This window comes from Nonomuraea cypriaca, assembly GCF_015645445.1.
GTDB lineage: Bacteria > Actinomycetota > Actinomycetes > Streptosporangiales > Streptosporangiaceae > Nonomuraea > Nonomuraea cypriaca.
The window spans coordinates 1-49814 of the sequence record NZ_JADOGI010000059.1 but is presented as its reverse complement, the minus strand read 5'-3'; the positions used below and the strand labels follow the sequence as shown (position 1 = coordinate 49814).

General features: G+C 70.0%; 49 protein-coding genes, 2 tRNA genes and 1 riboswitch. Of the genes, 30 read left to right on the top strand and 21 right to left on the bottom strand.

Features of this window, described 5'->3' with window-relative positions; genetic code table 11:
* On the bottom strand, positions 1 to 932 hold a 932-nt coding region (locus ITP53_RS20735), incomplete at its 3' end, for a zinc-binding dehydrogenase (RefSeq protein ID WP_195897070.1).
* 24 nt (positions 933 to 956) lie between these two features.
* On the opposite strand from ITP53_RS20735, the gene ITP53_RS20730 reads away from it, so the two are divergent.
* The 3 genes from ITP53_RS20730 to ITP53_RS20720 are packed head-to-tail and all read left to right on the top strand — an operon-like array spanning position 957 to position 2943.
* Positions 957 to 1361 carry an SbtR family transcriptional regulator gene (locus ITP53_RS20730; RefSeq protein WP_195897069.1) on the top strand — a complete coding sequence of 135 codons (405 nt, stop codon included), beginning with the start codon at positions 957 to 959 and terminating at the stop codon, positions 1359 to 1361.
* Positions 1362 to 1402: 41 nt separating this feature from the next.
* The gene (locus tag ITP53_RS20725) at positions 1403 to 2185 is read left to right on the top strand and encodes a hypothetical protein (RefSeq protein WP_195897068.1); all 783 of its coding nucleotides are present in this window, start codon (positions 1403 to 1405) and stop codon (positions 2183 to 2185) included.
* Entirely contained in the window at positions 2182 to 2943 is a 762-nt protein-coding gene (locus ITP53_RS20720; RefSeq protein WP_195897067.1) for an MBL fold metallo-hydrolase, read from the top strand. The genes ITP53_RS20725 and ITP53_RS20720 overlap by 4 nt, the downstream gene beginning before the upstream one ends.
* A gap of 105 nt (positions 2944 to 3048) precedes the next feature.
* Here ITP53_RS20720 and ITP53_RS20715 read toward each other — a convergent pair whose 3' ends face one another.
* A complete protein-coding gene (locus ITP53_RS20715) occupies positions 3049 to 3504 on the bottom strand; it encodes an NUDIX hydrolase (protein ID WP_328815207.1) in 456 nt (151 codons plus the stop codon).
* 57 nt (positions 3505 to 3561) lie between these two features.
* Between ITP53_RS20715 and ITP53_RS20710 the strand changes: the two genes are divergently transcribed.
* A complete protein-coding gene (locus tag ITP53_RS20710; RefSeq protein ID WP_195897066.1) occupies positions 3562 to 4518 on the top strand; it encodes an SDR family NAD(P)-dependent oxidoreductase in 957 nt (318 codons plus the stop codon).
* Positions 4519 to 4524: 6 nt separating this feature from the next.
* Here the strand turns inward: ITP53_RS20710 and ITP53_RS20705 are convergent, their stop codons facing one another.
* On the bottom strand, positions 4525 to 5127 hold the full coding sequence (locus ITP53_RS20705; protein ID WP_207756195.1) for a DUF47 domain-containing protein: 603 nt from the start codon (positions 5125 to 5127) through the stop codon (positions 4525 to 4527).
* A gap of 26 nt (positions 5128 to 5153) precedes the next feature.
* Complete coding sequence (locus ITP53_RS20700) at positions 5154 to 6104, bottom strand: inorganic phosphate transporter (protein ID WP_195897064.1); 951 nt, start codon at positions 6102 to 6104, stop codon at positions 5154 to 5156.
* A gap of 219 nt (positions 6105 to 6323) precedes the next feature.
* Between ITP53_RS20700 and purU the strand changes: the two genes are divergently transcribed.
* Positions 6324 to 7178, top strand: coding sequence for a formyltetrahydrofolate deformylase (purU, locus tag ITP53_RS20695; protein ID WP_195897063.1), 855 nt, complete (start codon positions 6324 to 6326; stop codon positions 7176 to 7178).
* A 50-nt stretch (positions 7179 to 7228) separates the two neighbouring features.
* Here the strand turns inward: purU and ITP53_RS20690 are convergent, their stop codons facing one another.
* Genes ITP53_RS20690 through ITP53_RS20680 form a run of 3 tightly spaced genes read right to left on the bottom strand, consistent with a single transcriptional unit; the run spans position 7229 to position 10440 of the window.
* Entirely contained in the window at positions 7229 to 7576 is a 348-nt protein-coding gene (locus ITP53_RS20690) for a VOC family protein (RefSeq protein ID WP_195897062.1), read from the bottom strand.
* A gap of 4 nt (positions 7577 to 7580) precedes the next feature.
* Positions 7581 to 8372, bottom strand: coding sequence for a helix-turn-helix domain-containing protein (locus ITP53_RS20685; RefSeq protein WP_195897061.1), 792 nt, complete (start codon positions 8370 to 8372; stop codon positions 7581 to 7583).
* A 10-nt stretch (positions 8373 to 8382) separates the two neighbouring features.
* Positions 8383 to 10440 carry a prolyl oligopeptidase family serine peptidase gene (locus ITP53_RS20680; RefSeq protein WP_195897060.1) on the bottom strand — a complete coding sequence of 686 codons (2058 nt, stop codon included), beginning with the start codon at positions 10438 to 10440 and terminating at the stop codon, positions 8383 to 8385.
* Between the two features lie 280 nt (positions 10441 to 10720).
* On the opposite strand from ITP53_RS20680, the gene ITP53_RS20675 reads away from it, so the two are divergent.
* From ITP53_RS20675 to ITP53_RS20665, 3 genes are read left to right on the top strand one after another with little or no spacing between them, the layout of a single operon-like run.
* Positions 10721 to 11227 carry an HNH endonuclease gene (locus ITP53_RS20675; protein WP_195897074.1) on the top strand — a complete coding sequence of 169 codons (507 nt, stop codon included), beginning with the start codon at positions 10721 to 10723 and terminating at the stop codon, positions 11225 to 11227.
* 44 nt (positions 11228 to 11271) lie between these two features.
* Positions 11272 to 12066, top strand: coding sequence for a GNAT family N-acetyltransferase (locus ITP53_RS60355; protein ID WP_207756194.1), 795 nt, complete (start codon positions 11272 to 11274; stop codon positions 12064 to 12066).
* A 58-nt stretch (positions 12067 to 12124) separates the two neighbouring features.
* The gene (locus ITP53_RS20665) at positions 12125 to 12331 is read left to right on the top strand and encodes an FmdB family zinc ribbon protein (protein WP_195897058.1); all 207 of its coding nucleotides are present in this window, start codon (positions 12125 to 12127) and stop codon (positions 12329 to 12331) included.
* A 24-nt stretch (positions 12332 to 12355) separates the two neighbouring features.
* Here the strand turns inward: ITP53_RS20665 and ITP53_RS20660 are convergent, their stop codons facing one another.
* Together ITP53_RS20660 and ilvD are read right to left on the bottom strand one after the other, a co-directional pair.
* The gene (locus ITP53_RS20660; protein WP_195897057.1) at positions 12356 to 12850 is read right to left on the bottom strand and encodes a helix-turn-helix transcriptional regulator; all 495 of its coding nucleotides are present in this window, start codon (positions 12848 to 12850) and stop codon (positions 12356 to 12358) included.
* Between the two features lie 124 nt (positions 12851 to 12974).
* A complete protein-coding gene (ilvD, locus tag ITP53_RS20655; protein ID WP_195897056.1) occupies positions 12975 to 14813 on the bottom strand; it encodes a dihydroxy-acid dehydratase in 1839 nt (612 codons plus the stop codon).
* Positions 14814 to 14958: 145 nt separating this feature from the next.
* Here ilvD and ITP53_RS20650 point away from each other — a divergent pair, with 145 nt between their 5' ends.
* On the top strand, positions 14959 to 17670 hold the full coding sequence (locus tag ITP53_RS20650) for a type 1 periplasmic-binding domain-containing protein (protein ID WP_195897055.1): 2712 nt from the start codon (positions 14959 to 14961) through the stop codon (positions 17668 to 17670).
* A 5-nt stretch (positions 17671 to 17675) separates the two neighbouring features.
* Here the strand turns inward: ITP53_RS20650 and ITP53_RS20645 are convergent, their stop codons facing one another.
* Entirely contained in the window at positions 17676 to 18452 is a 777-nt protein-coding gene (locus tag ITP53_RS20645; RefSeq protein ID WP_328815200.1) for a nuclease-related domain-containing protein, read from the bottom strand.
* 272 nt (positions 18453 to 18724) lie between these two features.
* On the opposite strand from ITP53_RS20645, the gene ITP53_RS20640 reads away from it, so the two are divergent.
* Both ITP53_RS20640 and ITP53_RS20635 read left to right on the top strand, forming a co-directional pair.
* Positions 18725 to 19015, top strand: a complete 291-nt coding sequence (locus ITP53_RS20640) for a hypothetical protein (RefSeq protein ID WP_195897053.1) — start codon at positions 18725 to 18727, stop codon at positions 19013 to 19015.
* Positions 19016 to 19060: 45 nt separating this feature from the next.
* Positions 19061 to 19423 carry a DUF5130 family protein gene (locus tag ITP53_RS20635; RefSeq protein ID WP_195897052.1) on the top strand — a complete coding sequence of 121 codons (363 nt, stop codon included), beginning with the start codon at positions 19061 to 19063 and terminating at the stop codon, positions 19421 to 19423.
* 91 nt (positions 19424 to 19514) lie between these two features.
* Here the strand turns inward: ITP53_RS20635 and ITP53_RS20630 are convergent, their stop codons facing one another.
* The 3 genes from ITP53_RS20630 to pepN form a co-directional block, all read right to left on the bottom strand.
* Positions 19515 to 20465 (bottom strand): hypothetical protein, encoded by a 951-nt coding sequence (locus tag ITP53_RS20630; RefSeq protein WP_195897051.1) that lies wholly within the window; start codon positions 20463 to 20465, stop codon positions 19515 to 19517.
* Positions 20466 to 20494: 29 nt separating this feature from the next.
* A complete protein-coding gene (locus ITP53_RS20625; protein ID WP_195897050.1) occupies positions 20495 to 21775 on the bottom strand; it encodes a serine/threonine-protein kinase in 1281 nt (426 codons plus the stop codon).
* A 130-nt stretch (positions 21776 to 21905) separates the two neighbouring features.
* Positions 21906 to 24467: an aminopeptidase N gene (gene pepN / locus ITP53_RS20620; RefSeq protein ID WP_195897049.1), complete on the bottom strand. Its 2562-nt coding sequence runs from the start codon at positions 24465 to 24467 to the stop codon at positions 21906 to 21908.
* Positions 24468 to 24556: 89 nt separating this feature from the next.
* On the opposite strand from pepN, the gene ITP53_RS20615 reads away from it, so the two are divergent.
* The gene (locus ITP53_RS20615) at positions 24557 to 25177 is read left to right on the top strand and encodes a mycothiol-dependent nitroreductase Rv2466c family protein (RefSeq protein ID WP_195897048.1); all 621 of its coding nucleotides are present in this window, start codon (positions 24557 to 24559) and stop codon (positions 25175 to 25177) included.
* A gap of 128 nt (positions 25178 to 25305) precedes the next feature.
* Complete coding sequence (locus ITP53_RS20610) at positions 25306 to 26709, top strand: aldehyde dehydrogenase family protein (RefSeq protein ID WP_195897047.1); 1404 nt, start codon at positions 25306 to 25308, stop codon at positions 26707 to 26709.
* Between the two features lie 17 nt (positions 26710 to 26726).
* On the opposite strand, the gene ITP53_RS20605 is transcribed toward ITP53_RS20610, so the two are convergent.
* Complete coding sequence (locus tag ITP53_RS20605) at positions 26727 to 27458, bottom strand: SDR family oxidoreductase (RefSeq protein WP_195897046.1); 732 nt, start codon at positions 27456 to 27458, stop codon at positions 26727 to 26729.
* A 10-nt stretch (positions 27459 to 27468) separates the two neighbouring features.
* Positions 27469 to 27954: a peptide deformylase gene (def, locus tag ITP53_RS20600; RefSeq protein ID WP_195897045.1), complete on the bottom strand. Its 486-nt coding sequence runs from the start codon at positions 27952 to 27954 to the stop codon at positions 27469 to 27471.
* Between the two features lie 91 nt (positions 27955 to 28045).
* On the opposite strand from def, the gene ITP53_RS20595 reads away from it, so the two are divergent.
* A complete protein-coding gene (locus tag ITP53_RS20595; protein ID WP_195897044.1) occupies positions 28046 to 28513 on the top strand; it encodes a ribose-5-phosphate isomerase in 468 nt (155 codons plus the stop codon).
* On the opposite strand, the gene ITP53_RS20590 is transcribed toward ITP53_RS20595, so the two are convergent.
* Together ITP53_RS20590 and ITP53_RS20585 are read right to left on the bottom strand one after the other, a co-directional pair.
* The gene (locus tag ITP53_RS20590; RefSeq protein WP_195897043.1) at positions 28510 to 28656 is read right to left on the bottom strand and encodes a hypothetical protein; all 147 of its coding nucleotides are present in this window, start codon (positions 28654 to 28656) and stop codon (positions 28510 to 28512) included. The genes ITP53_RS20595 and ITP53_RS20590 overlap by 4 nt on opposite strands.
* Before the next feature lie 15 nt (positions 28657 to 28671).
* On the bottom strand, positions 28672 to 29901 hold the full coding sequence (locus ITP53_RS20585; protein WP_195897042.1) for a GNAT family N-acetyltransferase: 1230 nt from the start codon (positions 29899 to 29901) through the stop codon (positions 28672 to 28674).
* Between the two features lie 118 nt (positions 29902 to 30019).
* Here ITP53_RS20585 and ITP53_RS20580 point away from each other — a divergent pair, with 118 nt between their 5' ends.
* The gene (locus ITP53_RS20580) at positions 30020 to 31135 is read left to right on the top strand and encodes a PP2C family protein-serine/threonine phosphatase (RefSeq protein ID WP_195897041.1); all 1116 of its coding nucleotides are present in this window, start codon (positions 30020 to 30022) and stop codon (positions 31133 to 31135) included.
* Positions 31136 to 31278: 143 nt separating this feature from the next.
* Here the strand turns inward: ITP53_RS20580 and ITP53_RS20575 are convergent, their stop codons facing one another.
* Positions 31279 to 31875, bottom strand: coding sequence for a response regulator transcription factor (locus ITP53_RS20575; protein ID WP_195897040.1), 597 nt, complete (start codon positions 31873 to 31875; stop codon positions 31279 to 31281).
* Between the two features lie 145 nt (positions 31876 to 32020).
* Here ITP53_RS20575 and ITP53_RS20570 point away from each other — a divergent pair, with 145 nt between their 5' ends.
* On the top strand, positions 32021 to 33322 hold the full coding sequence (locus ITP53_RS20570; RefSeq protein WP_195897039.1) for a M50 family metallopeptidase: 1302 nt from the start codon (positions 32021 to 32023) through the stop codon (positions 33320 to 33322).
* A 7-nt stretch (positions 33323 to 33329) separates the two neighbouring features.
* A complete protein-coding gene (locus tag ITP53_RS20565) occupies positions 33330 to 33680 on the top strand; it encodes an MmcQ/YjbR family DNA-binding protein (RefSeq protein WP_195897038.1) in 351 nt (116 codons plus the stop codon).
* Between the two features lie 110 nt (positions 33681 to 33790).
* Here ITP53_RS20565 and ITP53_RS20560 read toward each other — a convergent pair.
* Positions 33791 to 33867 (bottom strand) — tRNA-Pro (locus ITP53_RS20560).
* A gap of 89 nt (positions 33868 to 33956) precedes the next feature.
* Here ITP53_RS20560 and ITP53_RS20555 point away from each other — a divergent pair.
* From ITP53_RS20555 to ITP53_RS20545, 3 genes are all read left to right on the top strand, one after another.
* A tRNA-Gly gene (locus ITP53_RS20555) sits at positions 33957 to 34030 on the top strand.
* A 147-nt stretch (positions 34031 to 34177) separates the two neighbouring features.
* Positions 34178 to 34807 carry a nucleoside/nucleotide kinase family protein gene (locus ITP53_RS20550; RefSeq protein ID WP_195897037.1) on the top strand — a complete coding sequence of 210 codons (630 nt, stop codon included), beginning with the start codon at positions 34178 to 34180 and terminating at the stop codon, positions 34805 to 34807.
* A 324-nt stretch (positions 34808 to 35131) separates the two neighbouring features.
* On the top strand, positions 35132 to 36442 hold the full coding sequence (locus ITP53_RS20545) for a TrpB-like pyridoxal phosphate-dependent enzyme (protein WP_195897073.1): 1311 nt from the start codon (positions 35132 to 35134) through the stop codon (positions 36440 to 36442).
* 53 nt (positions 36443 to 36495) lie between these two features.
* Here the strand turns inward: ITP53_RS20545 and ITP53_RS61140 are convergent, their stop codons facing one another.
* Positions 36496 to 36573 carry a 50S ribosomal protein bL37 gene (locus ITP53_RS61140; RefSeq protein WP_376776135.1) on the bottom strand — a complete coding sequence of 26 codons (78 nt, stop codon included), beginning with the start codon at positions 36571 to 36573 and terminating at the stop codon, positions 36496 to 36498.
* A gap of 137 nt (positions 36574 to 36710) precedes the next feature.
* On the opposite strand from ITP53_RS61140, the gene ITP53_RS20540 reads away from it, so the two are divergent.
* The 4 genes from ITP53_RS20540 (at position 36711) to ITP53_RS20525 (ending at position 40357) form a co-directional block, all read left to right on the top strand.
* The gene (locus ITP53_RS20540) at positions 36711 to 37490 is read left to right on the top strand and encodes a DeoR/GlpR family DNA-binding transcription regulator (RefSeq protein WP_195897036.1); all 780 of its coding nucleotides are present in this window, start codon (positions 36711 to 36713) and stop codon (positions 37488 to 37490) included.
* Positions 37487 to 38566 carry a galactose-1-phosphate uridylyltransferase gene (galT, locus tag ITP53_RS20535; RefSeq protein ID WP_195897035.1) on the top strand — a complete coding sequence of 360 codons (1080 nt, stop codon included), beginning with the start codon at positions 37487 to 37489 and terminating at the stop codon, positions 38564 to 38566. The genes ITP53_RS20540 and galT overlap by 4 nt, the downstream gene beginning before the upstream one ends.
* Positions 38567 to 38633: 67 nt before the next feature.
* A riboswitch (cyclic di-AMP (ydaO/yuaA leader) is annotated at positions 38634 to 38772 on the top strand.
* 5 nt (positions 38773 to 38777) lie between these two features.
* Positions 38778 to 39734: a coiled-coil domain-containing protein gene (locus tag ITP53_RS20530; protein WP_195897034.1), complete on the top strand. Its 957-nt coding sequence runs from the start codon at positions 38778 to 38780 to the stop codon at positions 39732 to 39734.
* A 122-nt stretch (positions 39735 to 39856) separates the two neighbouring features.
* On the top strand, positions 39857 to 40357 hold the full coding sequence (locus tag ITP53_RS20525; RefSeq protein WP_407941271.1) for a DinB family protein: 501 nt from the start codon (positions 39857 to 39859) through the stop codon (positions 40355 to 40357).
* Positions 40358 to 40373: 16 nt separating this feature from the next.
* Here ITP53_RS20525 and ITP53_RS20520 read toward each other — a convergent pair whose 3' ends face one another.
* The gene (locus tag ITP53_RS20520; protein ID WP_195897033.1) at positions 40374 to 40850 is read right to left on the bottom strand and encodes an ATP-binding protein; all 477 of its coding nucleotides are present in this window, start codon (positions 40848 to 40850) and stop codon (positions 40374 to 40376) included.
* A 241-nt stretch (positions 40851 to 41091) separates the two neighbouring features.
* Between ITP53_RS20520 and ITP53_RS20515 the strand changes: the two genes are divergently transcribed.
* From ITP53_RS20515 to ITP53_RS20490, 6 genes are all read left to right on the top strand, one after another.
* Positions 41092 to 41958 (top strand): helix-turn-helix domain-containing protein, encoded by an 867-nt coding sequence (locus ITP53_RS20515; protein WP_195897032.1) that lies wholly within the window; start codon positions 41092 to 41094, stop codon positions 41956 to 41958.
* 165 nt (positions 41959 to 42123) lie between these two features.
* Positions 42124 to 43500 (top strand): trigger factor, encoded by a 1377-nt coding sequence (tig, locus tag ITP53_RS20510; RefSeq protein WP_195897031.1) that lies wholly within the window; start codon positions 42124 to 42126, stop codon positions 43498 to 43500.
* Positions 43501 to 43864: 364 nt separating this feature from the next.
* On the top strand, positions 43865 to 44497 hold the full coding sequence (locus ITP53_RS20505; protein WP_195897071.1) for a ClpP family protease: 633 nt from the start codon (positions 43865 to 43867) through the stop codon (positions 44495 to 44497).
* An 11-nt stretch (positions 44498 to 44508) separates the two neighbouring features.
* Entirely contained in the window at positions 44509 to 45132 is a 624-nt protein-coding gene (locus tag ITP53_RS20500) for an ATP-dependent Clp protease proteolytic subunit (protein WP_195897030.1), read from the top strand.
* A gap of 184 nt (positions 45133 to 45316) precedes the next feature.
* Entirely contained in the window at positions 45317 to 46600 is a 1284-nt protein-coding gene (clpX, locus tag ITP53_RS20495; protein ID WP_185067261.1) for an ATP-dependent Clp protease ATP-binding subunit ClpX, read from the top strand.
* A gap of 185 nt (positions 46601 to 46785) precedes the next feature.
* Positions 46786 to 49359, top strand: coding sequence for a valine--tRNA ligase (locus ITP53_RS20490; RefSeq protein WP_195897029.1), 2574 nt, complete (start codon positions 46786 to 46788; stop codon positions 49357 to 49359).
* The last annotated feature ends 455 nt before the right edge of the window (positions 49360 to 49814 follow it).

The following is a 49814-nucleotide window of genomic DNA, read 5'->3' as shown; positions in this document are numbered from 1 at the left end:
GGGGTGGTGGGCAGGAGGAGGGCCTTGCCGGGGATCGTGCGCGCCTCTATGGCGGCGTGCGCTTCGGCGGCGGACTCCAGCGGGTACGTGGCGCCGATGACCGGGTGTAGCTCGCCGGCGGCGCCGCGGGACAGTGCCTCGGCGGACAGCTCGCGAAGCGGGACCGGGGGCCAGGGGATCGCCGTCACGCGGGGATCGGGGGTGGTCATGGGGCCGCCCGCCATGCCGTACACGCTCAGTCTGCCTCCGTCCTTCAGCAGGCTCTGGGCGGAGGCGCCGAGTTCGCCGCCCACACCGTCGAAGACCACGTCGAGGCCGCCCGTCGCGGCGCGTACCAGATCGGTCCAGCCAGGGGCGGTGTAGTCGGCCGTCAGCTCGGCGCCCAGGCCCGCGGCCAGTTCGCGCTTGGCCGGGCTGCCCGCCGCGCCGATCACCCGGGCCCCGGCCGCGTGGGCGAGCTGCACGAGCAGGCTTCCCACGCCACCGCCTGCCGCCTCCACCAGTACCCACTCACCGGGCCTCGGGGCGGCGGCCCGCGCCAGCCCCACGGCGGTACGCCCGTCGGCCAGCAACGCCACCGCGCTCTGCTGCGACAGGCCGGCGGGCACCAGCAGCAGGTCGGCGGCGCTCGCCACCGCCAGTTCCGCGTAGCCGCCGTACCCGTCCAGCGTGCTCACCACCCGGGTGCCCACCAGTGCCGGGTCCACGCCGTCGCCCACGGCCGCCACGGTGCCCGCCACGCCGTTGCCCAGGATCGCGGGCAGCTCGGCTCGCCGAGGCCCGCGATCCGCCCTGATCTGCGTCTCCACGAACGTGATGCCCGCCACCGCCACCGCCACGAGCACCTGACCGGGACCGGGCACCGGATCCGGCGTCTCCTCGACGACCAGCTCCTCGGGCCCGCCGTACCGCCGCAGGACCACCGCACGCATGACCAGCGCCTGTGCCTGATCGCCATGGAACGCGGCGTCGAGGCGGCCGAGGCCGGGCTCGCGGAAGCCGATCCCTGGGCCGGCCTGGAGCTGTACATACGCACCTGTGTGGGGTTCAGGTCGGGCGCGCTGGCGCCCGTCGCGGGCACCATCGAGGTCACCGACGAGATGTGGCGCACCGCCAGGAGGGCAACAGAACTGGCCGACCGGCTGATCTCCAGGGCGCGTGAGGCGGGCGTGCTCAGGAGCGACGCCACCACGCTCGACGTCTCGCTGCTCATGGAGCAGTTCAGCAGGCCCGCCCCAGGTACGCCCGGCCCGGAGGACCAGCACGTCACGCAGCGCCTGCTCGTCATCGCGCTCGACGGCCTGCGCGCACCGGGGACGAGCGAGCTGCCAGGCGAACCGCCGAACCTGGAGTGGTACTAAGGCCGCTGGGGCAGCTCCCCGTAGGGTCTACGGTGGGGTGCGTGGGCTTCAACGAGCTGCTTTCCGACCTCCATCCCAGTGCCGGCGCCCAGGTGGCGGGCATCAGACGCGGCTACGGCGGACCGCCGCTCCGCACGCTGAACGTCGGGTGCGGCCCGACCCGCCTGCGCTGCGCGTCACTGCTCAAGCCCCTGTACGCATGGGTGAGCGCGGCCCGAATCACCGACACCGAGCGGTGGCGCAGGCACGCCGAGCCCGCCGTGGTCATCTCCTCCAACGCCGACACCCTCAACCTCTGGCTCGGCATCGGGCCACGTGTCATCCTCGACGACCTCCGCCGGCGCACAGGAGTCGACTGGGGCCTGCCCAACGGCGACCCGTCGCGGTTCGGCTCGGTCGAGGTCGCCGCCTGCGAGGTCGCGATCGCGTACGCGGAGCTCGCCCAGGCCGGCGCCGCCGGGGATCCGGTGGCGGCGACCGTACTGGAGTGGATGCGGGAGGTCAGCGGGGCGCAGACGTTCGGCGTACGCGATGCGCTCCGGTCGCCGGAGGCCGGGATCAAGGGCGGCTGGTACGGCGCCCCCGACGAGACCTGCCTGCGTACGCATGCCGTGGCCGTCCTGCCCCGTGGCGGCACCCGGACCACCGTGGTCGTGGGCATGACCGCGCTGCCCTATACGGACGCCGGCGAGCGCCGGGTCTACCAGGACAGGGTGATGAAGGGGTTGCCGGTGGAGGACGAGCACGACCGGGTGTCGGGGACGACGCTGCGCGGGCTGATGGCGACGGCCCTCGCCGACCTGGGGCATCATCGACGACCATGAGATTCACCGTCCTGGGCGGATGCGGGGCCTGGCCGGCGGCCGGGCAGGCGTGTAGCGGCTACGTGGTCGAGCACGAGGGCTTCAGCGTCCTCGTCGACCCCGGCTACGCCACGCTGCCGCGGCTGCTGGAGCGGATGGGGGCCGCGGACGTGGACGCGGTGCTGGTCACCCACGGCCATCCCGACCACTGCGCCGACCTCAACCCGCTCCTGCGTGCCCGCGCTCTGCGACCCTCATCCGGAACCTCATCCGATCGCGTGCCCGCGTTGCCGGTGTACGCGCCGCCGGGTGCCCTCGACGCCGTGCTCGCCCTCGACAAGCCCCGGATGCTGGCCGGCAGCTTCGCGCTCCACGACCTGGCGCCCGGCGTGCCGCAGGAGCTCGGGCCGTTCCGCCTGGACGTCTTCGACCTTCCGCACCACGTGCCGAACGCGGGGCTGCGGCTGACCGGTGGCGGCCGGGTGATCGCCTGCACCGGGGACACCGGGCCGGCCGCCGAGCTGGCCGAGCTCGCCCGCTCGGCGGACCTGCTGGTGGCGGAGGCGACCTACCCGGTGCACGTGCCGGAGGAGGACGCGCCATATCTGTCCAGCGCGCTGGACGCGGGCCGTACGGCGGCGGCGGGCGGAGCGGCGCGGCTGTTGCTCACCCACCTGTGGCCGGACACCCCGGCCGAGCCGGCGCTCGCGGCGGCGGCCGAGTCCTACGACGGCGACCTGGCCGTCGCGGTGGGCGGGCTCACCGTCGAGCTGCCATGAGGCGCGCTCGTGGAGCTGCTGCGAAGCGGCTCACTGCGGAGCTGCCGTGAGGCGCGCTCGTGGAGCTGCTGCGAAGCGGCTCACCGTGGGGCCTGTGCGGCGCGCTCACCGTGGGGCTGCGGTGAGGCGGGCGACGACCTCCGCCAGGTTCGGCGGCTCGACCCGCTCGGGCAGCTCTTCGGCCCACGCGTAGCCGAGATACGCCGCGCGTTCCTCCTCGGTCAGCTCGCCGGGATCGACATCCGGGCGTACCCCGTCGAACCGGGCCAGATAGAACGGCTCGGTCTTCACATAGCGCACTCCGAGCCACGAGAAGTCCCGCGTCACCTCGACGAACCCGTCGAGGACGGCCGAGCCGGGCAGCCCCGTCTCCTCGGTCAGCTCCCGCCTGGCGGCCTCCAGCGCCGTCTCTCCGGGATCCAGCCCGCCACCGGGCGGCTCCCAGAGGTCGGCGTGGCTGACGTGGTCGTACCAGTGCATCAGCAGGACCCGGCCGTCGCGGTCCAGGCAGATGACCCTCGCGGCGGGCCGGTCATCGGGGGCTTGCTCCACGGGGTTCACGACACGACGTTACTCACCATTTGACCTGGAGTGCACTCCACTTCCTAGCTTGGGCGCATGACAACGCCGCAACACAAGATAGGGTCGGGCTTCGGTGCCGCGAGCACCGCCGACGACGTGCTTCGTGGGATCGATCTGTCGGGGAAGCTGGCGATCGTCACTGGCGGCTACTCGGGACTGGGGCTGGAGACCACGCGGGCGCTCACCCGCGCCGGCGCCCAGGTCGTCGTGCCCGCGCGCCGCCCGGACACGGCGCGGCAGGCCGTCGAGGGCATCGCGGGGGTCGAGGTGGACGAGCTGGACCTCGGCGACCTCGACAGCGTACGCCGGTTCGCCGAGCGGTTCCTCGACACCGGCCGCAGCGTGGAGATCCTCATCGACAACGCCGCGATCATGGCCACTCCGGAGACGAGGATCGGCCCCGGGTGGGAGGCGCAGTTCGCGACCAACCACCTGGGCCACTTCGCGCTCGTCAACCGCCTCTGGCCGGCCATCGCACGCGGCCGGGGCCGGGTCGTGGCCGTCTCGTCCGCCGCCCACCACTACTCGGACATCCGGTGGGACGACCTGGGGTTCGAGCGGGGCTACGACAAGTGGCAGGCCTACGGGCAGGCCAAGACCGCGAACGTCCTGTTCGCCGTGCACCTCGACGCGCTCGCGAAGGACGCGGGGGTGCGCGCGTTCGCGCTGCATCCCGGCGGCATCATCACGCCGCTCCAGCGCTACCTGGCCAAGGAGGAGCTGGTCGCCCTGGGCTGGATCGACGAGGAGGGCAACGCCCTCGAACCGGGGCTCAAGACCCCGGCGCAGGGTGCCGCCACCCAGGTGTGGGCGGCCACCTCACCGCAGCTGGCGGGCATGGGCGGGGTCTACTGCGAGGACTGCGACATCGCCGAGGTCGTCCCTGAGGGCCCCCAGGCCCTGGTGGGTGTCAAGGCGTACGCCATCGATCCCGGGCAGGCCGCCCGCCTGTGGACGCTGTCCGCCGAGCTCACCGGCGTCAACGCCTTCTGACGGGGCTCACCGTTTCATCGCGCCGTCGGCGATGGCGTCCGCCGCCTCGCCGATGGCCACCCCGACGATCTCCAGCCGGCGTACGAGCTCCCGCTCCTTCATCGCCTCCGGCGTGATCTCGCCCGAGAAGATGCGCGAGATCTCGTACTGGTACATCCGGCGGATCGCCCCGCCGGCCTTCTTCGCCTCCAGCGCGTCGCGCGCCACGACGGACGGGCGGGAGGCGAGGTCGCGGACGGCGTTCTCGAGCGCGTCGATGCCGACGATGACCTGGTCGAGCAGGGGAGTGAAGCGGATCTGGTCAGGCACCCTGTAGAGGTGGGACTCGCGGACGAAGTCCCGCAGGGAGTCGAGCACGTCGTCGATCGAGCGCGACAGCCTGAACAGGTCCTCCCGGTCGATGGGCGTGACGAGTGCGTCCGTGAGCTCGTCGACGAGGCGGGCCCGCTCCTCGTCGCCGAGGTGCTCGATCGAGCGCATCTGCTCGTGGGCCCCCGTCCTGCCCACCTCGCCGCCGATCATGGCCATCGCCAGCCAGGCGCCTTCCTTGGTGGCTTCGAGCTGCCCGAGCAGGGCCCCCGTGAGCGCGCTGTCCATGCGCCCGGTCATGAGGTCTTTGATCCGCCGTAGCCGCTTCACCCGAGGTTCACGCTCGCAATCCCCTTCACGAGGGCGGCGAGGCCGCAGGCCAGCAGGACACCGGCGGGCAGGGTCAGCAGCCAGGCGGTGACGATCTTGGCGGCGGCGTACCAGCGGACGCCGGCGCTGCCCTGCGACACGCGGGCGCCGATGAGCCCTCCGGCGATGGACTGGGTCATGCTCACAGGCATACCCACGGCCGCGCTGCCGAGCACCGCCGCTCCCGCGGCCAGTTCGGCCGCGACCCCGTGCGCGGGCCTGGAGACGATGATCTCGCGGCCGAGCGCACGGCCCGCCTTCGGCAGCCCGTACATGGTGCCGAGGCCGAACAGGACGGCCGCCAGGGTCGTGTACGCCGGCGGCGCCCCCGAGAAGCCGAACGCGACCATGAACACGGCCAGCATCTTCTGCCCGTCGTTGGCCGCGTACGCGACGGTCTGGAGCAGGAACCCCACCCGGTGCAACTGGGGCAGCCGTCTCGCCGTGGCCACCGCCACCAGCGCCTGGATCAGCAGCCAGGCCAGCAGTCCGCCGGCGATGGGCGCCGCCACGCCGAACGCCAGCACCAGCGCCACCGACGTGAGCGACACCGGCAGCCCCCAGCCGAGCCCGGCCCCGGTGAGGGCGCCCACGATGGCCAGGGTGAGACTGGTCGGGCGGCCCTTGGCGCTGAGCACCGTCACCACGGTCAGCGCCGATATCACCGCGATCGTCATCGCGATCTTGCCGCCCGGCTCATGGAAGGTCGCCAGCCGGTCCACGAACGTCAGCGCCACCTGGTGCGTGACCAGCGGCATCACCGCGACCAGCACTACCAGCGAGAGGAGGCCGGTCGCCGGGCGCACGGTCGGCAGTTTGAGCCCGGTCGCGAGGAGCGCGCCTCCGTCGTTGATCCCGGACACGACCGCGAAAACGCAGGCGACCGCGATCAGTACGACAGTCTCCAAAGGCCCGCACTCCATCCGCCCGCCCGGATAAGGGAGGACAAATCCGACGCATGGAAAACGCTCGTAACGCCGGATTACTACCCATGGCCGGGGCGCGTAGCGCAGCGCGACGGCCGGTATTCTCGGGGATACGGGCCGTCACCGCGAAGGTGCAGGGGGGCCCGGCGGTAACCTGCCTGAGTCAGCCCGACGCATCCCACGGCCCGCGAGAGTGAAGGCATGACGAGCCCCGCCGAATACATCCTGACCCTGTCCTGCTCCGACCGGCCCGGTGTGGTGGCCGCCGTCTCCGGCCTGCTCGCGGGGCACGGCTGCAACATCATCGAGAGCCAGCAGTTCGGCGACCGGGTGGCGCAGCGTTTCTTCATGCGCGTGCAGTTCGCGGGCCCGCTGGGGGAAGACGCACTCAACGCCGCCTTCGCCGCGCTCGCGCCCGACCTGACCATGGAGTTCAGGCTGCGCGACGTGGCCAGGAGGCCACGGGTGCTGATCATGGTCAGCAAGTTCGACCACTGCCTCAACGACCTGCTCTACCGCGTCAGGTCCAAGGCCCTGGGCATCGAGATCGCCGCGGTCGTCTCCAACCACCCCGACCTGCGCCCGCTCACGCAGTCGTACGGCATCGACTACCACCACCTGCCGGTCACCCCCGAGACCAGGCCCAGGCAGGAGGCCGAGGTGCTGGCCCTGGTCGAGCACTATCAGGTGGACCTGGTGGTGCTGGCCCGCTACATGCAGGTGCTCTCGGAGGGCCTGTGCGAGAAGCTGTCCGGACGGGCGATCAACATCCACCACTCGTTCCTGCCGTCGTTCAAGGGCGCCAAGCCCTACCACCAGGCGCACAACCGCGGCGTCAAGCTCATCGGCGCCACGGCCCACTACGTGACCAGCGACCTGGACGAGGGCCCGATCATCGAGCAGGAGGTGGCCAGGGTCAACCACAGCCACTCGCCCGAGGACCTCGCGGCGATCGGGCGCGACGTGGAGAGCCTGGTGCTGGCCAGGGCGGTCAAGTGGCACGCCGAGCAGCGCGTGCTGCTGGACGGCCACAAGACCGTCGTCTTCCCGCGCTAGCCCGCCCGCTCAGGGCCGGTCAATGGGCATATGAGTGCTGCGACGCCCGCTCAGGGCCGGTAGGTCCCGAAGTACCAGGGGTTGCCCTCGGGGTCCTCGCAGGCGTACTCGCGCGACCCGTAGGGCTGGTCGACCAGTGCCATGGTGATCGACGCCCCCGCCGCCTTCGCGTGATCGTGATGGGCGTCGACGTCCTCGACCGCGACGTAGATCCCCGGCCCGCCCGGCCGCCCCGGGCCGATCATGATCAGGTCGTCCCCTGCGAGCAGTTCGGCGTGGTGGATCACGCCCTCGTCGTTCTTGGACACCTCGTGCGCCCGGAACCCGAACGCGCTGGTCAGGAAGTCGATGGCGGCCGCGCAGTCCTGGTAGCGGGCCTGTGCGTAAACGGTTCTCATGGCCTCAGGATGCCCGGCGGAGCACTTCGGGTCTTGGACGAATCTGACCTGGCGTCGTGTCGCCGAGCACCCGGAACTCGCGGTTCATGTGGGCCTGGTCGTAGAAGCCGCACTCGGTGGCGACCTCCGCGATGGCCGTGCCTGACCGCAGCAGCCGGGTCGCCCGCCCGAACCTGATCACCCGAGCGGCCGTCTTCGGCGAGAGCCCGACCTGGTCCTGGAAGCGCGCCACGAGGTGCCGGTGGCTCCAGCCGAGCGACTCCGCCAGCGACGGCACGCCGAGCCTGCCGCCGGACTCCAGCAGCCGCGCCCACGCCCAGGGCACCGCGGGCGCGAGGTCGGGCCCGGCGAGGACGCGCTCGGTCAGCAGCCGGTCGGCCAGCGCCAGCCGCTGCCGCCACGAAGGTGTCCCGGCCAGCCGGTCCACCACCATGTCGGCCCACGGCCCGAGCAGGTCGCCGACCGGCACGACCTGGTTCGTCAGGTGCCGCATCGGCAGGCCGTAGAGCCGCCTGGCCCCGAACGGCGTGAGGAACACCTCCACGCCCTCCGTCGGCCCCGCCACGCAGGTGGCGGTGAACCGGTCGCTGAGCCCGCCCGCGAACGCCGTGAGCGGCTCCCCGCGCACCTCCATCGGCGTGCCGAAGGCGAGGATGAGCACCGCCCCCGGCATCGCCATCTGCGACTGCGCCACCGGCGAGCCGTAATGCTCCCGGTACGCGCACAACCGCGTCACGTACGGCCGCAGCGCGGCACTGGGGGCGGCCTCCAGCATGACCGGCCCCTGCGTGCTCATGTGCCCGAGACTACAGACCGGTGTGCCGGGCGAGGAAGGTGAGCGAGTCGGCCGACAGGTCCGCCGACCGGCTCACCGCCCGCGCGCCGTGCCCGACCTCGGCCTCGTTGCGCAGCAGCACGGGACTGCCGGCCGTCGAGGCGTGTTGCAGCGCCGCGCACATCTTCCACGCGTGCATCGGGTGCACGCGCGTGTCGGACTGGAAGACGGTGAACAGCGTCGCGGGGTAGGGCACCGACTCCTTGACGTGGTGGTAGGGCGAGTAGCCCCACAGCCAGCCGAACTGCTCGGGGTCGTCTGCCGAGCCGTACTCGACGTTCCAGGTGGCGCCGAGGCCGAACTTCTCGTATCTGATCATGTCGAGCAGCGGCGCGGAGCAGACGACGGCCGCGTACAGGTCGGGGCGCTGCGTCAGCGCGGCGCCCACGAGCAGGCCGCCGTTGGAGCCGCCGGAGATGCCGAGCTGGGCGGGCGTGGTCACCCCGGTGGCGATGAGGTGCTCGGCGGCGGCGTGGAAGTCGTCGAACACGTTCTGCTTGTGCGCGAGCATGCCGGCGCGATGCCAGTCCTCGCCCTCCTCGCCGCCGCCGCGCAGGTTGGCGATGGCCCAGACGCCGCCCGCCTCCACCCAGGCCAGGGTCGTGGCGGAGTAGCCGGGGGTCATCGACAGGCCGAAGCCGCCGTAGCCGTACAGGACAGTGGGGCGTGGGCCCGGGGTGTCGTCGGCGGGAGAGATGACCAGCATCCGGACGTCGGTGCCGTCCTTCGACCGGTAGACGACCTGCGAGGTGCGCACCGCGGGCACCTCGACCGCGCCGGGGGAGGCCGCCCAGAGCGTGGTCTCGCCGGTCCTCGCGTCGTAGCGCTGGATGGTGGGCGGGGTGGTGTTGTCGGTGTAGCCGAACCACGCCTCGTAGCCGCCCTCGGGACGCTCCGAGATGCCGCCGATCGTGCCGAGGCCAGGCGTGGGCACCTCGCCGACGCGCTCGCCGGTCTCCAGATCGTGGACGGTGATCTCGCTGAGCGCGTGGCGGGTCCAGCCCACCAGCAGCACCGGGCGCTCCAGATCGTCGAGGATGGCGAAGTCGCTCAGCACCGCCTCGGGGTCCTCGGGGACCAGGTCGCGCCACGTCTCGAACCCGGGAGTGGCGGGGTCGGTGACGCACACCCTGGCCCGCGGCGCGTCGCGGTCGGTGTGCACGTAGAGCCTGCCGTCGCGGCCGAAGACCAGCCCGGTCTGCGCGTCCACGCCCTCCTGCACGACCCGCAGCTCCGGCCGGTCCATGGGCGACGCGGTGAGGTCGGCCACCCAGAGGTCGTTGCGCGGCGCGGTGCCCTCGTGCGCGGACACCTGCAGCCAGCGGCCGTCCCGCGAGACGGAGACGCCGTAGTAGTTGGTCATCTTCAGGCCGTCGCCGAAGATCATCACGTCGTCCTCTGCCGAGGTGCCGACGCGGTGCAGGTAGATGCGGCGGTGGAACTGCGTCTCGTTCTCCGGCACCTCGGTGCTGGGCAGCCTGCGTACGTAGTAGAAGGCCTCGCCGCCGGGCAGCCAGGCGATGGGGGAGTAGCGGAACCGGTCGATCGGCCCCTCGACCCGCTGCCCGGTCGCGACGTCCATGACGTAGAGGATCGACTCCTCGTTACCGCCCACCGAGATCTGGTACGCCAGCAGCCGGCCCTCCTTGTCGGGCTGGACCGCGTCGAGCGTGGTCAGCCCCGACGGGTCGATCTCCATCGGATCGATCAGCGCCCGCTCGGTGCCGTCGGCCTCGGCGACGTAGAAGACGGCGTGCTCCTGGTCGGGCGTGCGGCGGGAGAAGAAGCGCCGCTCGCCGCGCCACGCCGGCGTGCCCACGGAGCCGGACCTGAGCAGCTCTTCGATCCGTCTCTTGAAGCGCTGCGGCCCCCGCTCCCGGCCATAGAGTTCGGCCTGCGCGAGCAGCCACCCCTTCGTCTCCGGGCTGTCGGGATCCTCGAGCCACCGATAGGGGTCGGGAACCGGTGTTTCGTGCAGGATTTCGATGATTTCTTCGCGTCGTGCTGACGGGTACGGCTCTCGCGTCATGCTCGAACCCTACTGCCAACGCGCACGCGTAAAGCGCTGGTGAAGTGGGCATAAAACGTATCGTGTGTCCCTCTAGTCATTCCGCCTGCCGGTTTTGGGGTGGCGGGGACCACGGTGTAAACGCCAGACTTGGTGACAGGACGGTGCCGTGGTGACATCCGCTGGGCCGTCCGGCGGAGGTCCACGTGACGGAAGCACAAATGCCCCAGGAGGGGCCGACAGGCGGGACATGCTGCGGCATGTCCCCTTTGATACGCGCGCAGCAGGGAGAGGCCCGATGATGCGCCAAGTCCTGCTGCTCAATGCCACATACGAGCCGCTGACCACGCTCTCGCTGCACCGGGCCATCGTGCTCGTGCTGCGGGAGAAGGCCGACGTCGTCCACCGGGACGGCAGGGGCGCGGTGCTGCGCTCCGCGAGCCGTACGCTCGACGTTCCCTCGGTGATCAGGCTCCGCAGATATGTCCGCATCCCCTACCGGTCGCGCATCCCCCTGACCAGGGCCGCTCTCATGCGGCGCGACGACTACCGCTGCGCCTACTGCGGCCAGCGGGCCGAGACCATCGACCACGTCATCCCCCGGTCGAGGGGTGGCACGCACACCTGGGAAAACTGCGTCGCCTCCTGCACCACGTGCAACCACAGGAAGGCCGACAAGTACCTGGAGGAGCTGGGGTGGACGCTGCGCGTCAGCCCCGCGGTGCCCCGGGGCGCGCACTGGAGGCTCATCGGCGCCTCGCTCGTCGGCGACCCGCTGTGGGCGCCCTACCTCGAGGCGGCGGCCTGAAACCGCTTTGATGCGGGGTCCGCACACCTGGCACCATGCCAGGTGTGTGGACCTTCACCGCGGATGTCGAGGAATACGCCGCGGTCGCCGAGCCGGTCCTGCTCGGCGACCCGGTGCGCAACACCGTCCCGCTCACCGTGCTGGCCAACCTGCGGGCCGGCCTGCCCGTGAAGGATCCCCTCTTCGGCTGGTGGACGGTGGACGGTGAGGTTCGCGGCACGGTCTTCCACACGCCGCCGCATCCCGTCGGGCTCTTCTCCCTTCCCCCCGAGGCCGTCGCGCCGCTGATCGAGGCGATCGGCGGCGACGTGACGGCGGCCGTGGGCCCGCTGGAGGTGACGTCCGAGGTCACCCGGCTGCTCGGGACGCCCAGGCGGGTGATGCCCGAGCGGCTCTACCGCCTCGGCACGCTGGCCGTCCCCGCCGCGCCGGGGCGGGGACGGCTCGCCGTACCCGCCGACTTCCCGCTGCTGGTGAGCTGGTATCACGCGTTCGGCGCGGAGGTGGCGATGGGTGAGGGCGACGTGGCCGAGCGGGTCGCGCGGCGGCTGTCGGCCCGGGAGTTGTTCGTGTGGGAGGCTGACGGGGCGCCGGTCTCGCTGGCCGCGCTCTCCCCGGCGGCGGGCGGGGTCTGCCGCATCGGACCCGTCTACACGCCGCCCTCGTGCCGCAGGCGCGGCTACGGCGCCGCCGTCACCGCGTACGCCAGCCAGACCGGTCTGGCCGAGCGCTGTGACGAGGTCGTGCTCTTCACCGACCTGGACAATCCCACCAGCAACGCCATCTACCAGGCGATCGGCTATGAACCGGTGTCCGACTACGCCCACCTCACCTACTGAGCCTGCCTGAGCTCGCCTGGGCCCGCCTGAGACGGACCCGCCCTAGTACGCTTGGTTCATGCCGCGTTACGACTTCCGCTGCCGCGCCTGCGGCTCCACGTTCGAGCTCTCCCGCCCCATGTCGGCCTCCGACGAGCCGGCGACCTGCCCCGCCGGACACGACGACACGGTGAAACTGCTGTCCACCGTTGCCATGACCGGCGGCGCGGCCGCCCCCAGAGCCACCGGTGGCGGCTGTTGCGGCGGAGGCTGCTGCTCCGCATAGGGGCGCCAGGCCCGGCCGGTCTCCTTACGCCGCCTTGGCGCGCTTACGGCGCTGGAACGGCAGGAACCGGTCGGCCAGGTGCGGTCGGGACGGCGTGAGCGTCGGCTCGACCGCGATGATCCGGTCGAACCTGAATGCCCTGATCCCCCGGCGCAGCCTGCACACCCCGACGAGATACCAGTATTCGCGGTGGACCAGGCACGTCACCGGCTCGACGTCGCGCGCGGTGATGTTGCCTGAGGCGTCGCGGTAGTGCAGGCGGATCATGAGACGGCTGGTGATGGCGTCGGCCATGAGCCTGGCTCTGGAGGCGACCTCCACGGGCAGCGGCTCGGTGAGTGTCGCGAGCGTGGTGGCGATGACGTCGTCGTCGAGCGCCAGGTGATCGAGCGCGTGCTGCAGGCCACGCCTGGCGGTGACGGCCTGCGGGCCCGATCCGAGGTGGGCGAGGGAGAGGGCGAGGGCGGCGATCTCGGCGGTCGTCAGCGGGCGAGTCTCGTGCTTCACGACTGTCGTCATACCCCAACAATAGGGACGACCACCGACAATTTTCGAAAGTCTGTGCGGCAGGTAAGGACCTTGTCCCCCTGCCGCACAGACCTTTCCGCCCAGTGCCGTCAGCGTGGTCGCCGGCGGGGTCGTGTCAGCGGGAGAGCTGCGACAGGTCCCGGGAGGCGCCGGTGGAGGCGGACGTCGTCATCGCCGCGTACGCCTGCAGCGCCACGCTCACCGGCCGGTTGCGGTCACGCGGCCGGTATCCGCCCAGGTCGGCCAGCAGCCGCTCGCGCCGCGCGGCCAGCTCGGCCTCGGGCACCCTCAGGTCCATCGTCCGGTTGGGGATGTCGATGTCGATGAGGTCACCGTCCTCGACCAGCGCGATCGCGCCGCCCTCGGCCGCCTCGGGCGAGGCGTGCCCGATCGACAGCCCGGAGGTCCCGCCGGAGAAGCGCCCGTCGGTGATCAGCGCGCACGCCTTGCCCAGGCCCTTGCCCTTGAGGAACGACGTCGGGTAGAGCATCTCCTGCATGCCGGGCCCGCCCTTGGGGCCCTCGTAGCGGATGACCACCACGTCGCCCTCCTTGACCCGCCCGCCGAGGATCCCCTCGACCGCCTGCTCCTGCGACTCGAACACCACCGCGGGCCCGCTGAACTTCCAGATCGACTCGTCGACCCCGGCCGTCTTCACCACGGCGCCGTCGCGGGAGATGTTGCCGTAGAGGACGGCCAGGCCGCCGTCGGCGGTGTAGGCGTGCTCCAGGTCGCGGATGCACCCGGCCGCCCGGTCGAGGTCGAGGTCGTCCCAGCGGTTGTCCTGGGAGTAGGCCTTGACCGTGCGCACGTTGCCCGGCGCCGCGTGCCACAGCTCCACGGCCTCGGGCCGCACCGACGGTGAGCGCACGTCCCAGGCGGCCAGCAGGTCGGCCAGCGTGCCGCCGTTGACCGTGGGCAGGTCGCGGTGCAGCAGCCCGGCCCGGTCGAGCTCGCCCAGGATGGCCGGGATGCCGCCGGCGCGGTGGACGTCCTCGACGTGGTACTTGCTCGTCGCGGGGGCGACCTTGCACAGGCACGGCACCCGCAGCGAGATCTCGTTGATCTCCTTGAGCCCGAAGTCGACCTCGGCCTCGCGGGCCGCGGCCAGGATGTGCAGGATCGTGTTGGTCGAGCCGCCCATCGACACGTCGAGCGCCATCGCGTTCTCGAACGCCTCGCGGGACGCGATCGAGCGTGGCAGCACCGACTCGTCACCGTCCTCGTAGTAGCGGCGGGTGATCTCCACGAGCTGCCTGCCCGCGTCCTCGAAGAGCTGCTTGCGCGCCTTGTGCGTGGCCAGGATCGTGCCGTTGCCCGGCAGCGCCAGGCCGATGGCCTCGGCCAGGCAGTTCATCGAGTTGGCGGTGAACATGCCCGAGCAGGAGCCGCAGGTCGGGCAGGCGCTCTCCTCCATCTCCAGCAGGTCGGCGTCGGAGACCGAGTCGTCCGCGGAGGCGATCATCGGGTCGATGAGGTCGAGCTTCCTGCCGGGCGTCTTCCCCGCCTCCATGGGGCCGCCGGAGACGAAGATCGTCGGAATGTTCAGCCGGAACGCGGCGAGCAGCATCCCCGGTGTGATCTTGTCGCAGTTGGAGACGCAGATCAGCGCGTCCGCGCAGTGGGCGTTGACCATGTACTCCACGGCGTCGGCGATCAGCTCGCGGGAGGGCAGCGAGTAGAGCATGCCGCCGTGCCCCATGGCGATGCCGTCGTCCACCGCGATCGTGTTGAACTCGCGGGGGATCGCCCCCGCCTCCCTGATCGCACCCGCGACCACGTCGCCGACCTCGCGCAGATGCACGTGCCCCGGCACGAACTGGGTGAAGCTGTTGGCCACCGCGATGATGGGCTTGCCGAAGTCGCCACCGGCTACGCCGGTCGCCCGGAGCAGGGCCCGGGCACCGGCCATGTTCCTGCCGTGGGTGACTGTACGTGACCTGAGGGCGGGCATTGCGCATCTCCCATCGCTAGCGAGTCTTCACATGTTACGGCCCTCGCCCGGGAACTGAGACAGCCGTCCACCCATCGGACACTTGGTTACCGGATCGTGCCGCAAACGATGCCGACGGCCGGGGAAGCCGTGTTACAGAGATCAGATGAGTCACGGGGCAGTCAGGCTGGACGATCCCGCGCGGGTCGGCAACTTCATCCACACCATAGACCGCCTGTGCCGCAGACCGGCCAGGGGCGAGGGGGTACAGGACTCGCCGCACGCCGCCAGACAGCCGTTATTGGCCAGATGGCGGGACGCGAGCGACGCCAGACAGCACACCGGCCGCGGGGGCATCCCGCTGGTCCAGCTGAGCGAGGCGGGGGACTGGCCGGCCATTCTGGCGCAGGACGGCAAGGCCGGCCCGCGCGTCATCTCGCCCGGCATCCCGCGCGCGAACCCGGACATCCAGCCGGGCGAGAACGTGCCGAAGATCCTCGCGCGCATCGTGACCGCGCTGCGTAGCAACCGGCTGCGCTTCCCGCGTTACCGGCTGGCCGCCGAGATCGTCGAGCGGCTCGCCGGGTCGCAAAGCGAGGAGCAGGCCCGTCAGGTCCTGCGCGAGCTCGACCGCAACTGGGGCTGGGGCGTCGACACGGCGGGCGTGGGCGCCGAGCACCTCCCGTTCCCTTTCAACCTGCTGGTCAGGCTCCTGCCGGGATTCGTGCACGATCTGCGGCTCAGCGGACGCGTGCCAGGGCTGAGCGTGCGCTTCCGCTGGCTGCGCCGCGCACTGTCGGGGGACGACCGCAAGGCGCCCGGTGTGGCGGCCCTGCTCGCCGCCCTGGACCCGGCCGACGAGGATCGCGTCTCACGGCTGCTGCTGGCCGCGTTCATGGAAGACCTGGCCGCGCAGTACCGTCGCTCGCTGCGGCACGTACGCGGCGCCGCCCACGTCTTCTACCCGCTGCTGCTGCTCAACGAGCACGGCGGCGGCCTCGTCGAGCTGATCGAGGAGCGGCGGGCGGACCTCGGCAGGTTCGACCCGGTCGTGGTCGTCTCCTACTCCTCCGACGCCGCCCGGCCCGAAGACGCCGACCCGCAAGACGACGACCCTCTGTGGCAGATCATCCGCTGGCGCAGGGAACTCGTCACGGCCGACAGCGCCACCGCCTGGCGGCAGGTGCTGGAGACGCCGCTCACCATGTCCGCACCGCCCGTCCCCGCGGACCTCGCCAAGTACGACGTCGCCGACGTCGCCTCGATCCCGCCGGCCCGCGGGGCGCCCTGGTGGTCGTCGTGGACCGCGATCGCGCTGTTCTGGATGGCCCTGGCGGGCGCGGCGGGCGCGTACGCGGGCCAGACCGCCGCCTGGCACAGAAGCGCCTGCGCCACGGGCCTGTGGACGCCGTGGACGGAGAGCGGCAGGCAGCTGGCCGGCACCGAATGCGTCGGCGTGGCCGAGCCCGACTACCTGTTCACGCCGGGTAACGCCGAGATGGAGCAGGTGCAGGCCCAGCTTCAGCTGGAGAACGAGCGCGCCGCACAGCTCCACGAGGACCATGGCGAGCGGCCGTACGTGACGATCGTCTATCTGGCGGCGCTCACCTCGACGGACCGGGACACGCTGGCCGCGGCTCGTGAGGGACTGGCTGGGGTCGCGATCTCGCAGAAGGGGCAGAACGACGCCCAGGGCGCCAGCCAGCCGTTCATCCGCATCCTGCTCGCCAACGCCGGCGGCCGGATGCAGCACGGCTCGCGCATCGCCCGGCTGCTGCAGCGCTACCGCGACGACGAGGCGCCCATCGTCGGCGTGGTCGGCCTGGACCAGAGCCGCCAGGAGACCGTCGCCGCCATCCATGAGCTGGGCGCGGCCGGGCTGCCGATGGTGGCCGCCACGCTGTCGGCGGACCGGCTGGTGGGCGAGTCGCCGTTCTACTTCCAGGTCGCGCCGCAGAACTCCAGGCAGGCGTGGATGGCCGCGGCCTTCGCAGACTCGCTGGTCCGGCAGGGCGACCTGAAGCGGCGGACCGCACGGGTCTACTACTCCCACGACGAGACCGACTACTACGTCTCCAACCTGAAGAACCGGGTCGTCGCCCGGCTCGAAGAGCGCCGCTTCGACGTGGAGGCGCACCGGTTCACGCCGATCGGCGGCGCCAAGCCGGGCGCGGTGGACAGGAGCGACGACCCGTACGCCGGGGAGCCGAGGGACGCGGGGGTGTCCGCCTGCGGGTTCGACGGACTGGTGTACTTCGCCGGGCGCGGCATCCCCGACTTCGCCGAGTTCGTCAAGGGGGTGGCCGACAAGTGCGCGAGCTCACCGCCGATCATCCTCGGCGGTGACGACGTGACCAGGTACGTCGCCGACGTCAGCATACGATCGGCGGTCAGCAGCGTCGGCTACTACTACGAGTCGTTCGCCGCGGCGCCCAGCAAGTGCGGCGAGCCCCAGCGCCACGACTTCTACCGCAAGCTGTTCGCCACGTTCCCGTTCGAGTGCAAGGAACCGGGGCCGGGCCGGACCCTGGACGGGCACGCCGCCCTGGCGTACGACGCCACGGAGACGATGATCACGGCCATCCGGCGGCTCGGCAGCGTGCGGCACGGCGTGGAGGTCAACTCCTACACCGTCTGGCGCCAGCTCTACACGTTGTACACGCCGGACCAGAGCGGCCACGTCATCGAGGGCGCCACGGGAGCGCTCGACTTCGGGCTGGGCTCGGCCCGGCAGTATCCCTTCGACAAGGCCGTGCTCATCCTCTACGCCAAGGGCGTCGAGCGGCCCCGCCAGGTCGGCAAGTGCGGCAACGTCTCCCAGGCGCGACCGGCGGAGTCCTTCTCGTGGTGCGCCTCGATCCCGCAGATCTACCGCTGAGCGGGTCAGCTCTCGCCGTATCGGGCGGGCAGCACCTGGGCGGCGATGTCGTAGAGCCGGTCGATCTCGCCGTCGGTCAGCGCCCGCTCCCGCTTGGTGATCCACCTGCGCGCCCGGTCGCCCTGGTAGACGTCCACGCCGCGGATGGTCATGACCTTCCACGGCACGGGCGGCCCGTAGATGGCGAGCGAGGGCACCACGGCGACCTCGCGGCCGAACGACTTGGTGATCAGTTCGCTGGCCTGCGACGCCTCCAACTTGGCCTCGGAGATGCGGGCCTTCATGTCGAAGGGTCCGTGGAAGAGCTTCTTGCCCATCTGCACCCGCACAGGCAGGCGCTTGTCCCACTTCTCGGAGTCGACCGCGTAGACGCCGGTCGGGCCCACCACGAGGTGGTCGATCTGGGCCTCGGTGCCCGGGATCGCCCTGGCGTGCAGCGTGCGGTAGCCGCTCCGCTCCAGCCTGCGCAACTGCGCCTCGGTACGCCGCTCCGCCACGGAGGAGCGCCGCCAGGCGGGCACGGAGGAGTTGGAGCGGGCCCGGTAGACCGCTTCGGCGATGGCCGCGATCACACCGGCGGTGACGCCCAGCCGCCAGTCGCGCACGAGGAAGCCCACCACCAGGGCGACGCCGAGCGCCAGGAGCAATCGGTTGCGCAGGCGGCGGAAGCGGGGTTGTCGCAGCAGGGTGCGCACGGACGCGCGCTCGACCGGCGCGTACGTGGAGGTGGGCGCCGATGGCTTCGCGGGTGGGGTCTGCTCGCTTTCTGGCCGGTCACTCACCCAGATTGGTGACGCATTGTGACCGTCTTCTGGCTGATTGTCGGAGTCCACGTAACTCACCGTAGCCTGGGGTCCTGATCGAATCCTAGTGCTGCCTTGTCCATAGTTTTATGGCCCAGCTCATCGTGTTCCACGCGCGAATTAAGGGTATGTCTTACGTTCTTCTCTAGAGACGCCAAGAAAGATCTTAGCCGGGTGAGCCGGGCCACGCTGCGAGGAACACTCTCGCGGCGGGTCTGGCCGGGCGGGCTCACGAGGTTTACGGTCTTGGTGTGAACAGCGCAACGGAGATTCTGCTCCAACTCCTCGGGGTGTCCTTGGGGCTGTTCGTGCTGATCAGCCTGCTGGTCATGGTGCCGGGCCGGGGTGGCCGGCGCCGGGTGGAGTCCGGCCCGGTGTGGCTGGGCGGGCCGTCCAGGAGCGAGCGCGGTGTGAGCACGTCGGACCTGGTGCTGGCCGACCGGGTGGCGCCCTGGGCGGACGTGCCCGAGCACGACTGGGTGGCCGCGGCCGAGACGGCGGAGCCCGGCGGCAGCACCGGCGGCGCCTCCGCCGGCTGGTGATCATCCGGACGAGAAGAGCACTGGAGCCGGGATGGTGAGGTGACGATGCGAGGACTGACCGCCGCACAGGCCGACGACGTCAGGAAGGCGCTGCACACCGCCGAGCGGCGCAGCGGGCTGCGGTTCGGGTTGTTCCTCGGCGAGCCCGTCGGCGCCCGCCGCCATTTCGCCGAACGGCTCCACGCCGCCCTGGGTGACGAGGCCGATGACGCCGTGGTGGTCCTCGTGGACGTCGCGGGCCGCGGCCTGGAGATCGTGACGGGAGCGAACGCCAGGCGCCGGCTGACGGACGGCGCGTGCCGGCTGACCGCGATGTCGATGGCCACCGCGTTCAGCGCGGGCGACCTGGTGGGCGGCCTGCTTTACGGCATCGCCGCCCTCGGCGAACAGGCCACCGCCCGCCACTGATCGCCACCGCCACTGATCGCCACCGCCACTGATCGGTCACTGACCGTCACTCACGTCGCTGCCACGATCGGTCGCTGATCGTCACTGACCGTCACTGCCTTTCGAGCAGGCCGGCGATGTGCTCACTGACGCCGCTCAGCAGGGTCGCGGGCTCGATCGGCGCGGCGGCGACGGCCGAGAACAACGCGGGCAGCCCGGGCAGGGGGAACCCGTCGTCCTTCGTCGCGGCGGAGCCGACGGCGTTCTTGTCCAGCGCCGCCCGGCTGCGCTCCCAGGCGTCGAGCACCTCCTCAGGCGACGGCACCCCGAACCCGTGCCCCACCGGCGCCGCGTGGCGCAGCCGGACGAGCGGGGACTCGGCGAAGGCCAGCGCCGTGCGGGCCCGGAGTTGCAGATCGGCGCGCTGCTCAGGCTCCACCCAGTCCATGGCCGTGCACGGGTTGCGGCAGGCGGCGACGCAGACGGCGAACGCGCCCGCGACCTGGCTGTGCTGCCGATCGAAGTACGCCCGCCAGCCCTGCCCGGGCTCCGTGGCCACCCGCAGCGTCCGGTTGGTGGCGGACTGCTCGGACTTGGTGTGGTCGCACTCCCGGTCCCCGATCACCCCGAACCGGCTGCCGGTCGAGCTCAGCCCGTCGGGCCAGCGGCCGGGGTCACCCGCGTGGCCGAGTTGCGGCTCGAACGCCAGCAGCGGCAGGTACTCGCTGGCGATGTGCACTGCGGCGATCATCGGGCTCAGCTCCCGCCGGTGCCATCGTACGGCGATCACCTCGAGCAGCAGCCCGTACGCGGGCCGCAGCGACTCCAGCGCCCCCCGCGGTTGCTCGCGCGGTGTCTGCGGCATGTGGCAGGCCCGCGCCTGCCGCCTCAGGTCGGTCGGCACCGCCTTCGCCTCGGCCGCGAAGTCCTCGGCGTCGAGCGAGAGGAGCCGCTGCCCGAACTCGCACGCCCCGGCGATCTCCGCGGCCGGCGCGAGCACGCCGAGATCGGCGAAGGCGTAGCGGCGGGCGAGAGTGATGAGCAGATCGCGAGTCGTCTCCACGCGACGACCTTCTCACGGTCGGCGCGTGCTCACGTACATGGGGCGCGGATGCACTGGATCTCGGTGTTCGGCTTGCTGACCGTGGGCTCGGAGGTGGGCTCCTCGGGGCCCGGCGTGGTCGGCTGCTGGGTCGGCTCAGGCTCGGGCTCGGGCGAGTTGGTGGGCGTGACCGTGGGAGTGCTGGTCGGCTCGGTGGTGGCGCTGGCCGTCGCGGTGGGGCCCGGTTCGTGCGCGGTGCGGGTCGGCTTGACGATCGGGGTGCGCTTGACCTGCGGCGTGGACTCCCGCTTGGTGGTGGCCGGCGGTGGGGCCATGGTGGAGACGGAGGTGGCGCCGGTGGCCGGCGCCGGCACGCGCTCGGTCGTGGGCTCGGCCGGCCTCAGCCAGACCGATCCCGCCACGGCCGCCGACACGACGACGGCGGCGGTGACGGTGAACGCCACCTGCAACGCCCGGCTGCGGCGGCGTGGCGCGGGCGGCGTGCCCGGCGAGGCCATCGCCTTGCGCGCGGCGTCCGCCATCTGCGCGGCCGTCGGCCAGCGCCGGTCGGGCGTCTTCTCCAGGGCCCGCGTGACGACCTGCCGTGGCCCCGGCGGCACGTCGGCAGGCAGAGCGGGGACGGGGGAGTTGAGGTGCTTGAAGATGATCTGTACGGGAGTGTCACCCTGGAACGGCAGCTTCCCGGTCAGGCATTCGTACGCCACCACGCCCAGGGCGTAGATGTCGACCGCGGGCGTCACATCGCTGTCGGCGGCCATCTCTGGAGCGCAGTAGCCGGCGGAGCAGAGCATCGTGCCCGTGGCCGTCAGATGCCCGGCCGAGACCGAGTGCGCGATGCCGAAGTCGGTGAGCGCGACGGTGCCGTTGGGCCTGATCATGAGGTTGGCCGGCTTGACGTCGCGGTGCACGATGCCCTGCGCGTGCGCCGCGGCCAGCGCGTCGGCGGTCTCCGCGACCAGCCGCATGGTCAGCGCGGGGCCGAGCGGGCCGCGGCGCAGGAGGCGGTCGAGCGACTCGCCCTGCACGTATTCCATGACCAGGAAGCTCACCTGGCGGCCGTCGACCTCGCTGGTGCCGTAGTCGTAGACGTCGACCACGCCGGGGTGGCCGAGCGTGGCCATGGCCCTCGCTTCGTTCTGGAAGCGGCGGGTGAACGAGGGATTGTCGGTCAGCGCCGGCGTCAGCACCTTGACCGCGACCGCCCGCCCGAGGACCGTGTCGTCGGCACGCCACACCTCGCCCATGCCACCGCCACCGAGGCGACCGGCCAGGACGTAGCGATCGTTGAGGGTGGTCCCCGTGCCCAGCACGTTTCGAGGCTAACACCGCACCTGAGCCGCCATCGCCAAGTCGCTCAATCGGCGGCGGCCCCGGGCGAGTCGCCGGGAACGCGAAAGGCCCACGCCGGGCGAACCAGGCGCGGGCCTCGGCGGACGGGCGTCAGGCGGACGCGGCGTCCTTCTCGCGGTTGCGCAGCGCGCGGCTGACGCCGTCGGCGCCCTCCAGCACGAGCCGGCGCAGCGCCTGCGGCGGCTGCCCGGCCGCCAGGAAGTCCTGCGCCGCCTGCACGGTGGCGGGCTCGATGAGCAGCGAGGGGAAGCACCCCACGGCGAACGTCGACGCCTGGTCGAACGTCCACTCCTGGTAGATCCGCCCGACCTCCGCGAAGTACCTCTCCCGGTACGGCACGAGCAGCCCGGTGTGATGCGGGTCCTGGAACCCGCTGATCATGGCACGGGCGATGTGGTTGGCGAGCTTGCCCTCCACGATCCGCTCCCAGGCCTCGGCCTTGGCCTCCGCCGTCGGGATCGCGGCCCTGCACTGCGCGGCCGATCGCTCGCCGGTCGCCGTCGGGTCGCGCTGCAGCTCGGCCTCGATGTCGGCCTCGGTCAGCTCGCCGCCGGCGACGAGCGCGTACACGAGCGTCCAGCGCAGGTCGGCGTCCACGCTCAGCCCCTCGGGCACGGAGGAGCCGTCCAGGATGCCCCGCAGCAGAGCCAGGTCGTCCTTCGAGGTGGCCACCGGCGCGAACGCCTGCAGGAAGGCGAGCTGGTGGTCGGAACCCGCCGCGGCCGACTTGAGCAGCGAGCGCAGCTCGGTGGCGAGCAGTGCCAGGCCCTCGGACCGCCATGCCGGGTCGGCGTACTGCTGGACGGCCTGGCGGGCCTGCCGCAGCACGGCCTGCAGGACCGTGATGTCGGTGACCGTGGCCGCGCCGGAGACGACCAGCCGGACGTAGTCGCGGGTGGACATCTCGCCGTCCCTGGTCATGTCCCAGGCGGCGGACCAGCACAGGGCGCGGGGCAGCGAGTCGGTGAACGCGGCGATGCCGCCGTCGACCAGCGTCCGCAGCGAGTCCGCGTCGAGGCGGATCTTGGCGTAGGTCAGGTCGTCGTCGTTGATCAGCACCAGGTCGGGCTGCTCCTCGCCGACGAGTTCGGCCACGCTCGTACGGGCACCGACCACGTCCAGCTCGACCCGCCTGGTCCGCTTCAGCGCGCCGTCGGCCAGGGAGTAGAGGCCGATCGCGACCCGGTGCGAGCGCAGCGTCGGGTAGTCGGCAGGAGCCTCCTGGAGCACCTCGAAGCTCGTGAACCGGCCCTCTGACACCTCGAACGAGGGCCGCAGGGTGTTGACCCAGGCCGTCTCCAGCCACTCCTTCGACCAGGAGGACAGGTCGCGGCCCGAGGTCCGCTCCAGGGCGCCCAGCAGGTCCTTCAGCTCGGTGTTGCCCCAGGCGTGCTCGGCGAAGTAGTCGCGTACGCCGGCCAGGAAGTTGTCCAGCCCGACGTAGGCCACGAGCTGCTTGAGCACCGAGGCGCCCTTGGCGTACGTGATGCCGTCGAAGTTGACCTCGACCGCCTGCATGTCCGGGATGTCGGCGGAGATGGGGTGGGTGGACGGGAGCTGGTCCTGGCGGTAGGCCCAGGCCTTCTCGACGTTCGCGAACGTGGTCCACGCCTTGTTCCACCGGGTGACCTCGGCCTGGGCGAGCACGGACATGTAGGTGGCGAACGACTCGTTCAGCCACAGGTCGTCCCACCAGCGCATGGTGACGAGGTCGCCGAACCACATGTGCGCCATCTCGTGCAGGATCGTCTCCGCGCGCCGCTCGACCGCCGCGTCGGTGACCCGGGAGCGGAAGACGTAGTCCTCCAGGAACGTCACGCAGCCCGCGTTCTCCATGGCCCCGGCGTTGAACTCGGGCACGAAGAGCTGGTCGTACTTGCCGAAGGGGTAGCGGACCCCGAACACGCGGTGGAAGAAGTCGAAGCCCTGCCTGGTGACCTCGAGAAGGTTGTCCGCGTCGAGGTGCTCGGCGATCGAGGTCCGGCAGTAGATGCCGAGCGGGATGCCGTCGTGCTCGGCGGTGACCTTGTGGTACGGCCCGGCCACCAGCGCGGTGATGTACGTGGACATGACCGGCGTGGGCGGGAACTCCCAGCGCCTGGCGGCCGGTACGGTCCCGTGCTTGCCCGGCTGCTCGGGCAGGTCCTCGACGCCGGCCGCGGCGGCGTTGGAGACGACCTCCCAGTCGGCCGGGGCCAGCACGGTGAGCTGGAAGGCGGCCTTGAGGTCGGGCTGGTCGAAGCAGGCGTACATGCGGTGCGCGTCGGCCGTCTCGAACTGGCTGTGGAGGTAGACCTTCTGGTCCACCGGGTCCACGAAGCGGTGCAGGCCCTCGCCCGTGCGCATGTAGGCGCAGTCGGCGTCCACCCGCAACTCGTTGGACTCGGCGAGCGAGGGGAGCGGGACGCGCCCCTTCTCGGCGTCGTAGCCCGCCACGTCGAGGTCGTGGCCGTTGAGCGTGACCTTGCGCACGCGCGCGCCGTGCAGGTCGATGAACGTGGACGCGCCCGGCCGGGTGCTGGTGAAGCGGACCGTCGTGACGCTCTCGAAGCGCTCGTCTCCTTCCGTCAGATCGAGTGCGACCTCGTACGACTCGACCGTCAACAGGCGGGCACGCTCGCGAGCCTCGTCCCGGGTCAGGTTGCCTGCCAAGTTGCGCTCCTTTTCACCACTTTGTCGGGCTTGTCGGTATCCTGTCATGCCGGGAATAGGACCCGAACCACCTCAGGTTATGGCCACACGTGACTGAAAAGATTCCCGTGGACCTGTGGTTCGATCCTGCCTGCCCCTTCGCCTGGGTGACGTCACGATGGCTGCTCGAAGTCGAGAAGGTACGCCCCATCGAGCCTCGCTGGCGCATCATGTCCCTGTATTTCCTCAACGAGGACAAGAACGTCCCGGATGACTACCTCGAGCGCGCCGCCAGGGGCATGGGGTCCATCAGGACGGTGGCCGCGGCCGCGGCCAAGCACGGCGAGGAGTTCGTCGGCCGCCTCTACACCGAACTCGGCACCCGCCTGCACAACCAGGGCCTGAGCAAGGAGCCCGAGCGGCTGCGCGAGGTCGTCGAGGGCTCGCTCGAAGCCGTGGGACTCGACAGGTCGCTCTCCGACGCCATGCACTCGGAGGAGTGGGACGACACCATCCGCGCCTCGCACACCGAGGGCATCACCCTCGTCGGCCAGGAGGTCGGCACGCCGATCATCCGCGTCGGCGCCAACGCCTTCTTCGGACCCGTGATCACGCGGATCCCCAGGGGAGAGGAGGCCGGCAAGCTCTGGGACGGCGTGCTGATGGTCACCTCGTCCGAGGACTTCTTCGAGCTGAAGCGCACGCGTACGAAGCGGCCGCAGTTCGACTGACGGGCCTTTCAGGGCACGGCCGGACATCGTACGCTGGGATGAGAAGTCCCGTGGCGGGGTAGAACTCTTGCCCCTCACTCCGGCCGCGCCCTCGCATCGCCTCCGCGAGCACTGACAGGATGGTGGGCATGCGTCAGCTGTATATCGGCGGCTCCTGGACGGCTTCGGCGTCGGGCGAGCCCATCGAGGTAGTGAACCCGGCCACGGAAGAGATCATCGACCGCGTGCCCGCGGGCTCTCCCGACGATGTGGAGGCGGCCGCGCGGGCCGCTCGAAAAGCGTTCCCGGCGTGGGCGGCCACGGCCCCCGCCGAACGCGGCAAGCTGCTCGCCGCCGCGGCCGAGCTGCTGAGACAGCGCTCCGACGAGATCGCCAAGACCATCGCGACCGACATGGGATCGCCGCTGGGCTTCGCGCTCAAGGTGCAGACGCTGATGCCCGCCACCGTGCTGTCCTCCTTCGCCGGGCTGGCCGAGAGCCACCCGCGCGAGTCGCGCGTGGGCAACTCGCTGGTGGTCAAGGAGCCCATCGGGGTGGTCGCGGCGATCACGCCGTGGAACTACCCGCTGCACCAGATCGTCTGCAAGGTCGCCCCCGCGCTGGCCGCCGGCTGCACCGTGGTGCTCAAGCCGAGCGAGGTGGCGCCGCTGGCGGCGTACGCGCTGGCGGAGATCTTCGACGAGATCGGCCTGCCGCCTGGCGTGTTCAACCTCGTCAGCGGGCGTGGCCCGGTCGTCGGCGAGGCCATGGCCGCCCACCCCGAGGTCGACATGGTCTCCTTCACCGGCTCCACCGCCGCCGGCCGCCGGGTGGCCGCTCTGGCGGCCGAGTCGGTCAAGCGGGTGGCGCTCGAGCTCGGCGGCAAGTCCGCCACCGTCATCCTGCCCGACGCCGACCTGGAGACGGCGGTCAAGGTGGGCGTGGCCAACTGCTTCGTCAACGCCGGCCAGACCTGCTCGGCGTTGACCCGCATGATCGTCCACCGTGACCAGTACGACGACGCCGTCCGGCTGGCCGTCGCGGCGGCGGGCAAGTACACCGTCGGCGACCCGTTCGACGAGGCGACCAGGATCGGGCCGCTGGTGTCCGAGGCCCAGCGCAACCGCGTGGTCCACTACATCAACCGGGGCCAGGAGGAGGGCGCCAGGCTGGTCGCCGGAGGCACCGAGCGGCCGCACGAGCGGGGCTACTACGTCGAGCCGACGGTGTTCGCCGCCGTGGAGCCGGGGATGACGATCGAGCAGGAGGAGATCTTCGGGCCGGTCCTGTCGCTGATCCCGTACACGAGCGAGGACATGGCCGTACAGATCGCCAACGACACCAGATACGGCCTGGCCGGCGCGGTCTGGGCGGGCACCGAGGAGCACGCGGTCGCGGTCGCCCGCAGGCTGCGCACGGGCCAGGTGGCCGTCAACGGCGGGAAGTTCAATCCGCTGGCGCCGTTCGGCGGCTACAAGCAGTCCGGCGTGGGCCGGGAGCTCGGCGAGCACGGCCTCGAGGAGTACCTCGAGGTCAAGGCGCTGCAGCTGTAACCCCGCGGCCCCCGCCGTCAGACGAACAGCCCGCCGGTGGCGTTGACGTTGTGCCCGGTCACCCAGCGCCCGTCAGGACCCGCCAGGAAGGCGACCACGGCGGCGATGTCGTCGGGCCTGCCGAGGCGCCGCAGCGCGGTGTACATCGGCGTCTGCTCCAGCGCCTCCGGCGGGTTGGCGCCCCGGAGCATGTCGGTGTCGGTGGCGCCGGAGGAGACGACGTTGACGGTGATCCCGCGCTCGCCCAGCTCCCGCGCGGCGACCTTGGCGAACTGCTCGATGGCGCCCTTGCTGCCGCAGTAGAGCGCCAGCGTCGGCGCTGGCACCCGCGTGTTGAGCGTGGAGATGTTGATGATCCGCCCGCCGTCGCGCATCATCCGGCCCGCCCACTGGATGGCCAGGAAGACCGCCCGGGTGTTGACCGCGAAGACCCGCTCGTAGTCCTCGTCGGTGATGTCGGCGATGGGCTTCTGCGCCGCGGCGGTGGCGGCGTTGTTGACCAGGATGTCCACTCCGGGCAGCCGCGCCTCCGCCTCGGCGAACAGCCGCTCCAGATCCTCCCTGCTCCCGAGGTCCGCTCGTACGGCGTGCGCCCCCGTCTCCTTGGCGACCTGCTCGGCCGCCTCGGCGGAGTGCTCGTAGCAGAAGACGACCTCGGCCCCGTCACCCGTCAGCCGCTCCACGATGGCCCTGCCGATGCCCCTGGACCCTCCGGTGACCAATGCGCCCTTTCCAGAAAGTACGCTCATGGCCCCAAACCTACGCTCTGAGCATGATCTTGCGTGCTTCGTCCTTCGGCAGGCGGTCGACATAGAGGCGGCCGTCGAGGTGCTCGGTCTCGTGCTGGAGACAGCGGGCCAGCGAGCCGCGCGCCCTGACGCGTACGGGCCGCTCCAGCCGGTCGAACCCCTCCACGGTGACCCCCGAGGCGCGCGCGACCGGGGCGTAGACGGGCAGCCCCGTCCGCCGGTCGGGCACCGACAGGCAGCCCTCCTCGTCGAGCACCTCCTCGGGATCGTCGACGGTCAGCGCAGGATTGACCACGTGGCCCCTGCGCCCGCTGATGTCGTAGACGAACAGCCGCCGCGAAACGCCGATCTGCGGGGCGGCCAGGCCCACGCCGTTGACGGCGTACATGGCCTGGAACATCTCCTCGATGAGGTGGCGCAGCTCGCGGTCGAAGTCCGTCACCGGATCCGCGGGCGTGCGCAGAACCGGATCGCCGACGAAGCGGATCTCACGCATGGACGGTCTGCTTTCGTAAGGAGTGGACAACGGTAGGGCTCCTTACTCTAGTCGGCGAGCCCGATCGCCCGGGCTGTGGAAGACTGGTCGGGTGCGTGTCTACATCGGTGCCGACCATGCCGGCTATGAGCTCAAGAACCACCTCGTGTCCTGGCTGAAGGACCACGGTCACGAGGTGACCGACTGCGGTCCCTTCGTCTACGACGCCGAGGACGACTACCCGGCGTTCGTGCTGCGCGCGGCCGAGGGCGTCGCAGGCGACCCCGCCAGTCTCGGCGTGGTCATCGGCGGGTCGGGCAACGGCGAGCAGATCGCCGCCAACAAGGTGCGCGGCATCCGGGCCGCCCTGGCCTGGAGCGAGGAGACCGCGGCCCTCGCCCGCGAGCACAACAACGCCAACGTGATCAGCGTCGGCGCGCGCATGCACTCCACCGAGGACGCCACCCGGTTCGTCGAGGTCTTCCTGGCCACGGCGTTCTCCGGCAGCGAGCGGCACAGCAGGCGCATCGCGCAACTCGACGCCTACGAGACGATCGGCCAGCTGCCCTCGCTGCCCTAGCCCTTGCGCTTGGCGTCGCGTCTGGGCATCTCGTCACGCAGGGGCCGCCGCTCGGCGGCCTCCTGCTGCTCCTTCGACGGCTTCGACACGTCGCGGGCACGCATGGCGACGGTCGGGGTGATCTGGAGGCTTTGCAGCGCCATGCCCGCGAGCCTACGTCAGAACGTCAGCCCCGCCCACGGTTTCGGGCTCCACGACATGGCGGTGGCCAGCGAGCGCACCGCCCCGTCCGAGTGCTCGCGCAGCAGACCCGCCCCCAGCGACTCCACGAGCAGCCCGTCACCCAGGTACGCCGAGCCGAGCGCGGACACCGGCAGCGTCATGTCCGGCTCGTCCTCGACGGGCTTGCACTCCGCGCCCGTCGGGTCGGCGGTGAGCCGCCAGCGTCCGGCGTTCCACGGGCACACGTCGTCCTCGACCTCGATCACCACGTCCACGGGCGCCGAATACGCCCGCGCGGCCAGCGCCCGGTCCACCTCGACCAGGCGTACCCACAGCTCGTCCGACCACCTCGCGCGTAGCTGGCGCTGGTCGGCGATCAGCGCGATCAGCGGGTCGTCCACCGGCCTGGTGCCCGCGTCGAGCCTGGAGACCAGGTCGCGGTCCAGGACGCTGCGCCAGAGCAGGGCGTAGGCCGCCGGATCGGCCGCCTCCAGCTCGTACAGCTTCAGCTCTCCGTCGGGCACGCCGTCGGCGTCCCAGGACGACTTGACGCGGAACAGCGTGTAACCGCGTACGCCGTGGTCGTCCTCCGCGAGCACCGAGCGCAGCGGCCCGGACCCGCGCCGGTCGGCCTCCTCGTCGGCGAGCACGGCGTTCCAGCTCTGGGGCGTGCGCTCGTAGCGGCCGGGACGCCGCGTCACGACGGAGGCGAACAGCCTCTCGAGGTCGGGGCGGACCTCGGCGGGCGTGGCGACCCTGAGCCTGAGCGACGGGTCAGAAGGGGCGTTCCCGACGAACGCCGAGCCGTGCTTCTGGATGTGGAACGACAGCTCGCCGGCCGCCCTGCCGTACCCGAACCTGCCGTAGATCAACGCCTCGGAGGCGTACAGGGCGGCGACGCACTCGCCGCGCTCGCGGATGTCGGACAGCTGTCTGCGCATGATCGAGGACAGGACGCCGCGGCGGCGGTGCGAGGGCAGCACACTGACGGCGGTGACCCCGGCCACGGGCAGCTGCCCGCCTGGCACGGTCATCGAGAGACTGAGTATGGAGGTGACACCCGCGATGCGGTCCCCGTCGAAGGCGGCGAGCGTGCGGTCGAACTCCGTCTCGGCCCTGTAGCGCTCGTCCTGCGCAGGGTGCGGCTGCATGCCGAACGCCTCCTCGAGGACCTTGCCGAACGCCGGCCACTCGGACTCGTCAATGGGACGGATCGGATACGTCATGCGTCCACGGTAAGAGCGGGCAAAGGGGGAGGGCCACCCAATATGCGTGCTTAATGATCAAGGCCTTGGTCAAGTGGGCTGCCCAAACACGGGTCAGACCGATACAGTCAGGCGCATCATGAGTTCCCGTCCGGCGCCGCTGATCCCGCCACGGGTCCGCGCGATCCTGGTGCGGGTGCCGTTTCTCGTGTCCATCGTCCGCTTCGTCCGCAGGGGCCCGCTCGCTCGCGACCGCAACCTGCTCATCACCCTGTCGGTGCTCGCGCTCGTCATCGGGGCTCTCGCCGCGAAGGTCTCCACCGAGTGGTTCTCGCCGTCGCTGCTCATCCTGGTCACCCTGATCGGCGGGCTCCAGCTGCGGCTGCGCAGCCTGGTCAAGCTGCTCGTGGCGGTGGGCGCCGCGCTCGGCTACATCGCCATCACGCTCGGCGTCGGCCGGATCGGGCTGGGACTCACGGTGACCATCGCGTTCACCACGGTGCTGGCCGTGCTCATGGCCCGTACCAGGGGCAAGCTGGGGGTGCAGGGGCTGCGCGGCGACGCCATGCTGCTGGAGCTGCGCGACCGGCTCAAGAGCCAGGGCGAGCTGCCTCCGCTGCCCAAGGACTGGGGCGCCAAGGTGGTGCTCAAGCAGGCCGGCGGATCCTCCTTCGGCGGCGACTTCCTGGTCTCCATGCGGGACGGGGACTCCGTCGAGGTCGCGCTGGTCGATGTGTCCGGCAAGGGCGTCGACGCGGGCACGCGGGCGTTGCTGCTGTCCGGCACGTTCGGCGGGCTGCTCGGCTCGGTCGGCGACTTCCTGCCCGCCTGCAACGCCTACCTGCACAGGCAGCGGGGCGACGAGGGGTTCGTGACCGCGGTGCACCTGCGCCTCGACCTGGCGACGGGCGACTACACCATCACCTCGGCCGGGCATCCGCCGGTGGTGAAGTTCGACGCGGGCACGGGCAACTGGCAGGTCGCCTCGGCCAAGGGCGTCGTCCTCGGCGTGGTGCCCGACCTGCACTGCGAGCCCGACAGCGGCACCCTGCGCAAGGGGGACGCGCTGCTGCTCTACACCGACGGGCTGATCGAGCAGCCGGGTCGCGACATCGACGCCGGGCTCGACCGGCTGCTCGGCGAGGCGGAGCGGCTGCTGCCCTCCGGGTTCCGCGACGGCGCCAGGGCGCTGGTCAACGCCATGGCCTCGGGACACAACGACGACTGCGCGCTGGTGCTCATCTGGCGGCCGTAACAGCGGTCGCCAGCGTGACGTTTCACACGGGTCAGGTTGTGAGGACGGTCACTGGCAGGGGCTCGGCGTGGCTGAGATCATCTAGTGGTCCGGGGCTCCGGCGGGGCGGCGCGGCTCCACCGGGGCCTCGTCCGCGCCGGCTCTCACAACCACCCGCAGTCGCTGGCGATCCGTACGGCGTCGAGCCGGTTGCGGGCACCGGTCTTACACATGATCCGCGACAGATGGTTGCGTACCGTGCCCACCGACAGGAACAACTCGTCGGCGATCTCCGTCGAACGCGCCCCGCCCGCCGCGATCCTCAGCACGTCGAGCTCCCGCCGCGTCAGCGGGCTCGTCCCGCAGTGCAGCGCGGAGATGGCGAGCTCCGGCTCGATGGCCCGGCATCCGGCGGCGACCTGGCGCACGCCCTCGACCAGCCGCTCCGGCTCCACGCACAGGCTCATGAACCCGAGCGCCGGCCCGGCCAGTGTCTTGCGCACCTGCGCGGGACTGGGACCCGCGGAGAGGACCAGCAGCCCGCACTCGGGCACCTGTTCGGTGAGCCGGGCGAGGACGTGTTGTCCCGGCAGGTCGATGTTCACGATCGCCACGTCGGGCCGGCCGGCCGCCGCCGCCCGGACCGCCTGGTCGGCGCACCCGGCCTCGCCGATCACCCGGAAGCCCGGCTCGGCGCCGAGGACGGCGAGCAGCCCGCCGCGGACCAAGTGCAGGTGTTCGGCAATCAGGATTTCGATCAAGACGTCCCCCTCCGTCGTCTCTCAGCGTGATCGTTTGCTTGCTGACTGTCAATGCCTGCCGAAGTGTGCGCAAGCCCTTGAGCGGCGGTGAGTTCGACTACCCTGGGGTGGTCGGGACCTTTCCCTTGCCCAGGAGCGCGCCTAGATGAACTGGCTCTACCTCGTGGGGATCATCATCTTCCTGGTTGGATTGATGTTCTCCATCGCACTGCACGAGCTCGGGCACCTCGTGCCGGCCAAGATCTTCGGCGTCAGGGTCACGCAGTACATGGTCGGTTTCGGCTCGACGGCCTGGTCCCGGCGCAAGGGCGAGACCGAATACGGCATCAAGTGGATCCCGTTCGGCGGCTACATCCGCATGATCGGCATGCTGCCGCCGCGCCCGGGTGACGACCCCACGAAGATGCGCAGCACCGCGACAGGGCCGTTCCAGGGCCTCATCGAGTCCGCCCGCGACGCCGCCCAGGAAGAGGTGCGGCCGGGCGACGACGACCGGGTCTTCTACCGGAAGAAGTGGTGGCAGAAGGTCATCATCATGTCCGGCGGCCCGGCGATGAACTTCGTGCTCGCCTTCGTCTTCTTCAGCATCCTGCTGGTCGGCATCGGACTGCCCACCTGGGCCCCGATCGTGTCGCAGACCAACGAGTGCGTGATCCCGGCGGCCGAGCAGCGCGAGACGTGCAAGGCCACCGACGAGCGCACCCCGGCGGCCAAGGCGGACGTGCGGCCCGGTGACCACATCGTCACCTTCGACGGTCGCAAGGTCGCCACCTGGGACGACGCCACCGAGATGATCCGCTCCCACGGCCCGGGCCCGGTGAAGCTCGGCATCGTCCGCGACGACAAGCCGATGACGCTCGACGTCACGCTCATCCCGCAGGACCGCCCCAACCTCGACGACCCGACGAAGATCGACAAGAACGTCGGCTTCCTCGGCGTCCTGCCCACCGAGGTCATGGAGCAGCAGAGCATGGGCCAGGTCGTCGGCTACATGGGCGAGCTGACCGCCCGGGTGGCGGGCTCGCTGGTCAACCTGCCGGAGAAGATGGTCGGCATCTGGCACGCCGCCTTCTCCGGTGAGGAACGCGACCCCGAGGGCCCGGTCGGCGTGGTCGGCGCGGGCCGCATGGGCGGCGAGATCCTCGCCTCCGACCTGTCCGAGGTGAAGAAGATCTGGTTCTTCGTCAACCTGCTGGCCGGGTTCAACCTGGCGATCGGCCTGTTCAACCTCATCCCGCTGCTGCCGCTCGACGGCGGCCACGTCGCGGGCGGCCTGTGGGAGGGCATCAAGCGGGCCTTCGCCAGGATCACGCGGCGGCCTGAGCCGGGTTACGTGGACATCGCCAAGGTGCTGCCGCTGACGTACGCGATCGCGTTCGTCATGATGATCATGGCGGGCCTGCTGGTCTACGCCGACCTGGTCAACCCCCTGACGCTGACGGGCTGACGCGGCCGTGGAGTCCCTGGAGCGGCTGCGCGCGCTCTGCCTGGCACTGCCTGAGACCACCGAGCGGCTCAGCCATGGGGAGCCGACGTGGTTCGTCAGGGACAGGAAGACGTTCGTGATGTTCGCCGACCACCATCACGACGATCGGCTGGCGTTCTGGTGCGCGGCCGCGCCCGGCGTGCAGGAGGAGTTGGTGGCGGAGGATCCCGAGCGGTTCTTCCGCCCGCCGTACGTCGGGCACCGCGGGTGGCTCGGCGTCTACCTGGACGTGGACGTCGACTGGGCGGAGGTGTCCGAGATCGTGGCCGACGCCTACCGCCGGATCGCCCCCAAGTCCCTCGTCGCCCGCCTCCCTTGATTCGGGGCTCCAAGGGCGGCTGCAGGACTCCACGTGGACCTCTCAGCGCTCCACCGGTGGCCGCAGGACGCGGATCAGGCCGCTCCCGGATCGGGAACGGCCTGATGAGCTGGTCGGGGCGACAGGATTTGAACCTGCGACTTCTTGCTCCCAAAGCAAGCGCGCTGCCAAGCTGCGCCACGCCCCGCCTCGCCGAGTGCACATGCGCTCCGGGACTCCGGTACGCTTACGCCCTGACGACCGGATGAAGTCTAGACCAGAGTTCGACCGGTTCGCGCGGACGTAGCTCAATGGTAGAGCCCTAGTCTTCCAAACTAGCTACGCGGGTTCGATTCCCGTCGTCCGCTCCAGAGCCTCAAGGCCCAGGTCAGGGAGATGATCCCGAGCCTGGGCCGACTGTTATCCAATCTTGTTCCCGGGTTCGTGCCGTGCGGGGGCTGATGGAGCATGTCGGCGGCTCCGCCCCGGTGGCCGGGGGCCGCCGTAGGCTGGTGGGGATGCGTGCGCGACCGATCTCCCGTGACCTGCTGATCGAGGAGCTCGCCGAGCTGATCGCCGGGCGGCCGCGGGACGAGTGGGTCCGGGTGGCCGTCGACGGGGCGCCCGCCGCGCGTCCCGAGACGCTGGCCGACGATCTCGTCGCGCCCCTGCGGCTCCTGGGGCGGCCTGTGGCGCGCGTACGCGCGGGCGACTTCCTGCGGCCCGCCTCGCTGCGGCTGGAGCACGGCAGGACCGATCCCGACGCCTTCTACGAGGACTGGCTCGACCTGAAGGCGCTGCGGAGAGAGGTGCTTGAGCCCCTGGACGCGGGCGGGTCCGGGCAGGTGTTGCCGGCGCTCTGGGACAGCCGGGTGGATCGGGCGTACCGGCTGCCTTACCAGGAGCTGGGCAGGGGCGGGGTGCTGCTGGCCGACGGGGCGTTGCTGCTGGGGCGGGAGCTGGCGTTCGAGGTGACCGTGCACATGTGGCTCTCGGCGGGGGCGCTGCGGCGCGGGGCGCCGGAGGGCGAATTGTGGCGGCTGCCCGCGTACGAGCGGTACGAACGGGAGGCCCGGCCCCAGCAGGCGGCGGACGTCGTGGTCAGGGCCGACCACCCGGATCGGCTCGCCGTGCTGGTCAGCGACTGAGCCGTGCTGGTCCGCGACTGAGCAGGGCGCGCTCGCCGATGCTCCCAGCACCCCGGCCACCGCCCTGTCCACCTCCTCCTCCGTGACGTGGCCCAGCTCTCCCGCTGCCCAGGTCGGAGCCAGGCGAGCATTGATGTGGCCCGCCGGCAGCCCCAGCTCCCGCTCCCATTTCACGGGTACGCCGAGGGAGGGCGTGATCTCGAGGACACCACCGATGTCGAAGACGACTGCACGGATTTTCATACGACTCCTTTGTGAACTTGATTAACCACCATACTTCCGAGGGTGCTGGAACGCGCGGTGTAACCGGTGCAGACTGAGGTGATGATCCCCAGCAACTGGTACAACGTCGTTCCCGATCTGCCGGCCCCGCCTCCTCCGCCGCTGCATCCCGGCACGCGGCAGCCCATAGGCCCGGACGACCTGGCGCCGCTGTTCCCGATGGAGCTGATCGGCCAGGAGGTCAGCGGGGAGCGGTTCGTCCCGATCCCGCAGGAGGTGCTCGACGTCTACCGCCTCTGGCGCCCGACGCCGCTCATGCGGGCGCGCCGGCTGGAGAAGGCTCTGGGCACGCCGGCCAGGATCTACTACAAGTACGAAGGCGTCTCGCCCGCGGGCTCGCACAAGCCCAACACGGCCGTGCCGCAGGCGTACTACAACGCCCGCGAGGGTGTGCGGGTGCTCACCACCGAGACGGGCGCCGGGCAGTGGGGGTCCGCGCTGGCGTTCGCGTGCGCCCAGTTCGACCTTGAATGCCGGATCTGGATGGTACGCGCCTCGTACGACCAGAAGCCGTACCGGCGCTCACTCATGCGGATGTACGGCGCGACCGTGCACGCCAGCCCGTCACCCGAGACCGGCTCGGGCAGCAAGGTGCTGGCCGGCGATCCGGACTCGCCGGGCAGCCTCGGCATCGCGATCAGCGAGGCCGTCGAGGTGGCCGCCGCGATGCCCGACGCCCGCTACGCGCTCGGGTCGGTGCTCAACCACGTGCTCATGCACCAGACGGTGATCGGCGAGGAGGCGCTCGGACAGTTGCCCGAGATGCCGGACCTGGTCATCGGCTGCACCGGAGGCGGCTCGAACTTCGCCGGCCTCGCCTTCCCGTTCCTGCGCGAGAAGCTGACCGGGCGGATCGGGACGGAGTTCCGCGCGGTCGAGCCCGCCGCGTGCCCGTCGCTCACGCGCGGCGTCTACGCCTACGACTTCGGCGACACCGCTGGCCTCACGCCGCTGCTCAAGATGCACACGCTGGGGCACGCGTTCGTGCCCGACCCGATCCACGCGGGCGGCCTGCGCTACCACGGCATGTCGCCGCTGCTCTCCCACATGTACGAGCTCGGCCTGTTCGAGGCGGTCACCAGATCGCAGAACGAATGCTTCGAGGCCGGCGTCCGCTTCGCCAGGACGGAAGGCATCGTGCCGGCCCCCGAGCCCACGCACGCGCTGGCCGAGACGATCGCCGAGGCCTTGCGCTGTAAGGAGAGCGGCGAGGAGAAGGTCATCCTGACCGCGCTGTGCGGCCACGGCCACTTCGACCTGGCCGCGTACGACCGCTACCTGGCCGGGGAGCTGGAGGACCACACGTTGCCGCAGGAGCGCATCACCCACGCGCTCGCCGATCTGCCTGCGTGAACCGGGGAGGCCCCAAGGGGCCGGGGTGGCCGCCAGGGAAGGCGGCCACCCGTTCAGCGTGCCGTGGGACGCTTGCCGTGGTTCGCCTTCTTCTTCTTGCGTGCCTTGCCCTTGCGTGACCGCCTGGCCATAGGCTCACCTCCGGTGATCGGATATGTGCTTTCAAGTTCTCTTGCCCATGCTGACCAGCGCAAGTGATCCGCCCTGAACTAACATTCCCCAACAATTCCATGTCATAATTTGGTGGAATCTGTTGGAAGGAGCGGGTGTGCTCGCACAGCAACGCCAGCAGGCGATCCTCGAACGCGTGCGCAGCAGCGGCGGGGTTCGCGTGGCCGATCTCGTACGCGAGCTCGGCGTGTCTGACATGACCATCCGCCGCGACCTCGAGGTGCTGGCCGAGCGCGGACTGCTGGAGAAGGTGCACGGCGGCGCGACCGCGCTCGGTCCTGGCTCGACAGAGGAGCCGGGGTTCACCGCCAAGTCCGCCCGCCAGCAGCAGGAGAAAGAGGCCATCGCGCGCCGCGCCGCGCGGCTCGTACGGCCGGGCACCGCCGTCGCCCTCTCCGCGGGGACGACCACGTGGGCGCTGGCCCACCACCTGATCGGCGTGCCCGAGCTGACCGTGATCACCAACTCGATCCCCGTCGCCGACGTCTTCCACCGCACCCCGCGCGCCGACCGCACGGTCGTGCTCACCGGCGGCGTCCGCACGCCGTCCGACGCGCTGGTGGGACCGGTGGCCGTGGCCGCGGTCCGCCGCCTGCACGTCGACACCCTCTTCCTCGGCGTGCACGGCATGAGCGTGCGCGCCGGGTTCACCACTCCCAACCTGCTCGAGTCCGAGACGGACAGGGAGTTGGTGGCGGCCGCGCACCGGCTGGTCGTCCCCGCCGACCACACCAAGTGGAACACGGTCGGGATCAGCACCATCGCCGAGCTGACCGAGGCCGACGTGGTCATCAGCGACGCGGGGCTGCCGGAGGACGCACGCACCGAGCTGGCCGAACGGGCCGGCGAACTGATCATCGCGGAGGACTCGCAGTGAAGCGCACCATCACCCAACTGGCCGACGGCCGGGAGCTGATCTACTTCGACCGGCGGGACGACGCCGACAGGGGTGCGATCGACCGGCGGGTGCTCGATGCCCGGCCGGTGGCCTCCGAGCTGCGTTACGACCCGCTGACGGAGGAGTGGATCGCGATGGCGGGGCACCGGCAGACGCGTACGTTCCTGCCGACGGGCACGGCGGCCGAGTGCCCGCTGTGCCCGTCGTCGGACACGCGGTCGTCGGAGATCCCGGCATACGACTACGACGTCGCGGTGTTCGAGAACCGCTTTCCCTCTTTCTCCGGAAATTTTGGGACTTATGCGGATGTGGGTGGATTGACGGAGGTCCGTCCGGGGGTGGGGCGGTGTGAGGTGGTGTGCTTCACCTCCGAGCACTCCTCATCCTTCTCCCGGCTCTCCGACGCGCAGGTCGAGGTGGTGATGGAGGCGTGGGCCGACCGCACGGCCGAGCTCTCCGGGATCGAGGGCGTGGAGCAGGTGTTCTGCTTCGAGAACCGGGGCGAGGAGATCGGCATCACGATCGCCCACCCGCACGGCCAGATCTACGCCTACCCCTACGTGACGCCCAGGACCCGGCTCCAGCTCGGCGCCGCCGCCCGCTACCAGGGCACGGGCAACCTGTTCGCCGACGTGCTGGCCGCCGAGCGGGCCGCGGCGACGCGGGTGGTGGCGGCCAACGAGTTGTGGACGGCCTTCGTGCCCGCCGCCGCGCGCTGGCCGTTCGAGGTGCACGTGTATCCGCACCGGCAGGTGCCCGACCTGGCGGCGCTGTCGGAGGCCGAGCGGTCGGCGTTCGCCCCGCTCTACACCTCTGTGCTGCGCGCCTTCGACGACCTGTTCGGGGTGGTGATGCCGTACATCTCGGCCTGGCACCAGGCGCCCGTACGGCGGGATCGGGAGCTCGCGTACCTGCATCTGGAGCTGTTCAGCATCAGGCGGGCGGCGGGCAAGCTCAAGTACCTGGCGGGGTCGGAGTCGGCGATGGGCGCGTTCGTCAACGACGTGCTGCCGGAGGAAGCGGCAACCATGATTCGATCACGAGTAGATCACTAATAGATTTCTAGTTAAGGTCGCATTACTCGTGATCTACCACTAATATCCGTTATGCACCGGCCGTAACAGCCGTTGCACGCCTAATCCCGGGCGTGTTGCCCGGGAGCCGGGGACCCATCTCATCTGGGGTGAATCCACTTCGGTGGTAGGGAGCACTCCCATTCCCGAACCCGTCAGCTAACCCGGCCGGCAGAGGGAGAGGATCACCTACGTGGCGGCTTCGTCCCCCGCGACTCTTGCCATCGGTCTCTTCGCCGCCGCCGCGGTCGCCCTGCTTCCCGCGATTCCGGCGTCGGCCGCGCCCAAGCCGACGGAGGCCGAGCTGCGCGCCCAGCTCAAGCAGCTCAACGGCAAGGTGGACAAGCTCATCGAGAAGTACAACCTCAAGCGGGACGCGCTGGCCAAGGCGCAGAAGGCCGCCAAGGCCGCCAAGGAGCGCCTGGGCACCGCGGAGCAGACCCTGGCCACGGCCGAGCAACGCGTCGCCGAGATCGCCATGCTGCGTTACCAGAGCCGCGACGCCTCGCTGCCCGGCATGCTGCGGGCAGACTCCGGCCCGGGCGCCGCCCTGCTCGAGCAGGTGACGGCCGAGCAGCAGGCTCTCGTCCAGGTCGTGGCCAAGGCCCGTGACGACAAGAAGCAGGCATCCGACGAGGCGGCCGGGCTCGCGACCCGGATCCGTACGGACTCGGCGGAGGTGGCCGACCAGCGCGAAGAGGCCCAGGACGTCATCGAGGACATCCAGAAGAAGCTCCAGGACCTCGTGCCGTTCGGCTCCGGGCGCAATTCCGACGGCAGTTGGGCGCCCGAACTGCCCGCGGGCTCGGACAACATCACTCCGCGTACGCGGCTGATGAAGGAGCAGGTGGGCAAGAACTTCGCGCTGCCGTACGACGTGGGCTGCTTCCGCGCGGGCTCCAGCGGCGAGCATCCGCTGGGCCGGGCCTGCGACTTCATGATGAGCACCGGCGGCTCGATGCCCAGCTCCGCCAACGCCGCTCTCGGCGACAGGATCGCGGAATGGGCGATCAAGAACATGGGCAAGCTGGGCGTCAAGTACGTGATCTGGAAGCAGCGCATCAACCAGGGATCGGGCTGGGAATCGATGTCGGATCGCGGGAGCGTCACCGAGAACCACTTCGACCACGTACACATCTCGATGAACTGAAAGACAGGGGTGTACCTGAGTGCACCCCTGCCGGGTCCGGGTTGATCGCCTGGGGCCGCCGGGCGAGCACCGCGGCAGTTCTCAGATGACGGGCGGACGAGCCCGGGATAAGGTCAGACCTCGTGATCGACAGCCGCACCCCGCCACCCATGACCGGCGACGAGCCGACGATGCTGAACAACTGGCTCGAATGGCACCGCGCCACCCTCGCCGTCAAATGCGCCGGCCTGTCCGAGGAGCAGCTGCGCCTGCGCCCGGCGCCGCCTTCGGCCCTGTCCCTGCTGGGCCTCGTCAGGCACATGGCCCACGTCGAGCGCTCCTGGTTCCGCCGCGTGCTGCGCGGCGAGGACATCCCCAAGCTGTGGAACAAGGACAAGGACAACGACGCCGACTTCAACGAGGTCGACAGCGCCTCGGTGGCGGAGGCCTTCGACACGTGGCGGGACGAGATCGAGCGGGCGCGCGCCATCTCCGCCGCCACGCCCCTGGACGCCGCGGGTGATCGCAACGGCCAGGTGTGCACCCACCGCTGGATCCTCGTCCACATGATCGAGGAGTACGCCCGCCACAACGGCCACGCGGATCTGCTGCGCGAACGCATCGACGGTGTCACGGGTGAGTGAAGCCGAGGGAAGCGAATCAGTGGTCGGTGCGGAACAACGCCCAGACGGCCTTGCCGCCGCGCGCGAGCGGGTCCCAGCCCCAGCACTGGCTGTAGGTTTCGACGATGTAAAGGCCGCGTCCGTTCTCGGAGACGAAGTCGGGCTCCTTGGGCCGCGGCACCTCGTCGCTCGGGTCCGCCACGGCCAGCAGCACGTGCGGGGCCACCCGCATCAGCAGCAGCTCGATCTCGTGCCGTCCCGGGGCGTACATCGCGTACCTGACCGCGTTCGTCACCAGTTCGGAAACCACGAGCGCGGCGTCGTCGCTCAGGTCGTGCAACCCCCACCGCCGCAGCGTCGCGCGGGTCACGTCCCTGGCGGTCCGCACGGAGTCGGCCTGGAAGGGCAGAGGACATGAGGTCGTGTACGGCTTCCCGCCCATGAGCAGGTGGTCGAAACCGACCTCACGGGTGATCTGCAGGCAATCGGCAGTGGTCAGAGGATCCTCCACCATGCTGCCGATACCTCCCCGTTTAGCCTAAGTCAGTGCATGTTTGGGCCAATATCCCAGTATGCACTAGGCCATCATGGGTCACGATCGCGGCTGCTGCAAGACCCAAATGCACGTGCAAGTGCAATGTGCAGGAGCAAGGGGCGTTTTTAGGGGTAGATCTCCGAATCGGACACGAGGTTGAGACCTTGTCATACCCGGCAATGTGGTGTCACTGTGTGTGCGGACCTTGATAGGAGGCAAAGTGACGCAGAACCAGCCGGGTTCCGGACCGACGGCGCTGCGCATCCTCCTGGGCTCCCAGCTGCGCAAGCTCAGGGAAGCGAAGAACGTCACTCGTGAGGAGGCGGGCCACCTCATCCGGGGCTCCGAATCCAAGATCAGCCGCATGGAGCTGGGCCGAGTGGGGTTCAAAGAACGCGACGTGGCGGACCTGCTGACCCTGTACGGGGTCGTGGATCATCAGGCCCGCTCCGCCGTGCTCGACCTGGTCGCCACCGCCAACGAGCCGGGCTGGTGGCACCGGTTCAACGATGTCCTGCCCACGTGGTTCCAGGCGTACGTCGGACTCGAAGAGGCCGCCGCCAGGATCAGGACCTACGAGGTCCAGTTCGTGCCGGGACTGCTGCAGACCAAGGAGTACGCAAGGGCCGTGGTGACCGCCGGGACGGCGGGCATCGGGGCGGAGGAGATCGCCAGAAGGGTGGATCTCCGGCTGGAGCGCCAGCGGATGTTCGACAAGCCTGACGGGCCCGTCTTCTGGGCGGTGATCGACGAGGCCGCGCTGCGCCGCCCCATCGGCGGCGTCGAGGTGATGCGGGCCCAGATCGAGCACCTCATCGACCTGATGCGCCAGAGCGACATCACGATCCAGGTCATGCCGTTCAGCTTCGGCGGGCACAGCGCGGAGGGCGGGGCGTTCAGCATCCTGCGCTTCCCCGACGCCGACCTGCCGGACGTCGTGTACGTCGAGCAACTCGCCAGTGCGCTGTACCTGGACAAGCGTGAGGATGTGGACCGATACACCGAGGTGATGGAACGACTCTGCGCCGTGAGCACCACTCCTGACGAGACGATCGAGCTGCTGCGGACGATCGCCGACGAGTTCTGACGGCGGCGGCGTCGTTGTTGGGTACGCATCTGCCCTAGACTGGCCACGGCGTTGGATCCCGCCGTGGCGGAGCATGCCCAACGCCGCTCATGTGGGCGCGGCGCGTGAGCCGAAACCGATGGACGCGCCCGCGATCACTCGTAGCTTGATCAAGGAGACCATTCCGTGAAGACCGCTGTCGAGGAGCTCAGCCCGACCCGGGTCAAGCTCACTGTCGAGGTGCCGTTCGACGAGCTGCGCCCGAGCATGGATGCGGCGTACAAGAAGGTCGCGCAGCAGGTGCGCGTCCCCGGGTTCCGGCCTGGCAAGGTTCCGGCCCGCATCATCGAGCAGCGCTTCGGCCGGGCGGTAGTGCTGGAGGAGACCCTCAACGACGCGGTGCCCAAGCTGTACGGCCAGGCCGTCGACGAGGTCGACGTCTTCCCGGTCAGCCAGCCCGACATCGAGGTCACGAAGATCGACGATGGTGAGCAGATCGAGTTCACCGCCGAGGTCGACATCCGGCCCAACTTCGAGGTCCCCGACTACGCGGGCGTCGAGGTCACGGTCGACGCCGCCGAGGTCTCTGACGAGGACGTCGACGTGCAGCTCGACGCGCTGCGCCAGCGCTTCGCCACGCTGACCGGCGTCGAGCGGCCGGCCGCGGGCGGCGACTTCGTCGTCATGGACCTGCGCGCCGAGATCGACGGCGAGAACATCGAGGAGCAGCAGGCCAACGAGGTTTCCTACGAAGTCGGCGCCGGCTCGGTGCTGCAGGGCCTCGACGCCGCGCTCGAGGGCATGTCCGCGGGCGAGGAGAAGAGCTTCAAGACCGAACTGGTGGGCGGTGAGAACGCCGGCGAGGAGTCCGACGTGATCATCAATGTCAAGTCGGTCAAGGAGAAGGTGCTGCCGGAGCTGGACGACGAGTTCGCCCAGCTCGCCAGCGAGTTCGACACGCTCGACGAGCTCAAGACCAGCATCCGCGAGGCGGCCCGCCGCAACAAGCTCATCGACCAGGTCGTGCAGGCTCGTGACAAGGCTCTCGACGCCCTGCTCGACCAGATCGACATCCCGCTCCCGGACAGCGCGCTCAAGGCCGAGATGGACGCCCGCAAGCACAACCTCGACCACCAGATCGCGGAGAGCGGCCTGAGCCGCGACGCCTTCTTCCGCCTCTACCAGACGACGGAGGAGGAGCGCCTCGCCGAGTTCGAGACCGGCTCCGCCAAGGCGCTCAAGGTCGGCTTCGTGCTGGACAAGATCGTCAAGGCCGAGGAGCTCGGCGTCTCCGAGCAGGAGCTGACCAACTTCGTCGTCCGCCGGGCCATGGAGATGGGCGTCCAGCCCAACGAGCTGGCCCAGCACCTCGCCGACAACGACCAGCTCACGCTGGCCATGGTCGAGATCGTCCGCGACAAGGCCAAGTCCGTGCTCGGCGACGCCGCCAAGGTCGTCGACACCGAGGGCAACGAGGTGGACCTCAAGGCGATCTACACCGAGATCAACGGTGAAGAGGTCGCCGAGGAGGAGGCTCCCGCCGAGGACAAGCCGGAGGCGTGACCAAACCGCCCAGCGCATCCCGAAGCCCCCGGACCGCTCGGTCCGGGGGCTTCGGCCTTTCCTCGACTCTCGTGAGTGGGCGTCGCCTGGGGCGCCGGGCCGGCCGGGGCGCTCAGGGGGCTTGTGGCGACGTGTGGCGGCCGGACCCTGTTCGACCGCCGGGCACGGGCCACCGCGCGTGGATTCGCCCTCTCAGGGCTCGCCAGGCGCGGTCACACACCGCCACGAGCGCCTCCGCAGCCCCCGGCGTCGTGGAACATGCGCCGTCAGCGAACAGTACGGGGGACCGGGCATGACCTGTGGGCAGCGCGCGTTAAGGTCACAAGCAAAGCCAATCGATTACGACGCATCGGAAGGTGACGCTGTGACCAGCCCGCCGACCTTCTATCAGCCTGAGTCTCGAGGCCGTGAGAACGGCTCCGCCTTCCGGCTTGAAGACCAGCTCTACCAGCGCCTCCTCCGCGAGCGCATCATCGTGCTCGGGCAGGAGGTCAACGACGAGATCGCCAACCGGATCTGCGCCGAGTTGCTGCTGCTCGCGGCCGACGACCCCGACCGCGACATCACGCTCTACATCAACTCGCCGGGGGGCTCGGTGAGCGCCGGCATGGCGATTTACGACATGATGGAATACGTGCCGAATGACGTCTCCACCGTCGTGATGGGCATGGCCGCCTCCATGGGGCAGTTCCTGCTCACCGCCGGTGCCCGGGGCAAGCGCTTCGGCCTGCCGCACGCCCGGGTCATGATGCACCAGCCATCGGGCGGCATCGGCGGCACCGCCGCCGACATCGCCATCCAGGCCGAGCAGATGCTCTACGTGAAGAAGACGCTGGCCGAGCGGATCGCCTTCCACACGGGGCAGCCGCTGGACCAGATCGAGGCCGATTCCGACCGCGACCGCTGGTTCACCGCCGAGGAGGCCGTGGACTACGGCTTCATCGACCATGTGGTCCGCAGCGCGCGACAGGTGCCCTCACAGGGCCCGGTTTCCTAGGGGGAGCTGACATGAACATCGAGAGCCGTTACGTTCTCCCCTCGTTCGTCGAGCGCACGTCCTACGGCGTGAAGGAGATGAACCCGTACAACAAGCTCTTCGAGGACCGCATCATCTTCCTCGGAGTGCAGATCGACGACGCGTCGGCCAACGACGTGATGGCCCAGCTGCTGACGCTGGAGTCGCTCGACCCCGACCGTGACATCAGCATCTACATCAACTCGCCGGGCGGCTCCTTCACCGCCATGACGGCGATCTACGACACGATGCAGTTCGTCCGGCCGGAGATCCAGACCGTCTGCCTCGGCCAGGCCGCCTCGGCCGCGGCCGTGCTGCTGTCCGGCGGCACCGAGGGCAAGCGGTTCGCGCTTCCCAACGCCCGGGTGCTGATCCACCAGCCGTCCACCGAGGGTGGCGGTCAGGGAAGCGACATCGAGATCCAGGCCCGTGAGATCCTCCGCATGCGCACCCTCCTCGAGGACATCGTGGCGAGGCACACGGGCAAGCCCTCCGCCGAAGTCCGCAAGGACATCGAACGCGACAAAATTCTCAACGCGGACGAGGCAAAGGCGTATGGTCTGATCGATGACATCATCCCGTCCAGGAAGAAACGAGCTCAGGCCGTAGCTTCCTAGACGAGACGTGACGCGCCGGAGCGCTGCCCAATAGGGCACGTTCCGGTGCGACTCGCCGCTAGGGGGCTCACTGAGGGCCCAGAAGACGGTAACGTCGAAACCTGAGCGGTTCGGCCTAGTCCGGAGGATGTCCGGAGACACTGCTCGCGGGAGCAGGGCGGTCCCACGCAAAGGAGTATCTGGGGTGGCACGCATCGGCGACGGGGGAGACCTGCTGAAGTGCTCTTTCTGCGGAAAGAGTCAGAAGCAAGTCAAAAAGCTCATTGCCGGTCCAGGCGTCTACATCTGCGATGAGTGCATTGATCTCTGCAACGAGATCATCGAGGAGGAGCTCTCCGAGTCCTCCGAGCTCAAGTGGGACAACCTGCCCAAGCCGAGGGAGATCTACGAGTTCCTCGACGCCTACGTCATCGGTCAGGACAAGGCGAAGAAGGCGCTCTCGGTGGCGGTTTACAACCACTACAAGCGGGTGCAGTCCGGCGACCGGGGCAGAGACGACGGCCTCGAGCTGGCCAAGAGCAACATCCTGTTGCTCGGGCCGACGGGTTCGGGCAAGACGCTGCTGGCGCAGACCCTGGCGAAGATGCTCAACGTGCCCTTCGCCATCGCCGACGCCACCGCGCTGACCGAGGCGGGCTACGTCGGCGAGGATGTGGAGAACATCCTCCTCAAGCTCATCCAGGCCGCCGACTACGACGTCAAGAAGGCCGAGACCGGCATCATCTACATCGACGAGGTCGACAAGATCGCCCGCAAGAGCGAAAACCCGTCGATCACGCGCGACGTCTCCGGTGAGGGAGTCCAGCAGGCGCTGCTGAAGATACTGGAGGGCACCACCGCCTCGGTGCCTCCGCAGGGCGGGCGCAAGCACCCGCACCAGGAGTTCATCCAGATCGACACGACCAACGTGTTGTTCATCTGCGGCGGCGCGTTCGCCGGACTGGAAAAGATCATCGAGTCGCGGATCGGCAAGAAGGGCATCGGCTTCAACGCCATCATCCGCTCGAAGGAAGAGGTCGACACGGCCGACATCTTCGGCGACGTGATGCCCGAGGACCTGCTGAAGTTCGGCATGATCCCCGAGTTCGTCGGCCGCCTGCCGGTCATCACCTCGGTCCACAACCTCGACCGCGAGGCGCTCATCCAGATCCTCACCGAGCCCCGCAACGCGCTCGTCAAGCAATACCGCAAGCTGCTCGAGCTCGACGGCGTCGAGCTGGAGTTCACCGACGGGGCCTTGGAGGCCATCGCCGACCAGGCCATCCTGCGCGGCACCGGCGCCCGCGGGCTGCGCGCCATCCTGGAGGAGGTGCTCCAGTCGGTCATGTACGAAGTGCCCTCCAGGCAGGACGTCGCCCGGGTGGTCATCACCCGCGAGTCGGTGCTCGAGCACGCGATCCCGACGCTCGTGCCGCGCGACCAGCTCGCCGCCAAGCAGCAGCGCACGCCGCGCGAGAAGTCGGCCTGAGCGGCCGGTTCCCAGCACATCGAGCGCCCTGTGGCTCCGGCCACGGGGCGCTTCGGCGTTGCGGCCCCGGGTAGGACAATTGCGCGATCGCCGGACGCCCGCTTCCGGCCACGAGAGGAATTCGGCATACTGAACGGCCCCCGGCAACCGGCCGTGGGGCGTTCCGCTTGCCCGCCTCCCTAGAATTGGTCACTGTGACAACGCCAGAGCTGCCCACTCAATACACCCCGGCCGACGTCGAGACCCGAAGCTACGAGCGCTGGGTATCCGAAGGCTACTTCCACGCCGATCCGGGCAGCTCGCGCGAGCCGTACAGCATCGTCCTCCCTCCGCCCAACGTCACGGGCGTCCTGCACATCGGGCACGCGCTCGACCACTCCATCCAGGACGCGCTGACGCGCCGCGCCCGCATGCGGGGGCTCGAGACGCTGTGGTTGCCCGGCATGGACCACGCCGGCATCGCCACCCAGAACGTCGTCGAGCGTGAGCTGGCCAGGCAGGGCCTGTCGCGACACGACCTGGGGCGCGAGGCGTTCATCGAGCGGGTCTGGGAGTGGAAGGAGGAGTCCGGCGGCCGGATCCTCGGCCAGATGCGCAAGCTCGGCGACGGCGTCGACTGGTCGCGCGAGCGGTTCACGATGGATCCCGGGCTCTCGCGGGCCGTGCAGACCATCTTCAAGAAGCTGTTCGACGACGGGCTGATCTACCGTGCCGAGAGGATCATCAACTGGTGCCCCCGCTGTCTGACGGCGCTCTCCGACATCGAGGTGGAGCACAGCGAGGACGAGGGCGAGCTGGTCTCGATCCGCTACTCCGACGACATCGTGGTGGCCACCACGCGCGCCGAGACCATGCTCGGTGACACGGCCGTGGCCGTGCATCCCTCAGACGAGCGATACGCCCACCTGGTCGGCACGCTCGTGGAGGTGCCGCTCACCGGGCGCATGATCCCGGTGGTGGCCGACGAGCACGTCGATCCGGCGTTCGGCACCGGCGCGGTCAAGGTGACCCCGGCCCACGACCCCAACGACTTCGAGATCGGGAGGCGTCATTCGCTGCCCTCGCTGACGGTCATGGACGAGCGCGGCGTGATCACCGCGCACGGGCCGTTCCAGGGGCTCGACCGCTTCGAGGCGCGTCCCGCCGTCGTCGCCGCGTTGCGCGCCGAGGGACGCATCGTCGCCGAGAAGCGGCCGTACGTCCACTCGGTGGGTCACTGCTCGCGCTGCAAGACCGTGGTGGAGCCGCGGCTGTCCCTGCAGTGGTTCGTCAACGTCGCGCCGCTGGCCAAGGCGGCCGGCGACGCCGTGCGTGACGGGCGCACCCGCGTCCACCCGCCCGAGCTGGCCAAGCGCTACTTCGACTGGGTCGACGACATGCACGACTGGTGCATCTCCCGCCAGTTGTGGTGGGGCCACCGCATCCCGGTCTGGTACGGGCCGGAGGGCGAGGTCGTGTGCGTGGGGCCCGACGAGGAGCCGCCTGCCGGATACACCCAGGACCCCGACGTACTGGACACCTGGTTCTCCTCGGGCCTGTGGCCGTTCTCCACGCTGGGCTGGCCCGCCGCCACGCCGGAGCTGGCGCGCTTCTACCCGACCTCCGTGCTGGTCACCGGCTACGACATCCTCTTCTTCTGGGTCGCCAGGATGATGATGTTCGGGCTCTACGCCATGGACGGCCAGCCGCCCTTCCGTGTGGTGGCGCTGCACGGCATGGTCCGCGACCAGTACGGCAAGAAGATGTCGAAGTCGTTCGGCAACGTGGTCGACCCGCTCGACTGGATCGAGCGCTTCGGCGCCGACGCCACCCGCTTCACCCTGCTGCGCGGCGCCAACCCCGGCGCCGACGTCGCGGTGAGCGAGGAGTGGGCGGCCGGTTCGCGCAACTTCTGCAACAAGATCTGGAACGCCACCAGATTCGCCCTCATGAACGGGGCCGCCGTCGGGGATCTCGGCGACGCCGTACTGACCCCGGCCGACCGGTGGATCCTCTCGCGTCTGCAGGAGGTCGTCACGACCGCAGACGCGGCGTTCGAGGAGTTCGAGTTCGCCAAGGCGGCCGACCTGCTCTACCACTTCGCGTGGGACGAGGTGTGCGACTGGTACCTGGAGCTGGCCAAGATCCAGCTCGGCGAGGGCCTGGAGCACACCCGGCTGGTGCTCGGCCACGTGCTCGACGCCCTGCTGCGGCTGCTGCATCCGCTGGTGCCGTTCGTGACCGAGGAGCTGTGGCGGGCCGTGACGGGCGGAGAGTCGATCGTGGTGGCGCCCTGGCCGGTGGCCGATGCCCGCTACCTCGACGCCCCGGCCGAAGCCGAGATAGACGCGCTGCGGGAGCTGGTGACCGAGGTTCGCAGGTTCCGCTCCGATCAGGGGCTCAAGCCCGGCCAGAAGGTGGCCGCCCGCCTCGGGCTCGCCGGCACGCCGCTGGCCGGGCAGGAGACCGCCATCCGTTCGCTGCTGCGCCTGACGGAGCCGGGGGAGTCGTTCGACGCCACGGCGCGGCTCACGGTGGGCGGCGTGCGCGTGGAGATCGACACTGCCGGCGCCATCGACGTGGCGGCCGAGCGCAAGCGGCTGGAGAAGGATCTGGCGGCGGCCCGCAAGGAAGCCGCTCAGGTGGCGGCCAAGCTGGGCAACGAGCAGTTCATGGCCAAGGCGCCGCAGGACGTGGTGGCCAAGGTCAGGGGCCGGGCCGAGCAGGCGTCCGCGGACATCGCACGGCTGGAGGCTCAGCTCTCCGGGCTCGGTGTTTGAACCGTACGCACGCGGGGAAGGTTCATTCGTTACCTAACACTGGACCTTGAACGGCGTTGAGGCTGCTAGAGTTTTCAACGCAGGGCCGGTTGGTCCTGATACCCCGTTGATCAAACTCCGGCTTCCGGGCTGCCTCCCGCAGTGCGGTTGGACAAGGGCCGAAAGTTGGAGTAAGTTAGCAGGGTTGCCTCGAAGAGAGGTGAGTCCGGAAGATCCCGGATCGGGCGGTTTGACAAGGATCGTCCAGATCTGGTAATCTGAAGGAAACGAAATGTGTACGCATCCTACATCAGGGCTTCGAAAGTGGTTCTGGTGGGGATATACGCGTCCGTTTCTTGAGAACTCAACAGTGTGTTAAAAGCCAGTGCATGTTTTACATGTATGACCCCGTCATTGGTTTGACGGATTCCTTTTGAAGGTTGGGATTTTCATTCCCTCCAGGCATTTTTTGGAGA

Bases quoted from the DNA above. Each gene is read 5' to 3' on its own strand.
- ITP53_RS20675 (WP_195897074.1), top strand. From the start codon at position 10,721: ATGCGCCAAGTCCTGCTGCTCAATGCCACATACGAGCCGCTGACCACG.
- ITP53_RS20710 (WP_195897066.1), top strand. From the start codon at position 3,562: ATGACAACGCCGCAACACAAGATAGGGTCGGGCTTCGGTGCCGCGAGC.
- def (WP_195897045.1), bottom strand. From the start codon at position 27,954: ATGCGTGAGATCCGCTTCGTCGGCGATCCGGTTCTGCGCACGCCCGCG.
- ITP53_RS20650 (WP_195897055.1), top strand. From the start codon at position 14,959: ATGAGTCACGGGGCAGTCAGGCTGGACGATCCCGCGCGGGTCGGCAAC.
- ITP53_RS20635 (WP_195897052.1), top strand. From the start codon at position 19,061: ATGCGAGGACTGACCGCCGCACAGGCCGACGACGTCAGGAAGGCGCTG.
- ITP53_RS20545 (WP_195897073.1), top strand. From the start codon at position 35,132: ATGATCCCCAGCAACTGGTACAACGTCGTTCCCGATCTGCCGGCCCCG.
- ITP53_RS20605 (WP_195897046.1), bottom strand. From the start codon at position 27,458: ATGAGCGTACTTTCTGGAAAGGGCGCATTGGTCACCGGAGGGTCCAGG.
- ITP53_RS20610 (WP_195897047.1), top strand. From the start codon at position 25,306: ATGCGTCAGCTGTATATCGGCGGCTCCTGGACGGCTTCGGCGTCGGGC.
- ITP53_RS20730 (WP_195897069.1), top strand. From the start codon at position 957: ATGGAACGCGGCGTCGAGGCGGCCGAGGCCGGGCTCGCGGAAGCCGAT.
- ITP53_RS20690 (WP_195897062.1), bottom strand. From the start codon at position 7,576: ATGAGAACCGTTTACGCACAGGCCCGCTACCAGGACTGCGCGGCCGCC.
- ITP53_RS20570 (WP_195897039.1), top strand. From the start codon at position 32,021: ATGAACTGGCTCTACCTCGTGGGGATCATCATCTTCCTGGTTGGATTG.
- ITP53_RS20550 (WP_195897037.1), top strand. From the start codon at position 34,178: ATGCGTGCGCGACCGATCTCCCGTGACCTGCTGATCGAGGAGCTCGCC.
- ITP53_RS20585 (WP_195897042.1), bottom strand. From the start codon at position 29,901: ATGACGTATCCGATCCGTCCCATTGACGAGTCCGAGTGGCCGGCGTTC.
- ITP53_RS20705 (WP_207756195.1), bottom strand. From the start codon at position 5,127: ATGACCGGGCGCATGGACAGCGCGCTCACGGGGGCCCTGCTCGGGCAG.
- ITP53_RS20520 (WP_195897033.1), bottom strand. From the start codon at position 40,850: ATGGTGGAGGATCCTCTGACCACTGCCGATTGCCTGCAGATCACCCGT.
- ITP53_RS20500 (WP_195897030.1), top strand. From the start codon at position 44,509: ATGAACATCGAGAGCCGTTACGTTCTCCCCTCGTTCGTCGAGCGCACG.
- purU (WP_195897063.1), top strand. From the start codon at position 6,324: ATGACGAGCCCCGCCGAATACATCCTGACCCTGTCCTGCTCCGACCGG.
- ilvD (WP_195897056.1), bottom strand. From the start codon at position 14,813: ATGCCCGCCCTCAGGTCACGTACAGTCACCCACGGCAGGAACATGGCC.
- ITP53_RS20590 (WP_195897043.1), bottom strand. From the start codon at position 28,656: ATGGCGCTGCAAAGCCTCCAGATCACCCCGACCGTCGCCATGCGTGCC.
- ITP53_RS20685 (WP_195897061.1), bottom strand. From the start codon at position 8,372: ATGAGCACGCAGGGGCCGGTCATGCTGGAGGCCGCCCCCAGTGCCGCG.
- ITP53_RS20660 (WP_195897057.1), bottom strand. From the start codon at position 12,850: ATGACGACAGTCGTGAAGCACGAGACTCGCCCGCTGACGACCGCCGAG.
- ITP53_RS20680 (WP_195897060.1), bottom strand. From the start codon at position 10,440: ATGACGCGAGAGCCGTACCCGTCAGCACGACGCGAAGAAATCATCGAA.
- ITP53_RS20720 (WP_195897067.1), top strand. From the start codon at position 2,182: ATGAGATTCACCGTCCTGGGCGGATGCGGGGCCTGGCCGGCGGCCGGG.
- ITP53_RS61140 (WP_376776135.1), bottom strand. From the start codon at position 36,573: ATGGCCAGGCGGTCACGCAAGGGCAAGGCACGCAAGAAGAAGAAGGCG.
- ITP53_RS20580 (WP_195897041.1), top strand. From the start codon at position 30,020: ATGAGTTCCCGTCCGGCGCCGCTGATCCCGCCACGGGTCCGCGCGATC.
- ITP53_RS20665 (WP_195897058.1), top strand. From the start codon at position 12,125: ATGCCGCGTTACGACTTCCGCTGCCGCGCCTGCGGCTCCACGTTCGAG.